Consider the following 45,383-nt stretch of genomic DNA (forward strand, 5'->3'; position numbering starts at 1 on the left):
CGATGAACGCGCGCAATCCGTACAGAAACACGAAGATCGCGCCGGCCCAGCGGATCACGTCGAGCAGAAAGGGCGCCCGCGCGATGAGCGCGCCCATTCCGCCGACACCGAGCGCGATCAACAATACGTCGATGAACGCGCAGATCGACACGACGATGCCCACGTGCCTGCGCTTCAACCCTTGCCGCAGCACGAACGCGTTCTGCGCGCCGATCGCGACGATCAGGCTCGCGCCCAGTCCCGCGCCCGACAGATAACCCGACAGCGCTCCCGCAGAAACCGTCGCCGTCATTCGGCGTCCGGCTGTTGCGCCGGAGCGGCCCGTGCGAACGCGTCGATGCTGGCGGCGTGGTCGGCGATGCGTTCGATCGTCGGATAAGCGCTCACGTCGATGCCGAAGCGCCGCGCGTTGAACACTTGCGGCACGAGGCACAGATCGGCGACGGTGGGCGTATCGCCGAAAGTCAGCGCGCCGACGCGCTTGTCGTTCGCCAAGCGCTTTTCGAGCGATTCGAAGCCCGTCTCGACCCAGTGCCGATACCACGCGTCCTTCACCTCATCCGGCACTTTCACCTGATGCTTCAGGTACTTGAGCACGCGCAGATTATCGAGCGGATGAATCTCGCACGCGACCTGCATCGCAACTGCACGCACGAACGCGCGATCCGACGGACGCTTCGGCAGGAGCGGCGGTTCCGGATGCGTCTCCTCGAGATACTCGATGATCGCGAGCGACTGCGTGAGCACATCGTCACCATCGACGAGCGACGGCACGATCCCGTCCGGATTCACCGCGCGATATTCGGCCTTGAGCTGTTCGCCGCCGTCGCGCAGCAGATGCACGCCGGCATACTCGTAATCGAGCCCTTTCAGATTCAGCGCGATGCGCACGCGATACGCCGCCGAGCTGCGGAAATAGCTATAGAGCTTCATACGACGCGCACCGAAAATTCGCCGATTCCTTCGACGCCGCCCTTGAGCAGATCGCCCTTCACCACTGCGCCGACACCTTCGGGCGTGCCGGTGAAAATGAGATCGCCGGGGAAGAGTTCGAAGAGCGTCGACAGATACGCGACCGTCTCGCCCACCGACCAAATCAGTTGCGAGATGTCCGAGCGCTGCTTCTCCTCACCGTTGACGGTCAGCCAGATCGCGCTCTTCTCCAGATGCCCGACTTTCGAGACCGGATGGATCGGGCCGATCGGCGCGGAACGGTCGAAGCCCTTCGCGGTGTCCCACGGACGGCCGAGCTTCTTCGCTTCGGCCTGCAGATCGCGACGTGTCATGTCGAGGCCGAGCGCGTAGCCGTAGACGTAATCGAGACCTTTATCGGCGGGAATGTCTTTGCCCTGCTTGCCGATCGCGGCGACCAGTTCCATCTCGAAGTGCAGGTTCTTCGTCTGCGACGGATACGGGAACTCGCCCGTCGAACCCGGCGCGACGTACAGCACGGCATCGGCGGGCTTGCTGAAGAAGAACGGCGGCTCGCGGTCCGGATCGTGGCCCATCTCGCGCGCGTGGGCTTCGTAGTTGCGGCCGACGCAATAGATGCGGCGCACCGGAAACTGCTCATTCGAACCGTCGACTGGCACCGCTGCTGCCGGCGCCGGAGGAAACACGTAACTCATCCCGCTCTCCTGTTGCTGTTTTTGATGTGCAGATTCATGGGCGAATGCCTGGCGCGAACGGCCGGCGAGAAAAAGGAGTTTAACGTGCGCGCGCAAATCGTGGCGAAGCTTGTCAGGCGTGCGTTTCAGAGCTTTCGACGAGCCTTCGGCAAACTCGTCGCGCGTTCACCGCGATGCCGCGTGGAACGAAATCCGCGCGAAACCTTCGGCCGCCGCAACTTGCCAGCGCTCTTTAAATGCGATACTGAATAACATTCCTGCACCTTTGAAACGCGCGGCGGCATCGCTCACAGTACCGAAAAAGAGCGCCCGGCCCGCGTATCTTTCCGATGACCGACTCCGCTGCCCCCACTTTCGCCTGCGCACGCTACATCAAGGAAATCGGCCGTGGGCCGAACGGCGCGCGCGCCCTGTCCCGCGACGACACCTATGCGCTCTACGAAGCGATGCTCGACGACCGCGTCGCCGAACTCGAACTCGGCGCGGTGCTGCTCGCCTACCGCGTCAAGGGCGAGTCCGCCGCCGAGCTTGCCGCGATGCTGTCCGCCGCGCATCGCTCGTTCGAGCCGCTGCACGTTCAGGATGGACGCGAGCATGCGCGACCGGTTTCCATTCCGAGCTACAACGGCGCGCGCAAGACGCCGAACCTCGTGCCGCTGCTGTCGCTGCTGCTCGCGCGCGAGGGCGTTCCGGTGCTGGTCCACGGCGTCACCGAAGATACGGGCCGCGTGACGAGCGCCGAAATCTTCGCCGAACTGGGCATCGCGCACGCGGCTTCGCACGATGAAATCGAGGACAGCCTCGCATCGCGCCGGCTCGCCTTCGCGCCGATCAGCGTGCTCGCGCCGAAGCTCGCACGGCTGCTCGCGCTCCGGCGTCGCATGGGCGTGCGCAATTCGACGCATACGCTCGTGAAGATCCTTCAGCCGTTCGCGGAGCCGGGGCTGCGGCTCGTCAACTATACGCATCCGGAGTATCGCGAGAGCCTGACGGGTCTTTTCACCGAACATCCGGATGCGGCGGCGGGCGGCGCACTGCTCGCGCGCGGCACCGAAGGCGAAGCCGTCGCGGATACGCGCCGCCAGGTGCAGGTCGACTGGTTCCACGACGGCCGCGTCGAAACGCTGATCTCGCCGGAACATTCGCAGCCGCATGCGCCGCACGTCGATCTGCCCGAAGCGCTCGACGCCGCGACCACCGCGCGCTGGATCGAATGCGTGCTGCGCGGCGACGTGCCAGTGCCGTCCGCGGTCGCGCGCCAGGTCGAAGCCATCGCCGATGTCGTGCGCAAACCCGTCACGAATCATGCGAATCCGTAGCAACCCGATTTGACACGGTATTCAACGCTGGTTTAAAGTCGAACGCATGAGCTTCACCCAGCCCTCCTCCCTCCGAATTATTTCGGGCCGCCTAGCGCGGCCCCTATCGCTACGTCTAGCGTAAGTCGCCAGACGTAGCGCCGCGCGTCTTAAGGTGCGCGGTCCTGCCAGCAGTCCCCTGTAGTTCCTTTTCTTACCACCTGTAGTCGTCAGCTTTTCGTTCGCGCATCCCGCGAAACGGAAACGCGAGGGTCAAATGCACGCTGCTTCGCGCACGTTCACGTTGGTCGCAGGCGTCACCATCGCTGGTGATCCCGAGACACGCGCGCGCGGCCCGGTAATACGTGCATCCCGCCACGCCCGGCCAGCCGCCGGACACGGCCTCTCTCGCAGGCGCTACGCACACTGTCCGAAGAGAGATCGACGATCATGATGCCGAACCCCGCCGAGAAATACCGCCCGTTTCCGCAAGTCCGTCTGAATGGCCGCCGCTGGCCGAACCGCACGATCGAGAAGGCGCCCATCTGGATGAGCACCGATCTGCGCGACGGCAACCAGTCGCTCATCGAGCCGATGAGCATCGCCGCGAAGCTCGAGTTCTTCGAGATGCTGGTGAACATCGGGTTCAAGGAAATCGAGGTGGGGTTCCCGTCGGCATCGCAAACGGATTTCGACTTCGTGCGCAAACTGATCGACGAAAAGCGCATCCCGGACGACGTGACCATCGAAGTGCTCGTGCAGTCGCGCCGCGAGCTCATCGAGCGCACGTTCGAAGCCGTCGAGGGCGCGAGCAAGGTGATCGTGCATCTCTACAACGCGATCGCGCCATCGTTCCGCAAGATCGTTTTCAATCAGTCGAAGGACGAAGTGAAGGCGCTGGCCGTGGAAGGCACGCGCATCATCAAGGAATGCGCGGCGGCGCGGCCCGACACGCATTGGGTCTATCAATACTCGCCCGAGACCTTCAGCATGACGGAGCTCTCGTTCGCGCGCGAAGTGTGCGACGCGGTTGCGCAAGTCTGGCGTCCGACGCCCGATCACAAGATGATCGTGAACCTGCCCGCGACCGTCGAAGCCGCGATGCCGAACGTCTTCGCCGATCAGGTCGAGTGGATGGACCGCAACATGGGTTTCCGCGACAGCATCGTGCTCTCGGTGCATCCGCATAACGATCGCGGCACGGCGGTCGCGGCGGCGGAAATGGCGGTGCTCGCGGGCGCGGATCGCATCGAAGGGTGTCTGTTCGGCAACGGCGAGCGCACCGGCAATGTCGATCTCGTCACGCTCGCGATGAATCTCTATACGCAAGGCATCGATCCGGGCCTCGATTTCTCCGACATCGACGCCGTGCGCCGCGTGGTCGAGCGCTGCAACCAGATTCCGGTGCATCCGCGCCATCCGTATGCGGGCGATCTCGTGTTCACCGCGTTTTCGGGTTCGCATCAGGACGCGATCCGCAAGGGCTTCGCGCAGCGCGTGCCTGGCTCCGTGTGGGAAGTGCCCTACTTGCCGATCGATCCGGCCGATCTCGGCCGCAGCTACGACGCCGTCATCCGCGTGAACAGCCAGTCCGGCAAGGGCGGCGCGACCTATCTGCTCGAACGCGGTCTCGGCTTCACGCCGCCGCGCCGCGTGCAGATCGAGTTCAGCCACGCCGTTCAGAAGGTGACCGATACGTCCGGCGCCGAACTCAGCGGCGACGCGATCTGCGCACTCTTCAAGCGCGAATATTTCGACGCGGGCGGTCCGGTTTCGCGTGTCGATGCGTCGACGTTGTCGGTGTTCGGACGGCGCGTCGCGGTGGCGCAGACGGCAGGCGGGGCGAGCGACGACGCCTACGCGCAGGCAGTCGCCGCGGCGCTCGGCGTGGACGCGAGCGTGAACTGGTTCGAAACCGCCGTCACCGCGAACGGCGACGTGGCCGTGTTCGTCGGCTGCCGTGTCGGGGAAGGCCAGACGCGCTTCGGTGTCGCGGTGCATGCGAACCCGGCGCTCGCGGTCGCCGATGCGGTCGTGAGCGCGGTGAACCGTTCGGAGGGCGTCACGCAAGAGGACCAGCAGGACGAGCCGATGGAGGCCGCCGCGTAACGCGCAGCCGAAGCGGCGCGCGTGGCGCTATTCGAGAGCGACGCGCGTCGCCTGCAGCGCGAGCAATTGCCACTGCCCTTCCGTCTGGACATGAACGGCGGTATAGGCAATTGGAAAAAGGAGCGCGCCGTTTTTCGACTCCATTTCGACCAGCGCGCGGCCCGATACCAGACACGTATCGCGGCCCGCCGGAAGGACGTCCTGCGACTGGATCTCGATCTGACGATAGCGGCGGCGTCCCGCGATAATGGCGTCGATGAACTGGCGTTTGGTTTCCCGCTTGCCGTTCGTGTGGACGTAGCTGACGTTTTCAGCCAGCAACGCGTCCAAGGCCGGGCCGTCGCCCTCGACCATCGCACGGAAGCGATCGCGCTCGAGGCCGCGTATGGCCTCAATGGTTTTTGCCGGCATCTGTCGATTCCCCTTGTGTCGAGGAACCGATGCGCCGGACCCTCGTCAGAAGTTGTATTGCAGATATAGCTGGCTGAAATTTATACCAGGATTCGGCTCTTTGATACCCGAGTTCGACAGATGCTGGAAGCGAAAGCCGGCCTGATAGCTTTGTTTCTGACCGAAGATCATTCCGACCCCGATCATGTCCGCGAACTGGAAGGCCGTCGACACGGTGAAATCCTGTGTGATGCGTGCGTGCGTGAGCAGCCGCACGCCCACGCCCGCCTCGACGAACGGCCGAAAATAGCCCGAGCTCTTCACGAAGCGCACCACGGGCGTGAGACCGAATTCCCAGATGTCCGGGTTGACCGCGTTATCTTCCTTCGAATGCCAGTACGACACGTGCCCTTCGCCGATGAGCGTGAAGTGGAACCCGCCCATTTCCCACCAGGTGAGGCCCGGATCCCAGGACAGGCCGAGATCCGCCTTCTTGATGTCGCGGTCCGCCACGCCGGCGGCGACCTGCACGCCGAAGCGATCCGCATGAGCCGCCGCGGACGCGAAGCCGAGAGTAGCGCAGAGGACCAGGTGCCAAAGCGAACGATGCCGGGAAGTCTTGTTTTTCTGCATTAGCACCCCAATTGCTCGGACGACGGGCGTGTTTTCTGCAACGATGTCGTCTGGCGATTCTAATGACGTTCTACAACATTTGCAGGAATCACAGCGACTCACGCCGTTTCGTTGAATTTTCTTTCGCTGCAGGGCGCAATTCCGGTAATCCATTCGAAGCCGTGGTGTCGCCCGGTAACCTGTACCACTCCTCGCGCAACAGAGTGTCCTATTGATCCCGCAAATTCGATAGTTTTTGTGGGAACTCCCACATTCCTCCCTGCTCTAACACTTAGCACTCGGCAAACGGGAGTGCTAATATCGTGTCTGACTTGCCGCTGGTGTTAAGCGGCGAGCGAATTGTTGATAAGGAGCTTATGAGCGTGACCAATGCGATGACCCTTCCGAATGTATTGAGCTCGGCACCTGCCAAGGCCTCTTCGGCAGGCGCGCTGACGTACGCACAGTCGTCGATGCTGACCGGCCAGATCGGCAACATCGATGCATACATACAAGCAGTGAACCGCATTCCGATGCTGTCGCCGGCAGAGGAACGTCAGTACGCCACCGAATTCCGCGAACACGGCAACTTGACCGCAGCGCGCCAGCTCGTGCTTTCGCACCTGCGCCTCGTCGTCTCGATCGCCCGCAACTATCTGGGCTACGGCCTGCCGCACGCGGACCTGATCCAGGAAGGCAATATCGGTCTGATGAAGGCTGTGAAGCGCTTCGACCCGGAGCAAAACGTGCGCCTGGTGTCGTACGCGATGCACTGGATCAAGGCCGAGATTCACGAGTACATCCTGCGCAACTGGCGCATGGTGAAGGTCGCGACGACCAAGGCGCAGCGCAAGCTGTTCTTCAACCTGCGCAGCCACAAGACGAGTCATTCGGCGTTCACGCCGGACGAGATCGACGGTCTCGCGAACGAGCTCAACGTGAAGCGTGAGGAAGTCGCGGAGATGGAAACGCGTCTCTCGGGCGGCGACATCGCGCTCGAGGGCCAAGTCGAGGACGGCGAGGAAGCGTTCGCGCCCATCGCCTATCTGGCGGACTCGCACAACGAGCCGACCAATGTCATCGCGGCGCGCCAGTTCGACAAGCTGCAAAGCGATGGCCTCGCCGAAGCGCTGGAATCGCTCGATGAGCGCAGCCGCCGCATCATCAAGGCGCGCTGGCTCGACGTGCAGGACGACGGCTCGGGCGGCAAGACGCTGCACGAGCTGGCCGACGAGTTCGGCGTGTCTGCGGAGCGCATTCGCCAGATCGAGGCGAGCGCGATGAAGAAGATGCGCTCGGCGTTGCATGATTACGCGTAACACCTGACTGTGCTTTGGCAGAAATTGCGAAGCCCGCCGTCGATGAGACGGCGGGCTTTTCCTTTGATCGTGCGCTGAAAAGCAAACGGCACCCGAAGGTGCCGTTTGCTCTCACGCATCGGTTAGTGCATCACGCCGGCATCGCAGCGGTACCGCCGCCGTTGCCCGACAGGCGCGTCGACAGTTGTGCCGCATAGCGCTGCGCCGCCGCGCCCACGACGATGTGGAACGTGTCCGCCGACACCCACGCCACGTCCAGCGACGACAAACGCTGACGATCCACCGACGACGGATCGCGCACGACCACGCGCAGGCGCGTCTGTGCGACCGCGTCGAGCGAGACGACGTTGGTCGCGCCGCCGAACACCGCGAACCAGCGTGCCGGGTCCGGATCGAGCGGGCCGGGCGTCTGGTCAACGCTTGCGACCGCTGCCACTGGTTGCGCCGGCGTCGACGATGCGGGCGTCGCGCCGCGCGTCGACGAGTGCTCCAGCTCGGTGCGGATTTCATCGGCGATCAGATCGGCTTCCGGCCCGATGATCACCTGCACGTTGGTCGCGCCGCGCTTCAGCACGCCGCGCGCGCCGATAGTCTTCAATTGCGCTTCCGACACTTTCTCCGAGTCGGCCACCGACAGACGCAGACGCGTCGTGCAAGCATCCACGAGCGTCAGGTTGGACGCGCCGCCCAGCGCCGCGATGTACTTCGCGGCGCGCGTGGCCGATGCGGGCACCGCCGCGGCACCCGGCACCGGCGGGATCAGACCGCCACCGACGGTGGTTTGCGCGTCGGTTTCGGCGTCGGTCGTGGCGGGCTCGCGGCCCGGCGTCGCCATGTTGAACTTGCGGATGAAGAAGCGGAACAGGCCGTAATAGATGATGAAGTACACGATGCCGATCGGAATCGCCATCCAGCCTCGCTGCGACAAACCATAGTTCAGCACGTAGTCGATCGCGCCCGCCGAGAACGTAAAGCCGAGATGGACACCGAGCGCCGAGCAGATCGCGAGCGAGAGGCCCGTCAGCACCGCGTGGATCGCATACAGAACGGGAGCCAGGAACATGAAGCTGTATTCGATCGGTTCGGTCACGCCCGTCAGGAACGCGGTCAGCGCCATCGAGAACAGCAGGCCGCCGACGACCGCGCGGCGCTCCTTCGGCGCTTCATGGAACATCGCGAGACAGGCGGCAGGCAGGCCGAACATCATGATCGGGAAGAAACCGGTCATGAAGCCGCCCGCGGTGGGGTCGCCCGCGAAGAAGCGATGCAGGTCGCCGTGGACGACCGCGCCGCCGCCCGGCGGCGTGAACGAGCCGAACACGAACCATGCGAGCGAGTTGATGATGTGATGCAGGCCCGTGACGAGCAGAATGCGGTTCAGCACGCCGAACACGAAGGTGCCGAGCGCGCCGGCCGTGGTGAGCCAGTTGCCCGCGCCGTCGATGGCCGCCTGCACCGGCTGCCACACGTAGCCGAAGATGATGCCGAGTATCAGACACGCGACGCCCGTGATGATCGGCACGAAACGCTTGCCGCCGAAGAACGCCAGATACTCGGGCAGCTTGATGTCCTTGTATTTGTTATAGAGATAACCGGCGAGCATGCCGGCGATGATCCCCGACAGCACGCCCATGTTCAGCTTGGCGTTGATGTCCTTCATCACGGCCACTTCGATGAGATAGCCGATCGCGCCGGCGAGACCCGCCGTGCCGTTGTTGTCCTTCGCGAAACCCACCGCCACGCCGATGGCGAAAAGGAGCGGCAGGTTGGTGAAGATCGCATCGCCGGCGTCGGCGATCATCTTGATGTTGAAGACATCGGGCTGGCCGAGGCGCAATAGCAGGCCGGCCACCGGTAGCACGGCGATCGGCAGCATCAGCGCGCGGCCTAGTCGCTGCATCTTTGCAAACGGGTTGGCGTCCATCGGGTTCTCCAAAAATATAAGTCTTGTCGTTACTGCTTCGGGGATTGCGGAAAAAGCTCGCCGACGCTGGGCGCAGAACGGACGTCAGTCCTGCGGCCAGATTTCGCGGCTTGCCGCTCTTACTGCCTGCGCCGATTCGAGCGCGAGGCAATCCTCGGCGCGCTGGCGGCACAGTTGGTAATCGAGATTGCGCACGCGCGCCTTGATGCCGGGCACGGACACCGGATCGACCGACAGTTCGGTCACGCCGAGCCCGACGAGCAAAGGCGCCGCGACCGGATCGCCACCGAGCGCGCCGCACACGCCGACCCACTTGCCGTGCTTCTCCGCGCCCTGCACCGCCGCTTTGATGAGACGCAGCACGGCCGGATGCAGACCGTCGGACTGCGCGGCGAGATCGGGCTGGCAGCGATCCATCGCGAGCGTGTACTGCGTGAGATCGTTGGTGCCGATCGACAGGAAATCGGCGTGCTTCGCGAGTTGATCTGCCAACAGCGCCGCCGACGGCACTTCGATCATCACGCCCACTTCGACCGGCTCGGTGCGGCCGGCTTCGCGCGCCAGTTCGTCGATGCGCGCGCGCAGGCGTTGCAGCTCGCCAGAATCGGTGACCATCGGCAGAAGGATGCGCACCGCGCCGAGCGGCTTCACGGCGAGCAGACCGCGCAACTGGTCGTCGAGCAGATCGGGGCGCACTTGCGCGAGGCGGATGCCGCGCAGGCCGAGCGCCGGATTTTCTTCGGGCGGCAGCGTCAGATAGTCGACTTCCTTGTCCGCGCCGACATCGAGTGTGCGGATGATCGCGGTGCGGCCCTGCAATGCATCGACGATGCCTTGATAGCTTTCGGCGTGCTCCGCCACCGTCGGCGCCGACTGGCGATGGATGAACAGCAGTTCCGTGCGCAGCAGCCCGACCGCATCGGCGCCGTTTTCGACGGCGGCCTTCGCGTCGTCGAGCGTCGCGATGTTCGCGGCGACTTCGATAGCACGGCCATCCTTCGTCGATGCAGCCTCTTGCGACAGCTTGCGATTCGCCTCCCGCACGCCCGCGAGCCGGTCGCGTTCGGTGCGCGCACGTTCGACGTCGACCGCGGTCGGCGCATGCTCGATGCGGCCCGCCGATGCGTCGACGACCACTTGCGTGCCTTCGGGAATCTTGTGCAGCGCATCGCCGATGGCGACGAGCGCCGGAATGCCCATTTGCCGCGCGATGATCGCCGCGTGCGAGGTCGCTCCGCCGCGCGCCATCACGAGCGCGGTGACGCGCGTGCGGTCGATCGACGACAGATCGGACGGCGTGAACTCGGTGGCCGCGAGCACGGCTTCCTGCGGCAGCGCGCGCGCCGCCGTGTTGCTGAGACCGAGCGCGCGCAGCACGCGCTTTTCGATATCGCGCAGATCGGCCGCGCGCTCGGCGAGCAGCTCGTCCTGCACGTTCGAGAGCAGCGCGATCTGCGCGCGGATCGCCTCGCGCCACGCGAAGCCCGCGCTCTTGCCGAGGCTGATGAGATCGCGCGCGGCATCGACGAGCGTCGGATCTTCGAGCAGCACGCGATGCACCGCGAAGATGCCCGCTTCGCCGACCGCGCCGCGCTGCGACGCGGTGCGCACGGTTTCGCCGAGCTCGGCATCGACCTGCGCGATGGCCTTATCGAGCGCACGGCTTTCCGCCGCGCTCGAACCGCTCGCCTGTTCCGGCGGCACGATGTCCTGATCGTCCCAGCGCACCAACGTTCCGACCGCGATGCCCGGCGCCGCGCACACACCAGCGAGCGTGTTCGGCGGCAGCGCCTCGCCCGAACGAACGGCTTGCGAGACCGGCGCCGGCGACTTCGCGCGCGCCGGCATCTCTTCGACTTCGCCCAGCGCCGCACGCAGCAGCTCGGCGGCGACGGCATCGACGGCCTGTTGCGCCTGCGCGCCGATGCCGACCAGTTCGATGGTCGCGCCATCGCCCGCGCCGAGACCGAGCAGACCGACGACGCTTTCCACCGGCGCCTTCTTGCCTTCGTAGCGCACTTCGACCTTCGCGTCGAACCCGCGCGCCGCTTCGCGCGCCCGCGCCGCCGGTCGGGCATGCAAGCCGCCTGCGTGCGCCAGCGTGAGCTTGCGGCGCGCTTCTTCGAGCACGACCGCGCCGTTGCGCGCGGTTTCGGCTTTTTCGCCGTGCTTCGCGCGCAGCACCAGCATGCGCGAGCCTGCCTTCAACACGCCGCGTCCGGCGCGATCGATCACATCGAAGGCATCGCCGTTCGCGACCGCGATCACCGAAACGAGGCTCGGCGCGTGCTGCGCGACGAAATCCGCGTCGAATTCGATGAGCGGCTCACCCGCGCGCACCGTCGCGCCTTGCTGAACCGCCGGCGTGAAGCCCTTGCCGCCCAGCTCGACCGTGTCGATGCCGATATGCACCAGGATCTCCGCGCCTTCCTTCGTGCGCAGGGTCACGGCGTGATGCGTGCGCGCCAGATGCGTGATGGTGCCGTCGCAGGGCGAGACGAGCACGTTGTTGAGCGGATCGATGCCGATGCCGTCGCCGAACATGCCCTCGGCGAACACGGGATCGGGCACGTCGGCGAGCGGAACGACGGGGCCGGTGAACGGCGCGAGCAGCACGACGTCGTTCGGGTTATCGGTGGATTGGTTCAACAGGGACTCCTCGGCACGACGCATCGGCTATCTCACTCAATGGGTTTCGGTGACCTTGTTCAGGTGACGCGGCGCATCGGGGTTGCGCCCGCGCGCGGCGGCCAGATTCGCGGCCATCACATAGAACGAAAGGATTGCGGCAATCGGATCGAGCGCCGGATGATCGGTGGCGACGAGCGGCAACTCCGCTTCCGCGACGTCGGACGGCGCGGCGAGCAGCACGCGTGCGCCGCGAGCGCGCATGTCGGCGGCAAGCTGGACGAGGCCCGCCTGCTCCGGTCCGCGCGGCGCGAACACGAGCAGCGGATAGTCCTTGTCGATGATTTCCATCGGACCGTGACGCACTTCCGCGCTGGAGAACGCTTCGGCCTGGATGCCCGAGGTTTCCTTCAGCTTGAGCGCGGCTTCCTGCGCGATCGCGAGGCCGAGGCCGCGGCCGATCACGATCATGCGGTCGACGCCCTTCAGCTCGTTCACGGCGCGCGTCCAGTCGAGCTTGCCCGCGGCGCGCAGCGCGTCCGGAAGCGACTTCAGCGCGTTGAGCAATTCGACGTCGCGCTGAACGTGCGCGATCACGATCGCCGACAGCGACAGCATCGCGATATAGCTCTTGGTCGCGGCGACCGAAAGCTCCGGACCGGCGAGCAGCGGCAGGAAGTATTCGCACGCGCTTTCGAGCGGCGACCCGGCGACGTTGACGGCCGCGACCGTGAACGCGCCCGCGTCGCGCAGCGCCTGCATCGTGCCGACGAGATCGGGGCTCTTGCCCGATTGCGAGAACGCGACCGCGAGCTGGCCCGAGACGCGCAGCGGCGCCTGCTGCAACGTGGCGACGGACATCGGCAGCGACGCGACCGGCACGCCGATGCGGCTCATCGTCAGGCTTGCGAAATAACTGGCGGCGTGGTCGGAACTGCCGCGCGCGACCGTCAGCGCGACGTTGCGCGGCTGCTCCTTGAGCTTGTCCGCGAGCGCTTCGATGCGCGAGGTATCGGCGAGCTGGGCCGCGACGACATCCGCGGACTCCAGCGCCTCATTAAGCATATTCGACAATTGATTCTCCTTCGACATACGTGGCGGTCAGCTTGTGCTCCCGGTCGAGCACGACGAGATCGGCCCATGCGCCGCGCGCGATGCGGCCGCGGTCTTCGAGCCCGAGATAGTCGGCGGGGAAACGCGACAGGCGATTCGAGACGTCCGCGAGCGGAATGCCCAGCGAGACGAGATTGCGCAGCGCCTGATCCATCGTCAGGGTGCTGCCGGCGAGCGTGCCGTCCGCGAGACGCACGCCGCCCATGCATTTGGTCACGTGCTGGCTGCCGAGGCGATATTCGCCGTCGGGCATGCCGGCGGCCGACGTGCTGTCGGTCACGACGTAGAGACGCGGGATCGCGCGCATCGCGGCGCGGATGGCGCCCGGATGCACGTGCAGCAGATCGGGAATCAGCTCGGCGTACTCGGCATGCGCGAGCGCCGCGCCGACCATGCCGGGATCGCGGTGATGCAGCGGCGACATCGCGTTGAACAGGTGCGTGAAGCCGCGCGCGCCGTGCTTGAGCGCGTTGACGGCGTCGTCGTACGTGCCGAGCGAATGGCCGAGCTGCACGCGCACGCCGCGCGACGCCATGTCGGAAATGATGTCCAGATGCCCCGAGATTTCCGGCGCGATCGTGACGACGCGGATCGGCGCGAGTTCGAGGTATTTCAGCACTTCGTCGCGCACCGCGACGGCGGCCGCGTCGGGCTGCGCGCCGAGCTTGCCGGGATTGATGTACGGACCTTCGAGATGCACACCGAGCATGCGCGCGCCGTCTGTCGCGCGGCGTCGCGCCTGTTCGCCCAACCCCGCGACGACCTGCATGAGTTCGTCGCGCGGGGCGGTCATCGTGGTGGCGAGCAGGCTCGTCGTGCCGTGCTGCGCGTGCTGGCGTGTGACGGTGTCCGCCGCGTCGCCGCCTTCCATGATGTCGCGCCCGCCGCCGCCGTGCACGTGCAGATCGATGAAGCCGGGCAGGATGTACGGCGCGTCGTTGACGAGCGGATCGGCGATATGACCTTCGAGCGCCGTCACGCGGCCGTTCTCGAAGCGGACGGAACCGTAGATCCAGCCTTCGGTCGTGAGTATGTTTCCTTTCAGCATGAATGTCTCTGGAAGTACGCGATGCCTGATTGAGGTTCAGTGCCGTCCGCGCCATGCTGCGAGCAGGCTTTCGTTATGAAAGAAGCGAACGGCTTCCTTGGGTCCTCTCGTTCTCTTGTTTGCCCGGGTGATGCTTCGTTACGTCATGTGCGCCGGGCCGGCGCTGATCGGTGCTTCTTCCGCGACGTGAACGTGGTAATCGCGGTGTTTGCTGCCCGCAACGTTCGCTCGAGCCGGATCGAGTACGGCTTGCAACTACGTTCTCCGAGCATTCGCTGCAACCCGCCGGGCGAGAAAGCGCTGCATGTCAGGCGTCAAATCTTGCCTGCGATGCGGCATGAGACAGGTCTCTCCGACTGAGTGGAGCCCATTATATAACCAACATAATACCAGTCAATTACAACTACAGACTTGTTCGAAAACGAACAATTCTTAGCTTAATCAATGGCTTGAAGCGTATTTTATGAAGTGATTTGAAACATTTTGATCATCGGGACTTACCCGCATCTGCAGTCCAGTTGACGAATTGGTTCTTTATTTGCCTAATAATTCACTTTTCGGGCATTTTCGTATTCGCACGGTCGTTCTTCTTTGGCACAATGCATCCATTAATTCGGAATCACAATTAATTTCAACAAGACCAACTGAGAGACTGATACGATGGGCTGTCCTGATCCGAGCCGGGCCGTCGAGGCGGTGCGCCGCTTCAACCGTTTCTATGCGCGCCATACCGGCGCCCTCCACGAACGGCTTCACAAGAGCCACTTTTCCCTGACGGAAGTCCGGATCCTGCACGAGCTGGCGCAGGAGCGCGCCAGCACGGCCGCTGACTTATCGCGCAACCTCGGATTGGATACCGGTTATCTGAGCCGGTTGATCAACAACTTCCAGAAGCTCGGCCTCGTGATGCGACGAAAAAACGAGTCGGACGGTCGCGCGCATCTGTTGCGGATCACCCCCGAGGCGAAGGCGCAAGTCGATGAGATCGACCTGCACGTTTCCGCCGAGACGGCCATGCTGCTCAAGCGGCTGACGACCGCCGAGATCGATCAGCTATGCATGGCCATGGCAGACGTCGAGCGGCTCCTGTCGCCGGTTTATGGGGATGGCGAAACACGGCTGCGCGTGCCGCGCGGCGGGGACTTCGGCTGGATGATCGAGCGTCAGGCGCATCTTTGCCCGGGCGACAGGCCCAAGCTTTTCAACGAAGCCTGCGCGGCGAAAATGATTTCGGGCTTCCTCGCCGCCATGCAGGCGAATACGCCGCGCATCGCCTGCTGGATCGCGGAACAAGGCCAGGCCACACGCGTCGGTGCGGCGATCCTTACTGCGGAGTCTCAGAGTCAGGCGCGTATCGAACTACTGTTCGTCGAGCCTGGCGCGCGCCGGCGCGGGCTGGGCGAGCAGCTCGTCTCGGCTTGTGTGAACTTCGCGCACGGCGCGCGTTACGAGCAGATCGTCTGTCGCATGGACGAACCACTGGAAGACCTTTGCGCGCTGTTTCTCCGGACCGGTTTCTCTCCCGTGCAAGACGACACGGGCATCGTGTGGCACCGAGAGCTGGAACAGATCTGCGTGGATTGAGCGCGCGAAAAAAAGGCGTCCCGCAGGACGCCTTTTCGGATACCCAAGCAATCGTTCTCAGAACGACGGCACGACCGAGCCCTTGAACTCACTCTTGAGGAACTGGCGCACGTCTTCGGACTGATACGCCGCGACCAGCTTCTTCACCCACGGCTGATCCTTGTCCTTCGCGCGCACCGCGATCAGGTTCGCGTACGGGCTATGCACGTCCTCGAGCGCAATCGCGTCCTTGGTCGGTTGCAGTCCCGCCGCGAGCGCGAAGTTCGTGTTGATCGCAGCAGCGTCGACGTCGGCGAGCGTGCGCGGCAGTTGCGCGGCGTCGAGCTCGACGAGCTTGATCTTCTTCGGATTCTCAGCCACATCGAGCGCCGTCGCGTTGTTGCCGTTCGTGCCCGCGCCGGCCTTCAGCTTGATCACGCCTTGGGCCTGCAGCAGCAGGAGCGCGCGATTCTCATTCGAAGGATCGTTCGGCACCGCGACCTTCGCGCCCTGCGGCAGGTCCTTTAGCGATTTCAGCTTCTTCGAATAGACGCCGAGCGGCGATATATAGGTCAGACCGGCGTTCACGATCTTGTAGCCGCGCTGTTTGATCTGGCTGTCGAGATACGGCTGATGCTGAAAGCTGTTCGCATCGAGATCACCGGCGTCGAGCGCCGCGTTCGGCTGAACGTAATCGTTGAACTCGATCACTTTCACATTGAGGCCTTCGCGCTTCGCGACCTTCTGCACGACTTGCCAGATTTGCGCGTCGGGGCCGCTGATCGTGCCGACCTTGATCACCTTGTCATCGGCGTGAGCGGCGAAGCTGGTGAGAAATGCGGCGGACGCCGCCACGGCGGTTAGGGCTTTGAGCAAATTTCTGCGCTGCATGGTGTTCCTGTTTCGATGCGTTCTTGCTGGAGTTGCCTGATTCTTTCCGATCGATCATACGAACCGGGATGACGATCTTCGCACAGCTCTGGTGCGGCGGGTAAATACAGATTGCTCATGTCGATATCACCCCGGCACGGCGCGGATAGAATCGCTGCACGACGCCACACATATTCCTCGCGGAGGCAAGCAACATCATGTACGTGATCAATCTGCGATATACCGGCGCGCTCGCCGAGATCGATGACGCACTCGATGCGCATCGCGACTATCTCGAACACTATTTCGCGGCGGGCGTCTTCGTGCTCGCGGGGCCGAAAGTGCCGCGCGTAGGGGGCATCATCCTCGCCTCGGGCATCGAGCGCGAGCGGCTCGATGCGATCATCGCGGAAGACCCGTTCGCCGTGCAGGGACTCGCGCACTACGACATCATCGAGTTCAAGGCGACGCGGCTGGCGCCCGGTTTGAACCTGCCCGAGCCCGCGCTGGATAGCTGAAATGAAAAGTGGCCCGCCCGGGCCACTTTCGCGATCAGTCGATCAATAACTTCAGATCGTGAACCCACGGATCGACGCCCTGCCCGTCGCGTGCGAAGAGACGCAGCTTGCCGTCCTTGTCGAACACGTAGCTCGCGGCCGTGTGGTCCATCGTGTAATCGTCGGGCGTCTTGCCCGCCGACTTCGCGTAGTACACGCGGAAGTCCTTGGCGAGCTGTGCGAGCTGCGCGTCGCTTGCCGGCCGCAATCCGATATACGACGAGTTGAACGCCGCCACGTACTGACCCAACAGCTCGGGCGTGTCGCGCGCTGGGTCGACGGTCACCATCAGCACTTGCACATCCTTCGACTTGTCGCCGAGTTGCTGCATGGCCTGGGAGAGTTCGGCAAGCGTCGTCGGGCACACATCCGGACAATGCGTGTAGCCGAAGAACAGCACGACCGCCTTGCCCTTGAAGTCCGCCAGCGTGCGCGTCTTGCCGTGCGTGTCGGGCAAGGAGAAATCGCTGCCGAACTGTTTATTGCCGGTGATGTCGAGATTCTTGAAATTGGGCGCTTTCTCGCACGCCGAAAGCAGCGCCGCGAAAAACAGCAGCGCAAGTACGCGACGGATAACGGCCATCATGCGCCGATCACCGTGCGCACGTAATGATCGACGAGCAGCGCGCCGAACAGCAGCGACAGATACACGATCGAGTAACGGAAGGTCTTGCGCGCGAGGGCATCGGAATAGTCGCGATACATCTTCCACGCGTAACCGATAAAGCCGCCGCCGAGCGCGATCGCACTCGCCAGATACACCACGCCGCTCATGCCGGAGATATAGGGCATCAACGTGACCGCGAACAGAACGAGCGTGTACAGGAAGATGTTGAGCAGCGTGTACTTTTCGCCGTGGGTGACCGGCAGCATCGGCAGGCCGGCGTTTTCGTAGTCCTTGCGGCGATACAGCGCGAGCGCCCAGAAATGCGGCGGCGTCCACACGAAGATGATCAGCACGAGAATCCATGCGTCGCCGGGAACCGCGCCGGTGACGGCGGCCCAGCCGAGCGCCGGCGGCATTGCGCCGGACGCGCCGCCGATCACGATGTTCTGCGGCGTATAGGGCTTGAGCAGCAGCGTGTAGATCACCGCATAGCCGACGAACGTGGCGATGGTCAGCCACATCGTGAGCGGATTGGTGAACGTATAGAGCGTCCACATGCCGATACCGCCGAGCACGGCCGAGAACGTCAAAATCTGGGTCGGCGTGATCTGCCCGCGCGCGGACGGACGCCACGCGGTGCGGCGCATTTTCGCATCGACTTTCTGCTCGACGAGACAGTTGATCGCAAATGCCGCGCCGGCCAGCAACCAGATGCCGACGGCGCCGCCGATAAGCTTGTCCCACGGCACCATGCCGGGCGTGGAAAGGAACATGCCGATGACGGCGCAGAACACGGCGAGTTGCGTGACGCGCGGCTTCGTCAGCGCAAGATATTGCGAGACGCGGCTGCCAAGGGGGGAATGAAGTGTCGTGCTATCCATGGGAATGTGGAGTCACGCTGAAACGACGTCGCGCGCGGGAACTGCGGCGCGGCCGGGACGGCTGGAAGAGATTCGAAAGTTTAGCATAACGAGCAGCAGCAACAGGATCGCGGCCCCGCCGTTGTGCGCCACCGCGACCGGCAGCGGCCATTGCAGCACGATGTTCGACATGCCCGTCAGGAACTGGATCAGGATCATCAACAATACCCCGTTTGCCGGCTTGCGCAGCGATTCGAAACGTCGCAGCCGCGAGGCGAGCCACAGCAGATACAGCACGACGACGACCGCGAACATGCGATGCGTCCAGTGAATCGCGACGAGCGCGTCCTGCGAGATCACGTCGCCGTCGCCGGTCATGCCGAGCGCGCGCCACAGGTGAAAGCCGTGTTCGAAATTCATCGGCGGAATCCATTGGCCGTTGCACAGCGGAAAGTCCGTGCACGCGAGCACTGCGTAGTTCGTGCTGACCCAGCCGCCGAGCGCGATCTGCACGACGAGCAGCAGCAATCCGAATGCCGCGGCGGGCATCCAGCGCGCGGCGGCGGAATCGAGCGATGGAATCGGCGTCATGCGCGCGGCGAGCCATCCGAGCACGCCGAGCAGCGCGAGCCCGAGCAGCAAGTGCGTGGTGACGATCACCGGCTGCAACTTCAGCGTGACCGTCCATGCGCCGAACGCGCCTTGCAGCAGGATCAGCAGCAGAATGCCTGTCGGCCACCACGGCGAGACATGCAACGGGCGCTTCTTCACGCGCGCCGTCCACGCGATGATCACCTGCGCGATGATCAGCACGCCGATCGCCATCGCGAAATAGCGGTGCAGCATCTCGATCCACGCCTTCACCATGCTGACGGGGCCGGTGGGCATCGCCTGATAGGCGGCCGCGATCTGCGCATGCGCAATGAACGGCGACGACGTGCCGTAGCAACCGGGCCAGTCCGGGCAGCCGAGGCCGGAATCGGTGAGGCGCGTGAAGCCGCCGAACATGATGAGGTCGAGCGTCAGGAAGGTCGTCAGCCAGACGAGCTTTCTGAACTTGCCGTCATCGGCCTTCACCCAGACATATGAGAGCGGCAGCAGCGCGATGCAGATGCCGATCAGACCCAACTGCAGTAGAAACATGTTCTCTTACCTTCGACTGACTCGTTAGCCGATGCGCGACCACTTCAGCAGCTTCGCCAGATCGGCGTTGATCTTCTTCGGATCGGGATTCTTCGGGAAGCGCATCATCAGGTTGCCGTTCGGGTCGACGAGAAAGATGTGATCCGTGAGCTTCGTGCCGTCATCGACGGGCAGCCACGCGGCGATCGCCTTCTCGTCGGCGACGAGCATGCGCGTGTCGGGCTGCGGATACGCGGCCTTGATGACGTCGGAAACCGGCTTGTCATCGGTCCGCAGCCAGACGTTCACCACACGTTCGCGCTCGCCCGATTGCAGCACGCGCACCTGGCGCATGAAGTAAAGACGCGTCACGCATTGCTCGTCGCAGTCGCTGCCGTTGACCGTGATCATCAGCCACTTGCCTTCGAGCGACTTGAACGGCAGGCTCTGCCCCTTCTCATCGGTGATGACGAGTTGCGCCGGAATGGGCCGCTGCGGATCGATCAGCTTGCCATAGCTCGACGTGCCGCCCGCCGGTTTGAACACGTAATACATCAGATACGACGCGATCACCGGCGCGGCGCAGACGAGCGCAAGCAGAAGCAGCATCCAGCGGCCGCTGATCCAGGAGCCTTTCGAGGGCGTTCGTTGCCGCGTGCGAGTCTTGTCGGCGTCGGCGGTGTTGGAGCGTTGTGGTTGCATCGGTGAAAACGTATCTCTGTTCGGTTCGATCGCGCGCGGCGTGCGCGCTGCGGTGTTTCAGGCGTGGTTTTCGGCTTCGTCGTCGCGCGCTTCGACTTTCCTCGCGGCGCGGCGCGCGGCGTACAGGCCGAAAACGATCGCCGCGGCCGCCATGCCCCACCACTGGAGCATGTAACCGTAATTGCGCTCGACGCCGAGTGTCGGCGCGGGCCAGTCGCGCACGAGCCGGTCGCCGGTATCGCTCGTCTGTTGGATCACGAACGGCTGTAACGCGAGCCCGGTTTCCGCCGCGTACGCCTTGATATCCAGGTTCTGCCGGATCTCCTTGTGCGCCGCCGATCCGCCCTGCCCCAGCTCGAACGCCTGCGACGCATTCGCGCGCGCGATGCCCTTCAGGTCGACGACACCCTTCGGCGTCTCATACGGCACGATGCCCGTGCGGTCCGCCATGTTGCGCGGCAGCCATCCGCGATTCACGAGCACGTAGCCGCCGCCCTCGAGTTTAAGCGGCATCACGACATAAAAGCCTGGCTGATCGTTATACGGACGATTGTCCAGATACACGACGCGCTCCGGCATGAACTCGCCGCGCGCCTCGACGCGATGAAATTCGATGGACTTGAGCGGCAACGGTTCCACGCCGACCTGTTGCGCGGGCGCGTTTTCGAACGCGACGATTTGCGCGTTGAGCGCTTCCTTCTGATGCGCGCGATCGCGCTGCCAGAAGCCGAGACGCATGGTCACGGCGACGACGATCAGAATCAGGAGCGCGGGCCAGAAACGAATCTTCATGCTGCGAGCCTTATCGCCGACACCCGCATGGGCGCTGCACGGCACAATCGATCGGGTGAGATAATGAGACGATCCAATTTCATACTGCTCGCTGCGTTATCTGAGCAAAATCGCTGGCTGGTTTCATGCACATCATCGTTGCTATCGCATTCATCCTTATCATCGGCAGCCTGGGTTCGGCACTCTACTTCATGATGACCGACCGGGGCAGGACGAAGCGGATGGTGTGGTCGCTCGCCGCACGCGTCGGGCTGTCCATCTCCCTGTTCCTCTTCATCCTGTTCGCGCACTGGATGGGCTGGATTCAATCGACGGGCATTCCTATCGGACGATAACCCGCGACGCGGGTTCTCCCCCACGAGACGTATTGTCGCGCCGCGGCACTTCCGCAGCCTCGAAAACCGTTCCCGAAAACGACAACGCCGCCCCTGGAGACATCGAGGGCGGCGTGTTGATCACTGCTTCTTTGCTCTCGGACCGGCATCGCCGCCGGTCTTGCATCGCGGACGGCGCTTCGGCCGCCCGCCTGCGATTTTCGCTTACAGCCAGTACACGACGACGTACAGACCCAGCCACACCACGTCGACGAAGTGCCAGTACCACGCGGCGCCCTCGAACGCGAAGTGGTGATCCGCCGTGAAGTGCCCGCGTATGAGACGAACCATCACGACCGCCAGCATCGTGCCGCCCAGGAACACGTGGAAGCCGTGGAAGCCGGTCAGCAGGAAGAACGTCGAGCCGTACACGCCGGAAGCAAGCGTGAGGTTCAGTTCGTTGTACGCGTGGAAATACTCGTAGCCCTGGCAGAACAGGAAGATGATGCCGAGGAGCACGGTCGCGCCCAGCCAGATGATCGCCTTCTTGCGATGATCTTCACGCAGCGCGTGGTGCGCCACCGTCAGCGTCGCGCCGGACGACAGCAGCAGCGCCGTGTTGATGGTCGGCAGGGGCCACGGCACCATCGCGCGGAAATGCGGCACGAGCGCGGCGGGACCGTTGTTCGGCCACACGGCGGTGAAGTCCGGCCAGATCAGCTTGTAGTCGAGGCTGCCGAGCTGGTGCATGGCGATGGCGCGCGCGTAGAACAGCGCGCCGAAGAACGCACCGAAGAACATCACTTCGGAGAAGATGAACCAGCTCATGCTCCAGCGGTACGACACATCGACGCGCTTGCCGTACATGCCGCCTTCGGATTCGGAGATCGCGTCGCCGAACCAGTGCCACAGCACGAACAGCACGAACAGCAGACCGATGAACGTGCCAGCCGGCCCGAAGCTATGGCCGTTCACCCACGACGCCAGCGAGGCCAGCATGATCAGCAGGCCGGATGCAGCCATCACCGGATGCCGCGACGGATGCGGCACGAAATAATACGGGCTCTCGTTTTGACCGCTCATTGTTGATTCTCCACTTCGATCCAGTTGCTTGAATTTTCTTTTGACGCCGCGCGTCCGACCCTCGACACGCCCGGCGTTCCGTCTATCCCACTACCGCGCGCACGACCAGCAGCAACACGACGATGAACAGCACCGCGCCGATGACGCCCGCCGCGATCAGATGCAGCGGGTTCAGCTGCGCCGCATCGCTTTCCAGATCGGCGCGGCGGCGCACGCCGAAAAACGACCAGAACACCGCCTTCAGGAGCTTCAGGAAACCGCCCTTGTTCGACGAGTCCGCGCTCATGGCCGTCATGATCCCTTCGCCACCGATTTCGGCGCGTTCAATTCGAAGAACGTGTACGACAGCGTGATCGTCTTCACATCCTTCGGCAGCTTCGGGTCGACGACGAACACGACCGGCATGCGCTTGGTTTCGTTCGGCGCGAGCGTCTGCTGGGTAAAGCAGAAGCATTCGATCTTCTTGAAGTACTCGGTGGCCTGCTTCGGCGCGTAGCTCGGGATCGCCTGCGCGTTGACCGTGCGATTCTGCTCGTTGGTCACGTCGTACATCACCGTCATCACTTCGCCGGGGTGAATATCCAGCGTGTTCTGCTCCGGCTTGAACTGCAGCGGGCCGCGCGCGTTCGCATCGAATTCGATCGAGATCGTGCGGCTTATGTCGACCTGCGTGTTCTTCGCCTCGCGCGCGCCGACATCGCGTTGCACGAGGTTGTTGATGCCGGTGATCTGACAGATCGCGCGGTACATGGGCACGAGCGCGAAGCCGAAGCCGAACATCAGCGCGGCCACGACGAAGAGCTTCACCAGCATCGACCGGTTGAACGACCGGTCGACATGCGAATTTTCCTGCTGAGTGGACACTTGTCTTTCCTACCCTCGCGACAACAGGTATTGCCTGACGACGATACCCAGAAAGAAGACGGCGGCAACCAACACCATGATGATTCCGAGCCGCTTGTTGCCCGCGCGGATTTCCTCGGGCGTGCGTCTTTTTTGTGGATTCGGGGCCATGCTTTGTCTGTTATGCCGGGCTGCGAGGCTTCGGCTTTCGAAGCCTCGCAGTGCCATCGAACTCGTTACTCAACCGTCGGCGGATTCTCGAACGTATGGAACGGTGCCGGGCTCGGCACGGTCCATTCGAGGCCTTCCGCGCCATCCCACGGCTTGTCGCCGGCCTTCTCCAGCTCGCCGCCGCCACGATACGCCGGCAGCGCGACTGCGAACAGGAAGTACACCTGCGAGAGGCCGAAGCCGAACGCGCCGATCGTCGCGATCTGGTTGAAGTCGGTGAACTGCGCCGGGTAGTCCGCATAGCGGCGCGGCATGCCCGCGAGACCCAGGAAGTGCATCGGGAAGAACGTGACGTTGAAGGTGATCATCGACGCCCAGAAGTGGATCTTCCCGCGCATTTCGTTGTACATCCAGCCGGTCCACTTCGGCGACCAGTAGTACCAGCCCGCGAACAACGCGAAGAGCGAGCCCGCCACCAGCACGTAGTGGAAGTGCGCCACCACGTAGTACGTGCCGTGCATCTGGATGTCGAGCGGCGCCATCGACAGGATCAGGCCCGTGAAGCCGCCCATCGTGAACACGAACAGGAAGCCGATCGCGAAGAGCATCGGGGTTTCGAACGTCAGCGCGCCGCGCCACATCGTCGCCACCCAGTTGAACACCTTCACGCCCGTCGGCACGGCGATCAGCATCGTCGCGTACATGAAGAAGAGCTGGCCCGTCACCGGCATGCCGGTCGCGAACATATGGTGCGCCCACACCATGAACGACAGAATCGCGATCGATGCGGTTGCGTACACCATCGAGCTATAGCCGAACAGCGGCTTGCGCGAGAACGCCGGGATCACCTGCGACACGATCCCGAACGCCGGCAAGATCATGATGTACACCTCGGGGTGACCGAAGAACCAGAAGATGTGCTGGTACATGACCGGATCGCCGCCGCCCGCCGCGTTGAAGAACGACGTGCCGAAGTGACGGTCGAACAGCACCATCGTGATCGCGCCTGCCAGAACCGGCATCACGGCGATCAGCAGGTACGCGGTGATGAGCCACGTCCACGCGAACATCGGCATCTTCATGAGCGTCATGCCCGGTGCGCGCATGTTCAGAATCGTCACGACGATGTTGATGCCGCCCATGATCGACGACGCACCCATGATGTGGACCGCGAAGATCGCGAAGTCCATGCCCGGGCCCATCTGCGTGGAAAGCGGCGCGTAGAGCGTCCAGCCCGCGGCGGTTGCGCCGCCCGGCACGAAGAACGAGCCGACGAGCAGCACAGCCGCGACCGGCAACAGCCAGAAGCTGAAGTTGTTCATCCGCGCGAACGCCATGTCCGATGCGCCGATCTGCAGCGGCACCATCCAGTTCGCGAAACCGACGAACGCCGGCATGATCGCGCCGAACACCATGATGAGGCCGTGCATGGTGGTCAGCTGATTGAAGAACTCGGGACGCATGATCTGCAGGCCCGGCTCGAACAGCTCGGCACGGATGCCGAGCGCCATCACGCCTCCGGAGAGGAACATGATGAAGGAGAACAACAGGTACAGCGTACCGATGTCCTTGTGGTTGGTGGCGAAGAGCCACCGGCGCCAGCCATGCGGCGTCTCGTGCGCATGGTCGTGCGCGTGGTCGTGACCTGCGCCTACATCGTGTCCGATGCTAGACATGACAATCATCTCCTAAAGCGAATACTCGGGGCACTTGGCAATGACGCGTGGCTTTCCGTTGCTGTCGAGGCGAAGGAAAGCGCACGCCAGGCACGTCAAGCAGCCGGACTGATTTCAACGCGGCGGGCTTCCTTGTTGTCGGCGCCGCCCGTGATGGATTCCGGTTTCTTCAACACGATGCGGTCTTCCGACACGCCCGCGGCCTTCAACGCGTCGCGAACCGCTTGTGCGCGCTTCTTGGCGAGCTCGGCGTTCAGGTCGGCGCCGCCGGTCGCATCCGTGAAGCCCGACAATGCGAGCTTCGCGTCAGGATGCGCCTTGGCGTAGGCCGCTGCGGCGTCGACCGCGGTTTTCGCGTCGGCGGGCAGCGTGTCCTTGCCCGTCTCGAAGTAGATGCTGGCGGGCAGGCCGGCGGCTTGCGGCGCCTGAGCGCCCGGCGCGCTCGCTTCCGCTGCCGCGGGCGCTGCGCTCGCCGCCTCGGGTGCCGGCGCCGCCGCCTTCTGGCCGCCGCCTTCGGGCATCTTGCCCGCTTTGGCGTCGATCACCTGCTTCGGTTGCAGCAGGTCGCCGGTGTGGTTGCTCCAGTTGTTGCGCTCGAACGTGACGACCGATGCGATTTCGACGTCGTTCAGCACGCCCTGCCACGGCGGCATCGCGCCCTTGCCGTGCAGCACGATGTTCAGATGCTCGGCGATCGAGCCGTTCGCGATCTTCGAGCCGTCGATGGCCGGGAACTGGCCCGCGCCCTTGCCGGTCGGCTGGTGGCAGACCGCGCAGTTCGACGTGTAGACCTGCTGGCCACGCGCCATCAGCTCGTCCTTCGTGTAGGTCTTGAGGGGATCGTCGGCGCCTGCGGCCATCTTCTTCTTTTGCGCGTCGACCCACTTCGCGTAGTCGTCAGCCGACAGCACTTCGACGACCACCGGCATGTACGCGTGCTCCTTGCCGCACAGTTCCGTACAGAAGCCGCGATACGTGCCGACCTTCTCCGCCTTGAACCAGGTATCGCGCACGAAGCCCGGAATCGCGTCCTGCTTCACGCCGAACGCCGGGATGTACCACGAGTGCACGACGTCGTTCGCCGTGGTGATCACGCGGATCTTCTTGTCGACCGGCACGACGAGCGGATTGTCGACTTCCTGGAGATACAGGTTGGAGATCGGTTTCTGGCCGTTCACTTCGCTGCGCGGCGTGGAGAGCGTCGACAGGAAGCTGATGCCCTCGCCCGGACCCTTCACGTAGTCGTAGCCCCACTTCCACTGATAGCCGGTGACCTTGACGGTGAGGTCGGCGTTGGACGTGTCCTTCATCGCGACGACGGCCTTGGTGGCCGGCAGCGCCATCAGGATGACGATGATGAACGGCACGATCGTCCAGATGATTTCGACCGTGGTGCTTTCGTGGAAGTTGGCCGGCTTGAAGCCCTTCGACTTGCGATGCTTGAAGAGCGAATAGAACATCACCCCGAACACGCCGATGAAAATGACGGTACAGATGATGAGCATGAAGATATGGAGGCCGTAGAGCTCCTCGGCGATCTTCGTCACAGGCTGCTGGAAGTTGATCTCGTTCACACGAGGACCGCCAGGACTGTCGGTGACCGCCAGGGCTACGCCGGCGTTGAGCAGTGCGCCTGCCGCCAGCACGCCCGAGAGGGCTCGCTTGATTGTTTTCATAGCATCCTTACCCAAATTTTCCATTCAAACCCTCGACCCCCCGTTGCATCGCGCGGCTGCCGGCTCCTCTCAGAGACGTCTCAGCGACGCCTGTAACTCGGCTGCGAATTGCTCCCGACGATGCTGTGCAAGGTGTTGTCCGATTTTCACCGACTGACCGCGCGATACGATCGTGAGCGGCTCTCTCGGCGTCGCGCCCGCTTCGACCCGCACCCAGCGCGGGTTGAATTCGAACTGCGTCAGCACTTCGGCGTTCATCTGTTCGATCAACAACCGGTTTTGATACAGCCGGATTCGTTCGTAGTCGACGGCATGGCGCGCATAAATCACGAACGCGATGCCCACGACCGCCAACTCGACTCCGGTGAACGGCAGCACCAGCCAGGCGCCGTTCAGAAACAGCGGCGTTGCGATTGCCAGCGAAAACAGCGCAAGCGACAGATAGAAGCCCACGAACTGACGCGGCGAGACCGAGCAGTTTCGCTTCATCAGCCAGTCCTTGATGACCGGCTCGGACTCCGTCAGCGTATGGCTGGCCTGCATCGCTGCCTCCATCAATCCGCATGCAATCACATACATTTGCTCGGATTTCGCCCAAATTTGTGTCAGTCCGGGCGACAAACTGACGCATTATAGGCGTCTTAAACGGCATCCACAAGCAAGGGTCGTAACCTCGCAGAGCCAAGCGCCACAAGCTTCTGCGCCTTTTTGACGCACCTTTTTGTGCGCTTTTTCCACGCAAATTTCAGACATAACGGGCGCCCACTTTACCGCGTCACCGTTTCGGTTTTGAGCCTCGTCCGATATCTTCCAGCCGCACGATGCCGTGCCCTTCTGCCGTCGTGCGCGGCACCGCCTTCCATGCGTGGCCGTAGATCACTTCGAATGTCAGCGGAATCGTGCCGTCCTCGCGGCGCAAGGCTTCGAGGGCGCCGTGAACCGCGCCGCGCAACGCCTTCTGGTCCGCGCGGCCTGCTTCGAACGCGCGCCCGAACGGATACGCGCCCCAGCGCGTCACGTCGGCGAACAGCGATTCGGGCGATTTGTACGTGATGGTCAGGACTTCCTGATCCATCACCGGAATTTCGAAGCCGCTTTCGACCAGCATGTCGCCGAGATCGTGCATGTCGACGAAATCGATCGCGTGCGACACGGGCGCGAGCCCGAGCGTGCGCTCGGCTTCGCGGTATGCGGCCCGGAGCTCGCGCAAGGTATCGGGGCCGAACGTGCTGAACATCAGAAGGCCATTCACCTTCAGCACGCGCTGCCACTCAGGGAAAACGAGGTCGGGACGCGCGTGCCAGTGCAACGCGAGGTTCGACCACAGCAATTCGAATGCGCCCGATGCGAACGGCAGCGCGGAAAAATCCGCCTGCGCGAGCTGCGGGCCGCGTGCGCCGAATGCTTTCGCGAGCGTCGACGGAAGAAAGCGGCGCCAGCCCGCGCTGTCGGTGTCCGCGGATTCGGCGGCGCGGGCGCGCGCGAGCATCGCGGACGAAATGTCGACGCCGGTCACCGACGCCTCCGCAAAACGCTCCCGCAGACCGCCCAGATCCGCCCCCGCGCCGCACGCCGCATCGAGGACGCGCACCGGCGCGACCTTGATGTATTCGAGCCGCTCGCGCATGCGTCCGGCGATTTCGCGCGGCAGGAACGCGACTTCGTCGAAGGCGGCGGCGCGTTCGTCGAAGATCTCGCGCAAACGGCGCGGATCATAGGCCGGACGGCTAGTTTTAGGGGATGTCGGGGACATGGCGATCTATTTGCGAAGAGTGCGAAGTATACTCGGTCGTCTTGAAAACAACCCATGCGAAGTGCTGATACGAGGCATAAACGCGTCGTGAGGCGCAACAAGTGCGTGTGTTTAGCGCTTCGAGCCGTCAGTTTCCCGATCCCGTCGTCATGAAAGCCGACAGCATCCGTTTTCCGTTCCGAACACCCGTGGCAGTGCGCGTTCGCGGATTCGCGGCGGCGGCGCAACGCCTCGCCGCGCTCGCGCTACCGGGCCAGTGCGCGTTGTGCGGCAATTTGTCGCAAGGACTGCTGTGCGGCGGCTGCGATGCGCAGTACTGGAACGAACCGCGTCTGCGCTGCGCCACGTGCGCGCTGCCGCTGGCCGCGTCGTATCTGAGACGCGACCGCGACGACACGCGCGCGCACTGCGCCGCCTGCCTCGAATCGCCGCCCGCTTTCAACGATACACTCGCGCTCGCCGACTATCGCGCGCCGCTCGATGCACTCGCCGTCGAGCTGAAGTTTCGCGCGCGGCTCGCGGCGGGCGAAACATTCGCGCGGCATTTGCATGCGCTTTTCGAGGACAGCGATCTGCCCGCACCCGACGTGATCGTGCCGGTGCCGCTGTCCCGCCCGCGGCTCGTCGCGCGCGGCTATAACCAGGCGTGGGCGATCGCGCGCCCGCTTGCGCGGCTGATGGGCGTGCGCAGCGATGCATCGATCGTCTCGCGGGTGCGGCATACGTCGGCGCAATCGCGGCTCGATCAGGAAGCGCGCCGCCGCAACGTCGCGAGCGCGTTCGCCGTTTCGGGCGATGTGCGCGGCAGGCATATCGGCGTCGTCGATGACGTAATGACCTCTGGCGCGACCCTCGACGCCCTCGCCCGCACGCTCAAGCTTGCCGGCGCGCGTCGCGTCACCAACTTCGTGGCGCTGCGTACGCCGAAAGATTAATCCCCTTCTTCACAAGCAATCCATGTTCAACGTCGTACTCGTCGAACCCGAAATTCCGCCGAACACCGGCAACGTGATCCGCCTGTGCGCGAACACAGGCGCGCGGCTGCATCTGATCGAGCCGCTCGGCTTTCCCCTCGACGATGCGAAGATGCGCCGCGCCGGCCTCGACTATCACGAGTACGCCGAAATGAATGTGCATGCGAACTGGGATGCCTTCGTCGCGAAGGAAGCGCCGGATGCCACGCGGATGTTCGCGTTCACGACGCGCGGCTCGACGCCGTTCTTCGATCACGCGTTCAGGCCCGGCGACTGGTTCGTGTTCGGCGCCGAGACGCGCGGCCTCGCGCCGGAATTGCTGGAGCGCTTTCCGACCGAACAGCGCGTGCGCCTGCCGATGCGGCCGGGCAATCGCAGCCTGAATCTGTCGAATACGGTGGCGATCGTGACGTTCGAAGCGTGGCGTCAGACCGGCTTCGAAGGTGGCGCTTAAGGTTTGATTGCCTCGAGCTCGGCGCGATAGAGCGCGAGCATGTCTTCCTGAAAGCACGCGAAGATGACGTGCTTCACGGCCGGCGTAGAAGGCAAGGTTTCGACGACCGTGCGAACCGCGATTTGCACGGCCTGCTCAGGCGGAAAGTGATAGATGCCGCAACTGATCGCGGGAAACGCGATCGACTTGCAGTGCGCTTCGTCGGCAAGTTCGAGCGAGCGCCGATAACAACTCGCGAGCAATTCAGGCTCGTTCTTCTTGCCGCCGCTCCAGCGCGGACCGACCGCGTGAATCACGTGACGCGCCGGAAGGCCGTAGCCGCCGGTGATCTTCGCATCGCCGGTTTCACAGCCGCCGAGCGTCTCGCACTCGCGCAGCAGTTCTTTCCCCGCCTTGCGATGAATCGCGCCATCGACGCCGCCGCCGCCGAGCAGCGATTTGTTCGCCGCATTGACGATGGCGTCGACTTTCAGCGTGGTGATATCGACGACCTGAGCTTCGAGCTGAACCATCGCGCACCTCCGATTCGACGACGCGGTTACTCGGCCTTCGAGTCCCGGCTGAGCAACGCCTGCACGGCATCGCGCGGCGCCACGTTATCGAAGAGCACGCGGCATACCGCCTGCGTGATCGGCATCTCGATGCCGTGCGTTTGCGCAATGCCGAGCACGGCGCGCGCGCAACGCACGCCCTCCGCGACATGCCCGAGCGCCGCGAGAATCTCGTCGAGCGTGCGTCCCGTCGCGAGCTGCTTTCCGACGGTGCGGTTGCGCGACAGATCGCCCGTTGCGGTGAGGATGAGATCGCCCAGACCGGTCAGTCCGGTGAACGTCTCCGCGCGCCCACCGAGCGCGACGCCCAGACGCGACATCTCCGCGAGCCCCCGCGTGATCAGCGCCGCGCGCGCGTTGAGGCCGAGGCCGAGGCCGTCGGAGATGCCCGTTGCGATGGCGAGCACGTTTTTCACCGCGCCGCCCACTTCGACGCCGATCACGTCGTCGCCGGTATAGATGCGCATCGCGCCGTGATGGAACGCCGCGACCGTGCGCGCGGCCAGTTCCGCCGACGCGCTCGCCACCGTCAGCGCGACGGGCAAGCCCTGCCCTACTTCGCGCGCGAAGCTCGGGCCGGACAACGTGCCGTTGCTGCGATGCTCGGGCAGTTCGGCCGCGACGACTTCATTGGGCAGGCATTGCGTATCGGCCTCGAAGCCTTTGCAAAGCCAGACGATATGCGCCGGCACGATGCCGGACTGCCGCATCGAACGGCACAGCGCGCGCAAGCCGGCGACGGGTGTCGCGACGACACACAGCGCGTCGTCCGCCGCCGCGTGCGCGAGCGCCGCGTTGAAATCCGCATCGAAGTGAAGCGCGTGAGGCAACGCCACGCCTTCGAGATAGCGTGTGTTTTCGTGCGTGCGGGAAAGGGATTCGATGAGCGCGGCGTCGCGCGCCCAGAGCTTCGTGTCGTGCCGGGTTGCGAGGTGGCCCGCAAGTGCGGTGCCCCACGCGCCGGCGCCGAGAACGGCTGCTTTCATGCTCGGCTCCGGTCGGCAGAGTCAGAGAGGTTAGTGCGTCGCGCCGTTGCCCGCGCCTTCCTGCGCGCCCGCGAGCTGAGCCACGCGTTGCTCGTACAGCGCCTGGAAGTTGATTTCCGCGAGGTGGATCGGCGGGAAACCGGCGCGCGTGATCGCGTCGGCAATGTTCGAGCGCAGATACGGGAACAGGATGGTCGGGCACGCGATGCCGACGAGCGGATCGATCTGCTCGGCCGGAATGTTGCGGATATCGAAAATGCCAGCCTGCTTCGCTTCGATCAGGAACGCGACCTTGCTCGCGACCTTCGCCGTGACGGTGCCCGTGACCAGCACTTCGAAAACGCTCTCGGCGAGGCGGTCGGCCTTGACGTCGACTTCGACCTCCACCGACGGCATTTCCTGCTCGAGGAAGATGGCGGGCGAATTCGGCTGCTCGAGCGACATGTCCTTCAGGTAGATGCGCTGGATGTTGAAGAACGGCTGGTTGTTTTCGTCGGACATGTTGATTCCCTAGGTAATTCGATATGCGTCGCGCAAATTCGCGTGAATCGTGCGCGGCGCGTGTGTCTTCAGGCGTTGTCGAGCAGCGGCACGAGGCCGCCCTTGCGGTCGAGTGCGGACAGATCGTCGTAGCCGCCGACATGCGTATCGCCGATATAAACCTGCGGCACGGTGCGCCGGCCCGTGCGCGTCATCATTTCCTCGCGCCGGCCCGGTTCACGGTCGATCAGGATCTTCTCGATCGCTTCGACCCCGCGGGACTTTAAAAGACGTTCGGCCATCTGGCAATACGGGCACACGACGGTGCTGTACATCACGACTTTCTTCACTTGACTGCTCCTTGTTTCACCACCGGCATGCCGGCTTTTTGCCAGGCGTCCACTCCGCCCTGCAAAACGTGGACCTCGGCGTAACCCGCCTCGGACACGGTGCGGCTAGCACGCTGCGATTCTTGACCAGTTTGGCAAACCAGCACGACTGGATTGCTCTTATTCTTCGCGATCTGGCCAATTTTTGCTTGGAGCTCCGCCAGTTCGACATTGCGTGCCGATGGCAGGTGACCCTTCGCGAATTCCGCGGCGGACCGCAGATCCACGACCACGGCATTGCGACGGTTGATGAGCGTGGTGGCTTCGGCAGCGGAGATTCCGCCGCGCCCGCGCCGCGTGATGGCGGGCCACAGGAGCAGCGCGCCGGAAACGAGCGCGATGACGATGAGTGCGATGTTCTGGTATTCAGTGAAAAACTTCACGTCGAGGGCCGCCGAAATGTAGAAGGAAAGGAAGAAAGAGAAATGAGGGCAATCGGGGCATTATAAAATAACCGTTTCCCGCGATGGCCTCCGCCGTCCGGCTGATGGCGACGCCCCGCGCGCGCAGGCAGGATGACGGGGACGCGATCGGCGCACCCGCTTTTCCAACTGACCGACCGACATCATGTACAAGCTAGTGCTCATCCGCCACGGCGAATCGACGTGGAACAAGGAAAACCGCTTCACCGGCTGGGTCGATGTCGACCTGACCGAACAGGGCAACCGCGAAGCGCGCCAGGCCGGCGTGCTCCTGAAGGAAGCCGGCTACAAATTCGACATCGCCTACACGTCGGTGCTGAAGCGCGCGATCCGCACGCTGTGGCACGTGCAGGACGAAATGGACCAGATGTACATTCCGGTCGTGCATTCGTGGCGCCTGAACGAGCGTCACTACGGCGCGCTCGCGGGCCTGAACAAGGCCGAAACCGCGAAAAAGTACGGCGACGACCAGGTGCTCGTCTGGCGCCGCAGCTACGACACGCCGCCGCCCGCGCTCGAGCCGGGCGACGAGCGCGCGTCGTACAACGATCCGCGCTACGCGAAGGTGCCGCGCGAGCAGTTGCCGCTCACCGAGTGCCTGAAGGACACCGTCGCGCGCGTGCTGCCCGTCTGGAACGAATCGATCGCGCCGGCCATCAAGTCGGGCAAGCAGGTCGTGATCTCCGCGCACGGCAATTCGATCCGCGCGCTCGTGAAGTATCTGGACAATATTTCCGATGACGACATCGTCGGGCTGAACATCCCGAACGGCGTGCCGCTCGTGTACGAGCTCGATGAAAACCTGAAGCCCATCAAGCACTACTATCTGGGCGATCCGGAAGCGATCGCGGCGGCGCAGGCCGCTGTCGCCAAGCAGGGCAAGGCGGGCTGATGCTCCGCGCGGGCCGGGCGGCGTCCGGTCCGCGAAGCGTTTTTTGCCTGACGAGGGCGCCGCATCCCGGCGCCCTCGTCGCGTATGGCGCGCGGCTGACGACGCTCCGGCAGCATCGACAGAATCGCATTGAAACGTGCGCAAGCCTACGCTCGGAGGGATTGAAACCTCAGGCATTTAAGTTGCGTTTAAGTCGTCAATCAAGGTGAGAAGGTATACTGGCCCGTCACCTACGATGCAGCCCATTCGATTCCGACCGCACTCCTCTATGCGAAAGAACCTGAAAAACTTCGGCCTGATCGCCGTCGGCGTTACGGCCGGCGCTCTGGCAACCTTGCAAATTTCCGCATCCGCACAGCAAGCCGCATCAACGCCTCTGCCGCTGGAGCAACTGCGGCTGTTCGCCGAAGTCTTCGGGCAAATCAAGCACGAATACGTCGAGCCGGTCGACGATAAAAAGCTCCTCACCGCCGCCATCAAGGGCATGGTGTCGAGCCTCGATCCGCACTCGTCCTACCTCGACAAGACCGATTACGAAGAGCTGCAGGAACAGACCAAGGGCCGTTTCGCGGGTCTCGGCATCGAAATTTCCTCGGAAGACGGGCTCATCAAGGTCATCTCGCCGATCGAAGACACCCCCGCGTTCCGCGCCGGCATCCGTCCCGGCGACCTCATCACGCGCATCAACGACAAGCCGGTGCGCGGCATGACGCTCGATAAAGCCGTGAAGCAGATGCGCGGCGAGCCGGGCACGAAGGTCACGCTCACGATCTTCCGCAAGAGCGACGACCGCACCTTCCCGCTCACCGTCACGCGCGCCGTGATCCGCGTGCAGTCCGTGAAGATGAAGGTGCCGGAGCCGGGCTACGGCTATATCCGCATCACGAGCTTCCAGGAGCGCACGGTGCCGGATCTCGCCGCGAAGCTGCAGGATCTCGCGCGCCAGCAGCCGAACCTGAAGGGCCTCGTGCTCGACCTGCGCAACAACGGCGGCGGCCTCCTGCAGAGCGCGGTCGGCGTCGCGGGCGCATTCCTGCCGGACAACGCGGTCGTCGTGTCGACCAACGGACAGATCGCGGATGCGAAGCAGACCTTCCGCGACACCTACGACAACTACCGCCTGCCGTCCTTCGATTCCGATCCGCTGAAGAGCGTGCCGGAGATCTTCAAGAAGGTGCCGATGGTCGTGCTGACCAACGCTTACTCGGCCTCCGCTTCGGAAATCGTCGCGGGCGCGCTGCAGGATCATCATCGCGCGCTGATCGTCGGCAAGACCACGTTCGGCAAGGGCTCGGTGCAAACCGTCCGCCCGATGACCGCCGACACCGCGCTGCGCCTGACGACGGCCTACTACTACACGCCTAGCGGCAAGTCGATCCAGAACCAGGGCGTGCGCCCGGACGTGCCGGTCGATCAATACGCGGACGGCGATCCGGACGACGCGCTCGTCACGCGCGAAGTGGACTACTCGAACCACCTCGCGAACACGCAGGATCCGAACGAGAAGAAGGAGCAGGAGCAGCGCGAGCAGGATCGCCTCGAGCAACTGCGCATTCTGGAAGAGCAGAACGACAAGAAGACGCCCGAGCAGCGCCGCAAGGACCGCGAGCGCAAGCCGGTCGAATTCGGCAGCTCGGAAGACTTCATGCTTCAGCAGGGTCTGAACAAGCTCGAAGGCAAGCAGGTCGTCGAGTCGAAGTCGTACAGCGAACGCAAGCTCGCGCAGAACAAGCCGCCGCGCTCGGCATCCGCGCCGGTCGTCGCGCCTCCGGCGCTGCCGGCCACGCCGGGCTCGTCGCCGGCGTCGGGCGCGCAGCCGGCTTCGTCGCCGACCGCGCAGCAGCAATCGAGGTAATTTTCCGGTAGTCCTTTCCGACAAAGGCTTCGCGGCATGATGCTGCGAAGCCTTTTCTCTTTTGCGCGCTTAGAATGCTTCGTTCGAGCAAGCCGATTCTTTCCGCGATGAACGACGATCAACTCCTTCGCTATTCCCGCCATATCCTCGTCGATGAAATCGGCATCGAGGCGCAGCAGCGCTTTCTCGATGCCCACGCGATCATCGTCGGCGCGGGCGGTCTCGGCGCGCCCGCCGCCATGTATCTCGCGGCGGCGGGCGTCGGCAAGATCACGCTGGTCGACGCCGATACCGTCGATCTCACGAATCTCCAGCGGCAGATCGTGCACATGACGCGATCGGTCGGCGCGCCCAAGGTGGACTCGGCGCGTGAGACGTTGAACGCGCTGAATCCCGATGTCGAAGTCATCGCGGTAAACGCGCGCGCCGACGCCGAATGGCTCGACACCAACGTGCCCGGCAAATCCGTCGTGCTCGATTGCAGCGACAACTTCGCGACCCGCCACGCGATCAACGCGGCGTGCGTCGCGCACGGCGTGCCGCTCGTGTCGGGCGCGGCCTTGCGCTTCGACGGCCAGATCAGCACGTTCGACTTCCGCGCGCCGGACTCGCCCTGCTACGCGTGCGTGTTTCCGCCGGATCAGCCTTTCGAGGAAGTCGCCTGCGCGACGATGGGCGTGTTCGCGCCGACCGTCGGCATCATCGGCGCGATGCAGGCGGCGGAGGCGTTACGCGTGATCGGCGGATTCGGCGCAACGCTCGCGGGCCGCCTGATGATGCTCGACTCGCTGCGCATGGAATGGAACACGATGAAGATCGCGCGCCAACCGGATTGCCCGATCTGCGGCGCGCGTCATTCGAGCTGACTCAGATTTTCTGCAATGCCGTCAGCGCGGCCTGCAACTCGGCGGGCTCGTAAGCGGCGAGCACGTCGGCGACCGGCTTTTCGAAAGCCTTCAGATTCGAGCGCAGGATTTCCTGCTTCACGACGAGCAACTGGCTCGGATGCATCGAGAACTCGGTGAGCCCGAGCCCGAGCAGGAGACGTGTGACGGCCGGATCGCCCGCCATTTCCCCGCACACCGACACCGGCACGCCCGCGCGCTTCGCCTCGCGCAGCGTGAACGCGATCAGGTTCAGCACCGCCGGATGCAGCGGATCGTACAGATGCGCGACGGCGTTATCGGCGCGATCGATCGCGAGCGTGTACTGGATCAGGTCGTTCGTGCCGATCGAGAGAAAGTCGAGACGCGAGAGGAACAGCCGCACCGCGATGGCCGCGGCGGGAATCTCGATCATCGCGCCGACCTGAATCTGGCGGTCGTACGCCACACCTTCCTCATCCAGTTGACGCTTCGCCTCGCGGATCAGATCGAGCGTCTGATCGATTTCCTGCGCGTGCGCGAGCATCGGAATCAGGATCTTGGTCGAACCGAACGCCGACGCGCGCAGGATCGCGCGCAGCTGCGTGATGAACATCTGCGGCTCGGACAGGCTCCAGCGGATCGCGCGCAAACCGAGCGCGGGATTCGGCGCGGTCTCGTAGCCGTCGCCGCCGCCCATCGAATCGAGCGGCTTGTCGGCGCCGACGTCGATCGTGCGGATCGTCACCGGCTTGCCGTTCATCAGCTCGACGGCGCGCTTGTACGCCTCGAACTGCTCCTCTTCCTCCGGCAGCTGATCCTTGTGATTCATGAAGAGGAACTCGGTGCGGAACAGGCCGACGCCCATCGCGCCCGCTTCGACCGCGACTTGCGCGTCTTCCGGCAACTCGATGTTCGCGCACAATTCGATCTTCGTGCCGCAGAGCGTCTGCGTCGGCGAGAACTTGAGGCGCTGGAGCTTGCGCTGTTCCAGCACCTTCTCGCTTTGCCGATACGAATATTCTTCGAGCACGATCGGCGCCGGATCGACGATCACGATGCCATGATCACCGTCGACGATGATGAGATCGTTCTGGCGGATCAGCACGCTCGCCTGCTGCACGCCGACCGATGCCGGAATACCGAGACTCCGCGCGACGATCGCCGTATGTGACGTGCGCCCGCCCAGGTCGGTGACGAAGCCCTTGAACGCCTGCGTCTTGAACTGCAGCATGTCGGCGGGCGCGATGTCGTGCGCCACGACGATCATCTCGTTGTGGCCGTTGCTCGCGGCGGTGTGCACGACGAGCGACGCGGCGGTGGGCGCACCCGCGAGCGCCTTCAGCAGACGCTCGACGACCTGCTCGACGTCCGCCTTGCGCTCGCGCAGGTATTCATCCTCGATCTCGTCGAAATAGCCGCCGAGGATTTCCAGTTGTTCGGTCAGCGCCCACTCGACGTTATAGCGGCGCGTGCGGATGAGATCGATGGTTTCCTGCACGAGCATGGCGTCGTTCAGGATCATCGTATGGACATTGATGAACGCGCCCATTTCACTGGGCGCATCGGCGGCGAGGTCTTCCCGCAGTGCTTCGAGTTCGGCGAGGACGCCCGCCTGCGCCGCGTGAAACCGGTCGATTTCCGCGTCGATCTGATCGGGTTCGATCAGATAATGGTCTACGTCGAGCGCTGCCGGTGCGATCAGATACGCGCGCCCGATGGCAATGCCGCGTGAGACGGGAATTCCATGCAGCGTGAAGGACACGCGCACCTCCTCTAATTTTGATTGTCGCGGCCGCTCAAGCCCCCTCGTCGGGCGCAAACCGCGCGTCCATTATAAATTCGAATGTCGTGGTAAGTCCCTGAACACACGGAGGCATAAGGGCCGGCACGGTTGCGCGGAGTCAAGCCATTTCACCGCGCGGGTATGAAAAAGCCGCGTCGATGCGCGGCTTTTCAGAGAATTCGAAACGGCGAAGCGCTTTACTGCCCTTCCCCGAATTTGTCGGCGATCAGGGCGAGAATCGACTGCATTGCTTCGGTTTCGTCGGCGCCTTCGGTTTCGATCGTCACCGTGCTGCCGATGCCCGCCGCCAGCATCATCACCCCCATGATGCTTTTTGCGTTGATCCGGCGGCCGTTGCGGCTCATCCAGATCTCGCATTGAAAGTTGCCCGCCAGTTGTGTGAGCTTGGCCGATGCGCGTGCGTGGAGCCCCAGCTTGTTCACGATTGTTGTTTCTTGTTGCAGCATGATGCTCCGAAACGCTAGATGGATGAATTGGGCGGCGCCGGTCGCCGTCAGAGACTTGCGGCCTTGGCGCTGACGAGATCGGCGCTCGCCGAGCATGCCGGATCGGGCGAGCCGGCCGCTTTGGTCGCGAGCGCGCACGGGTTGAGCGGCGTGGACGAATCCAGTTCCTGGATGCCTTTCGAGCCGCCTTGCAGAATCTTTTCGGTGAGCGTGTCGAGCGGCGTTGCGCGGTAACAGACGGCGCGCACCAGCATCGGCAGATTGCAGCCCGCGAGCACGCGCACGTCGGTATCGTGCAGGCTCGCCGCGATGTTCGCGGGCGTGGCGCCGAACACGTCGGTCAGCACGATGGCGCCGTTCTCTTCCTTCAGACGATCGATTTCCGAGCGTGCGAATGCGCGGACTTCAACCGGATCGCAGTCGGGCATCACATCGATGACGCCGATGCGCGCCGGCAGACCGCCGTAGATATGAGCGACGCACTCGCGTAGCGCGGTGGCGAAAGGTGCGTGCGCGATGATCAGGATGCCAGCCATGTCAGGATATTGTCCTAGCGACAAAAATCAGACGAAAACGTCAGAGTTCGCTCGAAAGCGCGCGAGCGGCGCGGAACCAACTCTAAAGTGGGCGCCGGTCGGGCGGAAATCAACCGCCTTTCAACGCCGTTACCCCAAGCCTGCGCTTCGATGCTTAACACGGATTTAAGACACGATTGCGCCCCAAATGCCCAGGCACTGGGAAGTCAATTCTAACAGTCTCGCCGAGGTGAGTTTGGCGCGGTGCACGGCCGCGCTCCGTTCGCCGGCAGACTCAGTGGACCGCGCGCTCGAGGGCGTCGATGAACATGCCCGCGACGTCGAAGCCGGTCTGATCCATGATCTCGCGGAAACAGGTCGGGCTCGTGACGTTGACTTCGGTGAGATAGTCGCCGATCGCATCGAGACCCGCGAGGAGCAAGCCGCGCGCTTGCAGCACCGGCCCGAGCGTTTCGGCGATTTCGCGATCGCGCGCCGACAGCGGCTGCGCGCGGCCGAGGCCGCCCGCCGCGAGATTGCCGCGCACTTCGCTGCCCTGCGGAATGCGCGCGAGCGAGTACGGCACGGGCTGGCCGCCGATCACGAGAATGCGCTTGTCGCCGTCCTTGATCTCGGGGATGAACTTCTGCGCCATCACCGTGCGCGCGCCGTCTTCCGAAAGCATCTCGACGATCGAGCCGAGATTCATCCCGTCTTCCTTCACGCGGAACACGCCCATGCCGCCCATGCCGTCGAGCGGCTTCAGGATGACGTCGCCGTGCTCGGCGTGGAACGCGCGCAGACGCGCGGCGTCGCGCGTGACGAGTGTCGGCGTGACGAACTGCGGCCATTCCGCGATGGCGAGCTTCTCCGAGTGATCGCGGATCGCCTGCGGTTTGTTGAAGACGCGCGCGCCGTTGCGCTCCGCGATTTCCAGCAGCCAGGTGGCGTTCACATACTCCAGATCGAACGGCGGGTCCTTGCGCATCAGCACGGCATCGAAATGCGTGAGCGGCAGATGCTCCGCCTGCTCGGCCGCGTACCACGGCCAGCGATCGCTGTTCGCCTCGTCGCCGACGATCGCGATGCGCCGCACGCCCGCCTCGACGTTGCTGCCCGTCCACGCGAGATGATGCGGCTCGCTCGCGTAGAGCACGTGACCGCGCCGCGCGGCTTCCGCCATCATCGCGTAGGTCGTGTCCTTGTAGATCTTGAAGCGATCGAGCGGGTCGGCGATAAAGAGGATCTTCATGAGAATTCGCTAGTTCGGTGCGCGGCCTGCGAGCTTACCGCAAGCCGCCGCTTCTCACCGGGTTCACACCTGAATGGCTTCCGGATCGGTCTTTTCGAGTTCGACCGATGCGGCCAGCAGCCCCAACCGCGCCACCACGCCATACATGTAGAAGCGGTTCGGCGGCGCCGCGCCGGGCTTCGCGTGCGTGTCCGGCAGCGCGGTGTGCTCGAAGCCGAGCGGCACGAAATGCATGCCGGGCGCGTTGAGGTTCTGATCGCGCTCGCGCGACTCGTGCACGCGATAGAAACCGCCGACCACATACCGGTCGATCATATACACCACCGGCTCCGCGACCGCATTCTCGACGCGCTCGAAGGTATGCACGCCTTCCTGCACGATGACATCGTGGACTTGCAGGCCTTCCTTCGCGTCGTTCATCTTCGTGCGCTCGCGCTTGGTCAGCGCGGCGACCTCGCTCGCGTCGTGCACGGTCATCACGCCCTTGCCGTAGGTGCCGGCGTCCGCCTTGATGACGACATACGGACGTTCGCTGATGCCGTACTCGCGATATTTCTTCGCGATCTTCTTGAGCACGCCGTCGATGGCTTCCGCGAGCGCCTCCTCGCCGGTGCGCGCTTCATAGTCGACGCCTTCGACGTGGGCGAAGTACGGATTCACCATCCACGGATCGATCTCGACGAGCTTCGAGAATTTCTTCGCGACATCGTCGTAGCAGGAAAAGTGCGTCGACTTGCGGCGCACCGCCCACCCCGCGTGCAGCGGCGGCAGCAGATACTGCTCGTGCAGATTTTCCAGCACGGGCGGAATGCCGGCGGAAAGATCGTTGTTGAGCAGGATCGAGCACGGATCGAAATTCTTGAGTCCGAGGCGCCGCGGCGTGCGCTCGAGCGGTTCCAGCACGATCTTTTGTCCATCCGCGAGCGCGATGGTCACCGGCCCGTGGATGTTTTCGTCGAGCGTGCCGAAGCGGATGTTCAGACCCGCCTGGCGCATGATGAGCGCGAGCCGCGCGACGTTCTCCAGATAGAACGCGTTGCGCGTGTGGCGCTCCGGAATGACGAGCAGATTCTTCGCGTCCGGGCAGATTTTCTCGATCGACGCCATCGCGGCCTGCACCGCAAGTGGCAGCACTTCCTGCGGCAGATTGTTGAAGCCGCCGGGGAAGAGATTGGTGTCGACGGGCGCGAGCTTGAACCCCGCGTTGCGCAGATCGACGGAACAGTAAAACGGCGGCGTGTGCTCTTGCCATTCGAGCCGGAACCAGCGCTCGATAGCGGGCATGGCCTCGAGAATTTTCCGCTCGAGGTCGAGCAGCGGGCCACTTAACGCCGTAACAAGGTGCGGAACCATGTATTACTCGCGGTGCGTTGCATGGGACGAGAGTAAGGCGCTAAAGCGCCAGCACTGGTCCCAAGGAGAGGAAAGATTGTAGAGCAATTGCTTTGCCTAATTGGGGATGAACCGCCAATTGACAAGGTTTCCCGGCCTTGCGGCACGGCCCTTCCGCGAGTTTGGGTCTATCGGTCCGACAGATGCCGCCGCGCTGAACGAAACCGCTACGACAATCCATCAGCCAAAAAAATGCCCGCCTTCGAAGGCGGGCGAAGTCGCTGCGCTCGTTCTGTCGCGCGCGAACCGGAGCGCCCTCTCGCGGCGCCCCGGCTGCGGCGTGAAACTTATTCGACGTGCTCGCCGTGCAGCGTGACGTCGAGACCTTCGCGCTCCTGTTCTTCCGTGACGCGCAGACCCATGGTCATGTCGATGATCTTGAGCAGGATGAAGCTCACGACGCCGCTGTAGATCAGCGTGACGACCACGCCTTTCGCCTGCACGAGCACGCTGCCGTCGAAGCCGCCGATGTCCTTGACCGCGAACACGCCCGTCAGCAGCGCGCCGATGATCCCGCCCACGCCGTGCACGCCGAACGCGTCGAGCGAGTCGTCGTAATTGAACTTGTGCTTGAGCCACGTCGCCGACCAGAAGCAGACCACGCCCGCGACGATGCCGATCACGATCGCGCCCGTCACGCCGACGAAGCCCGAAGCCGGCGTCACCGCCACCAGACCGGCCACAGCGCCCGAAATGATGCCGAGCACGGACGGTTTGCCCTTCGTGATCCACTCCGCGAACATCCAGCCGAACGCGGCGAACGCGGTGGCGATCTGCGTCGTGAGCATCGCGAAGCCGGCGCGGCCGTCAGCCGCCACCGCAGAGCCCGCGTTGAAGCCGAACCAGCCCACCCACAGCATCGATGCGCCGATCAGCGAAAGCACGAGGTTGTGCGGCGCCATCACTTCGCGGCCATAGCCGACGCGCTTGCCGAGCACGAGACAGCACATCAGGCCCGCGATACCCGCGTTGATGTGAACCACCGTGCCGCCCGCGAAGTCGAGCACGCCCGCCGATGCGAGCCAGCCGGTCGGTTCCCAGACCATGTGCGCGACCGGCGAGTAGACGATCAGCGACCACAGCGTCATGAACACGAGCATCGCCGAGAACTTCATGCGGTCCGCGAACGCGCCGGTGATGAGCGCCGGCGTGATGATCGCGAAGGTCAGCTGGAACGCGAAGTAGACCGACTCCGGAATCGTCGAGGCGAGGTGGCTCACGGTGAGCGTCGTCGCCTTGTCGCCCTTGATGTAGGCCATGCCGTGCAGGAACACGCGCGAGAAGCCGCCGATGAACGAATTGCCCGGCGTGAACGAGATGCTGTAGCCGACCACCGTCCACAGGATCGTCACGAGACAGCAGATCGCGAAGCTCTGCATCGCCGTGGCGAGCACGTTCTTCTTGCGAACCATGCCCGCGTAGAAAAGCGCGAGGCCCGGAACCGTCATGAACAGCACGAGCGCGACGGAGGTGAGCATCCACGCGGTGTCGCCGGCGGCGATCTTCGACGAATCGACCATGAACGGCTCTGTCGGCGCGGCGGGCGCGGCCTCCGATGCGCCCGATGCCGCCGCTGCGGCTTCAGCCGACGACGCCATCGCGGTATTGGCGGAAGCCGGTGCACTTGCGGCGGTGTCGGACGACGCGGGTGCCGAGGCAGCGGCCGGCGCGGACGCATCCTGGGCGAGAGCGGTGCCGACATTCGCGCCGATCAGCGCGCCCGCCACCAACAGTGACATTAAAAAGTTACGCATTCTTCTGGTTCCTCTTATCGCCTGTTTCTTGTTAGAGCGCGTCGGCGCCGGTCTCGCCGGTGCGGATGCGAATGACCTGCTCGATCGCGGTGACGAAAATCTTCCCGTCGCCGATCTTTCCCGTGCGCGCGGCGCGTTCGACGGCTTCGATCGCCTGATCGACGATGTCGTCCGAGACGGCCGCCTCGATCTTCACTTTCGGCAGGAAATCGACGACGTACTCCGCGCCCCGATAAAGCTCGGTGTGCCCCTTCTGTCGGCCGAAGCCTTTTACCTCGGTCACGGTGATGCCCGAGACGCCGATGGCCGACAGCGCTTCGCGCGCTTCGTCCAGCTTGAACGGCTTGATGATTGCGGTAATGAGCTTCATGTATCCCTCGCTGTGGTGTGCTGATCCTTCGATGCCGTCTGAAGCGGGATGCGCTGGGTGTTACCGCCACGTCCGCCCTGCCGGGCCGCCCAGAGACGCGTGCAGAAAAGGTCGCGCCAGTTATGCAACTCGTATGCCATGCGAGTATTCATGCGGGTTTGCGCGATTTTACGAATCTTTCGTTGCAGGGGTCTGCCGAACGGCCAACGTGCGCCGCGCGTGCTGGCGCCGGGGTGGGTTCGTTGCTAGAGTGGTCTCGAGGTCCCGAAAAAAGGGGCATGGGCGGAAAACGCGAGGGCGCGGCAGCGCTAAAATCGCGGCGCCTCAAAGGTGCTTCGAGGTGGGCAGGCTTCACGGTCGCGCGCACCAATTTCGAACATTCGATAAATCGGGGCACTGACCTAACAATGAATGCACTTTTTTTGTGCAAGAAGGGAGAAACGATGAAGCAGCCCAACGACGTTTTCAACGATTTGCAGCAGAAGATGAGCGACCTCTTCAAGAACTCGCCCGCGAAAGACGTCGAACGGAACATGAAGGCGATGTTGTCGCAGGGCTTCTCGAAGCTCGATCTCGTCACGCGCGAGGAATTCGACACGCAGACTCAGGTGCTCGTACGCACGCGCGCCCGTCTGGAAGAGCTCGAAAAGCGCGTTGCGCAACTGGAGCAGCGCCTCGCGGGAGGTAGCTCCGCCGCACAGGACTGAGCGCCCGAAGCGTTCGTTCGCATACCTCGGCTAGGAATCCGCGCGGCAGACAGAATTTGAGCTGCCGGTACTGACGCCACATCGTGCGGGCGTCAACGCCGATTGCGGTTTGGCCCGCCATTGCGCGCAAAAGTGGCTTTCCCGGCGGCGAAATCAGGGCAATGTTGTCCCCTTCGGGACTTACGCAGGCGTCATTTTCGACATTCTGCGTAGGTTCAGCGCCGCGCAGACGAGTTTCCATTCGGCCTGTGCCTTGGCCAGTCCACGCATGCTGAATTGTCGAAATCCGAGAACGCTCTTTACCCAGGCATTCGGCGGTTCGGACAGCCATTTGCGCTTTCGATAGGCCGCCTGAGTTTGCGCACAAGTAAACTTGTCGGCCATCGCGGCGCATAGCGGGCGCTTCCGGGCATCGACCTTCACCTCTTTCTTGCCCTCGCGTCCGGGCGCCACGATCAACTCGGCGGGGTGCTCGCGCAATTGTTCGAACGTCGCCTCCGAGCGGTAGCCCGCATCGGCAAGGACTTGCTTGGGGGCGGCCCCGGCGTCGCGCGCTACCGCCGCCAGAACGATCGGCAATTGGCCGCTGTCGGCAGCACAGTTACCCAGTTCGGCC

The 45,383-nt window shown here is 63.8% G+C and carries 50 protein-coding genes (1 of these 50 running past the window's edge); 14 read left to right on the top strand and 36 right to left on the bottom strand.

Annotated elements, in window-relative coordinates; all coding sequences use genetic code 11:
* The 3 genes in view from AWB78_RS17645 to AWB78_RS17655 are tightly spaced (each overlapping or abutting the next) and all read right to left on the bottom strand, a layout consistent with a single transcriptional unit that may run on beyond the window.
* A protein-coding gene (locus AWB78_RS17645) for a LysE/ArgO family amino acid transporter (protein WP_062606459.1) crosses the window boundary here: on the bottom strand, positions 1–292 show its start. Its footprint begins 341 nt before the window's first position; 292 of the gene's 633 nt are visible here — the first part of the coding sequence; it begins with the start codon at positions 290–292; its stop codon lies beyond the left edge, outside the window.
* Positions 289–933 carry a maleylacetoacetate isomerase gene (gene maiA / locus AWB78_RS17650; RefSeq protein ID WP_062606462.1) on the bottom strand — a complete coding sequence of 215 codons (645 nt, stop codon included), beginning with the start codon at positions 931–933 and terminating at the stop codon, positions 289–291. Before maiA ends, AWB78_RS17645 begins: the two co-directional genes overlap by 4 nt.
* On the bottom strand, positions 930–1,628 hold the full coding sequence (locus AWB78_RS17655) for a fumarylacetoacetate hydrolase family protein (RefSeq protein ID WP_062606464.1): 699 nt from the start codon (positions 1,626–1,628) through the stop codon (positions 930–932). Before AWB78_RS17655 ends, maiA begins: the two co-directional genes overlap by 4 nt.
* Before the next feature lie 36 nt (positions 1,629–1,664).
* Between AWB78_RS17655 and AWB78_RS47640 the strand changes: the two genes are divergently transcribed.
* The 3 genes from AWB78_RS47640 to leuA all read left to right on the top strand — a co-directional run bounded on the left by AWB78_RS47640 (position 1,665) and on the right by leuA (position 5,035).
* Complete coding sequence (locus tag AWB78_RS47640) at positions 1,665–1,880, top strand: hypothetical protein (RefSeq protein ID WP_062606466.1); 216 nt, start codon at positions 1,665–1,667, stop codon at positions 1,878–1,880.
* Positions 1,881–1,957: 77 nt separating this feature from the next.
* Positions 1,958–2,947: a DNA-binding protein YbiB gene (gene ybiB, locus AWB78_RS17665; RefSeq protein WP_062606467.1), complete on the top strand. Its 990-nt coding sequence runs from the start codon at positions 1,958–1,960 to the stop codon at positions 2,945–2,947.
* 429 nt (positions 2,948–3,376) lie between these two features.
* On the top strand, positions 3,377–5,035 hold the full coding sequence (gene leuA, locus AWB78_RS17670) for a 2-isopropylmalate synthase (protein ID WP_062606470.1): 1,659 nt from the start codon (positions 3,377–3,379) through the stop codon (positions 5,033–5,035).
* 27 nt (positions 5,036–5,062) lie between these two features.
* Here leuA and AWB78_RS17675 read toward each other — a convergent pair whose 3' ends face one another.
* The gene (locus AWB78_RS17675; RefSeq protein ID WP_062606473.1) at positions 5,063–5,446 is read right to left on the bottom strand and encodes a nuclear transport factor 2 family protein; all 384 of its coding nucleotides are present in this window, start codon (positions 5,444–5,446) and stop codon (positions 5,063–5,065) included.
* Positions 5,447–5,491: 45 nt separating this feature from the next.
* Positions 5,492–6,058 (bottom strand): acyloxyacyl hydrolase, encoded by a 567-nt coding sequence (locus tag AWB78_RS17680; RefSeq protein WP_062606475.1) that lies wholly within the window; start codon positions 6,056–6,058, stop codon positions 5,492–5,494.
* A gap of 362 nt (positions 6,059–6,420) precedes the next feature.
* On the opposite strand from AWB78_RS17680, the gene rpoH reads away from it, so the two are divergent.
* A complete protein-coding gene (gene rpoH, locus AWB78_RS17685) occupies positions 6,421–7,356 on the top strand; it encodes an RNA polymerase sigma factor RpoH (RefSeq protein WP_062606578.1) in 936 nt (311 codons plus the stop codon).
* 130 nt (positions 7,357–7,486) lie between these two features.
* On the opposite strand, the gene nagE is transcribed toward rpoH, so the two are convergent.
* From nagE to nagA, 4 genes are all read right to left on the bottom strand, one after another.
* A complete protein-coding gene (nagE, locus tag AWB78_RS17690; RefSeq protein ID WP_062606477.1) occupies positions 7,487–9,280 on the bottom strand; it encodes an N-acetylglucosamine-specific PTS transporter subunit IIBC in 1,794 nt (597 codons plus the stop codon).
* 84 nt (positions 9,281–9,364) lie between these two features.
* Positions 9,365–11,953: a phosphoenolpyruvate--protein phosphotransferase gene (ptsP, locus tag AWB78_RS17695; RefSeq protein WP_062606480.1), complete on the bottom strand. Its 2,589-nt coding sequence runs from the start codon at positions 11,951–11,953 to the stop codon at positions 9,365–9,367.
* 12 nt (positions 11,954–11,965) lie between these two features.
* Positions 11,966–12,973, bottom strand: coding sequence for an SIS domain-containing protein (locus AWB78_RS17700; protein WP_062606482.1), 1,008 nt, complete (start codon positions 12,971–12,973; stop codon positions 11,966–11,968).
* Positions 12,966–14,069, bottom strand: a complete 1,104-nt coding sequence (nagA, locus tag AWB78_RS17705; RefSeq protein ID WP_062606484.1) for an N-acetylglucosamine-6-phosphate deacetylase — start codon at positions 14,067–14,069, stop codon at positions 12,966–12,968. Before nagA ends, AWB78_RS17700 begins: the two co-directional genes overlap by 8 nt.
* Positions 14,070–14,144: 75 nt before the next feature.
* Here nagA and AWB78_RS46555 point away from each other — a divergent pair, with 75 nt between their 5' ends.
* Both AWB78_RS46555 and AWB78_RS17710 read left to right on the top strand, forming a co-directional pair.
* Positions 14,145–14,429 (top strand): hypothetical protein, encoded by a 285-nt coding sequence (locus tag AWB78_RS46555; protein ID WP_157697541.1) that lies wholly within the window; start codon positions 14,145–14,147, stop codon positions 14,427–14,429.
* A 300-nt stretch (positions 14,430–14,729) separates the two neighbouring features.
* Positions 14,730–15,653 carry a bifunctional helix-turn-helix transcriptional regulator/GNAT family N-acetyltransferase gene (locus AWB78_RS17710; protein WP_062606485.1) on the top strand — a complete coding sequence of 308 codons (924 nt, stop codon included), beginning with the start codon at positions 14,730–14,732 and terminating at the stop codon, positions 15,651–15,653.
* Positions 15,654–15,710: 57 nt separating this feature from the next.
* Here AWB78_RS17710 and AWB78_RS17715 read toward each other — a convergent pair whose 3' ends face one another.
* Positions 15,711–16,523, bottom strand: a complete 813-nt coding sequence (locus tag AWB78_RS17715; protein ID WP_062606488.1) for a MetQ/NlpA family ABC transporter substrate-binding protein — start codon at positions 16,521–16,523, stop codon at positions 15,711–15,713.
* Positions 16,524–16,720: 197 nt separating this feature from the next.
* Between AWB78_RS17715 and AWB78_RS17720 the strand changes: the two genes are divergently transcribed.
* Positions 16,721–17,020: a YciI family protein gene (locus AWB78_RS17720; RefSeq protein ID WP_062606490.1), complete on the top strand. Its 300-nt coding sequence runs from the start codon at positions 16,721–16,723 to the stop codon at positions 17,018–17,020.
* Between the two features lie 34 nt (positions 17,021–17,054).
* Here AWB78_RS17720 and AWB78_RS17725 read toward each other — a convergent pair whose 3' ends face one another.
* The 5 genes from AWB78_RS17725 to AWB78_RS17745 are packed head-to-tail and all read right to left on the bottom strand — an operon-like array spanning position 17,055 to position 21,142.
* Positions 17,055–17,645, bottom strand: coding sequence for an SCO family protein (locus AWB78_RS17725; protein WP_062606491.1), 591 nt, complete (start codon positions 17,643–17,645; stop codon positions 17,055–17,057).
* Complete coding sequence (gene cyoE, locus AWB78_RS17730) at positions 17,642–18,547, bottom strand: heme o synthase (RefSeq protein ID WP_062606493.1); 906 nt, start codon at positions 18,545–18,547, stop codon at positions 17,642–17,644. The genes AWB78_RS17725 and cyoE overlap by 4 nt, the downstream gene beginning before the upstream one ends.
* A 12-nt stretch (positions 18,548–18,559) precedes the next feature.
* Complete coding sequence (locus AWB78_RS17735) at positions 18,560–19,669, bottom strand: COX15/CtaA family protein (protein WP_062606495.1); 1,110 nt, start codon at positions 19,667–19,669, stop codon at positions 18,560–18,562.
* 24 nt (positions 19,670–19,693) lie between these two features.
* Entirely contained in the window at positions 19,694–20,350 is a 657-nt protein-coding gene (locus AWB78_RS17740) for an SCO family protein (protein WP_062606497.1), read from the bottom strand.
* Between the two features lie 57 nt (positions 20,351–20,407).
* Positions 20,408–21,142 (bottom strand): SURF1 family protein, encoded by a 735-nt coding sequence (locus AWB78_RS17745; protein ID WP_062606500.1) that lies wholly within the window; start codon positions 21,140–21,142, stop codon positions 20,408–20,410.
* A gap of 125 nt (positions 21,143–21,267) precedes the next feature.
* Here AWB78_RS17745 and AWB78_RS17750 point away from each other — a divergent pair, with 125 nt between their 5' ends.
* The gene (locus AWB78_RS17750) at positions 21,268–21,477 is read left to right on the top strand and encodes a twin transmembrane helix small protein (RefSeq protein ID WP_062606502.1); all 210 of its coding nucleotides are present in this window, start codon (positions 21,268–21,270) and stop codon (positions 21,475–21,477) included.
* A 204-nt stretch (positions 21,478–21,681) separates the two neighbouring features.
* Here AWB78_RS17750 and AWB78_RS17755 read toward each other — a convergent pair whose 3' ends face one another.
* The 8 genes from AWB78_RS17755 to AWB78_RS17790 all read right to left on the bottom strand — a co-directional run bounded on the left by AWB78_RS17755 (position 21,682) and on the right by AWB78_RS17790 (position 28,658).
* A complete protein-coding gene (locus tag AWB78_RS17755) occupies positions 21,682–22,539 on the bottom strand; it encodes a cytochrome c oxidase subunit 3 (protein ID WP_062606504.1) in 858 nt (285 codons plus the stop codon).
* A gap of 82 nt (positions 22,540–22,621) precedes the next feature.
* Positions 22,622–22,825 carry a DUF2970 domain-containing protein gene (locus AWB78_RS17760; RefSeq protein ID WP_198399294.1) on the bottom strand — a complete coding sequence of 68 codons (204 nt, stop codon included), beginning with the start codon at positions 22,823–22,825 and terminating at the stop codon, positions 22,622–22,624.
* Positions 22,826–22,830: 5 nt separating this feature from the next.
* Entirely contained in the window at positions 22,831–23,352 is a 522-nt protein-coding gene (locus AWB78_RS17765; protein ID WP_374729477.1) for a cytochrome c oxidase assembly protein, read from the bottom strand.
* Between the two features lie 60 nt (positions 23,353–23,412).
* A complete protein-coding gene (locus AWB78_RS47645; protein ID WP_008351762.1) occupies positions 23,413–23,553 on the bottom strand; it encodes a cytochrome oxidase small assembly protein in 141 nt (46 codons plus the stop codon).
* Positions 23,554–23,618: 65 nt separating this feature from the next.
* Positions 23,619–25,229, bottom strand: coding sequence for a cytochrome c oxidase subunit I (ctaD, locus tag AWB78_RS17775; protein WP_062606580.1), 1,611 nt, complete (start codon positions 25,227–25,229; stop codon positions 23,619–23,621).
* 95 nt (positions 25,230–25,324) lie between these two features.
* Positions 25,325–26,929 (bottom strand): cytochrome c oxidase subunit II, encoded by a 1,605-nt coding sequence (coxB, locus tag AWB78_RS17780; protein WP_062606512.1) that lies wholly within the window; start codon positions 26,927–26,929, stop codon positions 25,325–25,327.
* 45 nt (positions 26,930–26,974) lie between these two features.
* Positions 26,975–27,448, bottom strand: a complete 474-nt coding sequence (locus AWB78_RS17785; RefSeq protein ID WP_062606514.1) for a DUF2244 domain-containing protein — start codon at positions 27,446–27,448, stop codon at positions 26,975–26,977.
* A gap of 232 nt (positions 27,449–27,680) precedes the next feature.
* Positions 27,681–28,658, bottom strand: a complete 978-nt coding sequence (locus AWB78_RS17790; RefSeq protein ID WP_062606516.1) for a methyltransferase domain-containing protein — start codon at positions 28,656–28,658, stop codon at positions 27,681–27,683.
* A 149-nt stretch (positions 28,659–28,807) separates the two neighbouring features.
* On the opposite strand from AWB78_RS17790, the gene AWB78_RS17795 reads away from it, so the two are divergent.
* Positions 28,808–29,593, top strand: a complete 786-nt coding sequence (locus AWB78_RS17795; protein ID WP_062606518.1) for a ComF family protein — start codon at positions 28,808–28,810, stop codon at positions 29,591–29,593.
* A gap of 22 nt (positions 29,594–29,615) precedes the next feature.
* Positions 29,616–30,086 (top strand): tRNA (uridine(34)/cytosine(34)/5-carboxymethylaminomethyluridine(34)-2'-O)-methyltransferase TrmL, encoded by a 471-nt coding sequence (trmL, locus tag AWB78_RS17800; RefSeq protein WP_062606520.1) that lies wholly within the window; start codon positions 29,616–29,618, stop codon positions 30,084–30,086.
* On the opposite strand, the gene AWB78_RS17805 is transcribed toward trmL, so the two are convergent.
* The 5 genes from AWB78_RS17805 to AWB78_RS17825 all read right to left on the bottom strand — a co-directional run bounded on the left by AWB78_RS17805 (position 30,083) and on the right by AWB78_RS17825 (position 32,875).
* Positions 30,083–30,598, bottom strand: coding sequence for an O-acetyl-ADP-ribose deacetylase (locus AWB78_RS17805; RefSeq protein WP_062606521.1), 516 nt, complete (start codon positions 30,596–30,598; stop codon positions 30,083–30,085). The two genes, trmL and AWB78_RS17805, sit on opposite strands and share 4 nt — an antisense overlap.
* A 26-nt stretch (positions 30,599–30,624) precedes the next feature.
* Positions 30,625–31,623: an NAD(P)H-dependent glycerol-3-phosphate dehydrogenase gene (locus AWB78_RS17810; RefSeq protein ID WP_062606524.1), complete on the bottom strand. Its 999-nt coding sequence runs from the start codon at positions 31,621–31,623 to the stop codon at positions 30,625–30,627.
* 30 nt (positions 31,624–31,653) lie between these two features.
* The gene (secB, locus tag AWB78_RS17815) at positions 31,654–32,124 is read right to left on the bottom strand and encodes a protein-export chaperone SecB (RefSeq protein WP_062606525.1); all 471 of its coding nucleotides are present in this window, start codon (positions 32,122–32,124) and stop codon (positions 31,654–31,656) included.
* A 68-nt stretch (positions 32,125–32,192) separates the two neighbouring features.
* On the bottom strand, positions 32,193–32,453 hold the full coding sequence (gene grxC / locus AWB78_RS17820; RefSeq protein ID WP_062606528.1) for a glutaredoxin 3: 261 nt from the start codon (positions 32,451–32,453) through the stop codon (positions 32,193–32,195).
* Entirely contained in the window at positions 32,450–32,875 is a 426-nt protein-coding gene (locus AWB78_RS17825; protein ID WP_062606529.1) for a rhodanese-like domain-containing protein, read from the bottom strand. The genes grxC and AWB78_RS17825 overlap by 4 nt, the downstream gene beginning before the upstream one ends.
* Before the next feature lie 184 nt (positions 32,876–33,059).
* On the opposite strand from AWB78_RS17825, the gene gpmA reads away from it, so the two are divergent.
* From gpmA to AWB78_RS17840, 3 genes are all read left to right on the top strand, one after another.
* A complete protein-coding gene (gpmA, locus tag AWB78_RS17830) occupies positions 33,060–33,806 on the top strand; it encodes a 2,3-diphosphoglycerate-dependent phosphoglycerate mutase (protein ID WP_062606531.1) in 747 nt (248 codons plus the stop codon).
* Positions 33,807–34,074: 268 nt separating this feature from the next.
* Positions 34,075–35,661 carry a S41 family peptidase gene (locus AWB78_RS17835; RefSeq protein ID WP_062606533.1) on the top strand — a complete coding sequence of 529 codons (1,587 nt, stop codon included), beginning with the start codon at positions 34,075–34,077 and terminating at the stop codon, positions 35,659–35,661.
* 107 nt (positions 35,662–35,768) lie between these two features.
* The gene (locus AWB78_RS17840) at positions 35,769–36,527 is read left to right on the top strand and encodes a HesA/MoeB/ThiF family protein (protein ID WP_062606582.1); all 759 of its coding nucleotides are present in this window, start codon (positions 35,769–35,771) and stop codon (positions 36,525–36,527) included.
* A gap of 1 nt (position 36,528) precedes the next feature.
* On the opposite strand, the gene ptsP (AWB78_RS17845) is transcribed toward AWB78_RS17840, so the two are convergent.
* From ptsP (AWB78_RS17845) to AWB78_RS17875, 7 genes are all read right to left on the bottom strand, one after another.
* The gene (gene ptsP / locus AWB78_RS17845; RefSeq protein ID WP_198399293.1) at positions 36,529–38,289 is read right to left on the bottom strand and encodes a phosphoenolpyruvate--protein phosphotransferase; all 1,761 of its coding nucleotides are present in this window, start codon (positions 38,287–38,289) and stop codon (positions 36,529–36,531) included.
* A 218-nt stretch (positions 38,290–38,507) separates the two neighbouring features.
* A complete protein-coding gene (locus AWB78_RS17850; RefSeq protein WP_062606537.1) occupies positions 38,508–38,777 on the bottom strand; it encodes an HPr family phosphocarrier protein in 270 nt (89 codons plus the stop codon).
* Between the two features lie 47 nt (positions 38,778–38,824).
* Complete coding sequence (locus AWB78_RS17855) at positions 38,825–39,313, bottom strand: PTS sugar transporter subunit IIA (protein ID WP_062606539.1); 489 nt, start codon at positions 39,311–39,313, stop codon at positions 38,825–38,827.
* A 274-nt stretch (positions 39,314–39,587) separates the two neighbouring features.
* On the bottom strand, positions 39,588–40,544 hold the full coding sequence (gshB, locus tag AWB78_RS17860; protein WP_062606542.1) for a glutathione synthase: 957 nt from the start codon (positions 40,542–40,544) through the stop codon (positions 39,588–39,590).
* A 63-nt stretch (positions 40,545–40,607) separates the two neighbouring features.
* A complete protein-coding gene (gene gshA, locus AWB78_RS17865; RefSeq protein ID WP_062606544.1) occupies positions 40,608–41,897 on the bottom strand; it encodes a glutamate--cysteine ligase in 1,290 nt (429 codons plus the stop codon).
* Positions 41,898–42,223: 326 nt separating this feature from the next.
* Positions 42,224–43,690, bottom strand: a complete 1,467-nt coding sequence (locus AWB78_RS17870; protein ID WP_062606547.1) for an ammonium transporter — start codon at positions 43,688–43,690, stop codon at positions 42,224–42,226.
* Positions 43,691–43,721: 31 nt separating this feature from the next.
* Positions 43,722–44,060 carry a P-II family nitrogen regulator gene (locus AWB78_RS17875; RefSeq protein ID WP_014190273.1) on the bottom strand — a complete coding sequence of 113 codons (339 nt, stop codon included), beginning with the start codon at positions 44,058–44,060 and terminating at the stop codon, positions 43,722–43,724.
* Between the two features lie 443 nt (positions 44,061–44,503).
* Between AWB78_RS17875 and AWB78_RS17880 the strand changes: the two genes are divergently transcribed.
* The gene (locus AWB78_RS17880; RefSeq protein ID WP_062606583.1) at positions 44,504–44,767 is read left to right on the top strand and encodes an accessory factor UbiK family protein; all 264 of its coding nucleotides are present in this window, start codon (positions 44,504–44,506) and stop codon (positions 44,765–44,767) included.
* Positions 44,768–44,947: 180 nt separating this feature from the next.
* On the opposite strand, the gene AWB78_RS17885 is transcribed toward AWB78_RS17880, so the two are convergent.
* On the bottom strand, positions 44,948–45,383 hold a 436-nt coding region (locus tag AWB78_RS17885; RefSeq protein WP_157697436.1), incomplete at its 5' end, for a transposase.

It is taken from the genome of Caballeronia calidae, assembly GCF_900044055.2.
GTDB lineage: Bacteria > Pseudomonadota > Gammaproteobacteria > Burkholderiales > Burkholderiaceae > Caballeronia > Caballeronia calidae.

Coding starts and splice junctions, on each gene's coding strand:
- AWB78_RS17710 (WP_062606485.1), top strand. CDS start 14,730: ATGGGCTGTCCTGATCCGAGCCGGGCCGTCGAGGCGGTGCGCCGCTTC.
- gshA (WP_062606544.1), bottom strand. CDS start 41,897: ATGGTTCCGCACCTTGTTACGGCGTTAAGTGGCCCGCTGCTCGACCTC.
- leuA (WP_062606470.1), top strand. CDS start 3,377: ATGATGCCGAACCCCGCCGAGAAATACCGCCCGTTTCCGCAAGTCCGT.
- AWB78_RS17750 (WP_062606502.1), top strand. CDS start 21,268: ATGCACATCATCGTTGCTATCGCATTCATCCTTATCATCGGCAGCCTG.
- AWB78_RS47640 (WP_062606466.1), top strand. CDS start 1,665: ATGGGCGAATGCCTGGCGCGAACGGCCGGCGAGAAAAAGGAGTTTAAC.
- AWB78_RS17745 (WP_062606500.1), bottom strand. CDS start 21,142: ATGAAGATTCGTTTCTGGCCCGCGCTCCTGATTCTGATCGTCGTCGCC.
- AWB78_RS17760 (WP_198399294.1), bottom strand. CDS start 22,825: ATGAGCGCGGACTCGTCGAACAAGGGCGGTTTCCTGAAGCTCCTGAAG.
- maiA (WP_062606462.1), bottom strand. CDS start 933: ATGAAGCTCTATAGCTATTTCCGCAGCTCGGCGGCGTATCGCGTGCGC.
- AWB78_RS17805 (WP_062606521.1), bottom strand. CDS start 30,598: ATGGTTCAGCTCGAAGCTCAGGTCGTCGATATCACCACGCTGAAAGTC.
- AWB78_RS17785 (WP_062606514.1), bottom strand. CDS start 27,448: ATGCAGGCCAGCCATACGCTGACGGAGTCCGAGCCGGTCATCAAGGAC.
- AWB78_RS17835 (WP_062606533.1), top strand. CDS start 34,075: ATGCGAAAGAACCTGAAAAACTTCGGCCTGATCGCCGTCGGCGTTACG.
- AWB78_RS17875 (WP_014190273.1), bottom strand. CDS start 44,060: ATGAAGCTCATTACCGCAATCATCAAGCCGTTCAAGCTGGACGAAGCG.
- AWB78_RS17850 (WP_062606537.1), bottom strand. CDS start 38,777: ATGCTGCAACAAGAAACAACAATCGTGAACAAGCTGGGGCTCCACGCA.
- AWB78_RS17655 (WP_062606464.1), bottom strand. CDS start 1,628: ATGAGTTACGTGTTTCCTCCGGCGCCGGCAGCAGCGGTGCCAGTCGAC.
- AWB78_RS17740 (WP_062606497.1), bottom strand. CDS start 20,350: ATGCAACCACAACGCTCCAACACCGCCGACGCCGACAAGACTCGCACG.
- AWB78_RS17790 (WP_062606516.1), bottom strand. CDS start 28,658: ATGTCCCCGACATCCCCTAAAACTAGCCGTCCGGCCTATGATCCGCGC.
- AWB78_RS17870 (WP_062606547.1), bottom strand. CDS start 43,690: ATGCGTAACTTTTTAATGTCACTGTTGGTGGCGGGCGCGCTGATCGGC.
- ybiB (WP_062606467.1), top strand. CDS start 1,958: ATGACCGACTCCGCTGCCCCCACTTTCGCCTGCGCACGCTACATCAAG.
- AWB78_RS17680 (WP_062606475.1), bottom strand. CDS start 6,058: ATGCAGAAAAACAAGACTTCCCGGCATCGTTCGCTTTGGCACCTGGTC.
- AWB78_RS47645 (WP_008351762.1), bottom strand. CDS start 23,553: ATGGCCCCGAATCCACAAAAAAGACGCACGCCCGAGGAAATCCGCGCG.
- nagE (WP_062606477.1), bottom strand. CDS start 9,280: ATGGACGCCAACCCGTTTGCAAAGATGCAGCGACTAGGCCGCGCGCTG.
- ctaD (WP_062606580.1), bottom strand. CDS start 25,229: ATGTCTAGCATCGGACACGATGTAGGCGCAGGTCACGACCACGCGCAC.
- AWB78_RS17765 (WP_374729477.1), bottom strand. CDS start 23,352: ATGCTGGTGAAGCTCTTCGTCGTGGCCGCGCTGATGTTCGGCTTCGGC.
- AWB78_RS17840 (WP_062606582.1), top strand. CDS start 35,769: ATGAACGACGATCAACTCCTTCGCTATTCCCGCCATATCCTCGTCGAT.
- AWB78_RS17735 (WP_062606495.1), bottom strand. CDS start 19,669: ATGTTTCTACTGCAGTTGGGTCTGATCGGCATCTGCATCGCGCTGCTG.
- AWB78_RS17795 (WP_062606518.1), top strand. CDS start 28,808: ATGAAAGCCGACAGCATCCGTTTTCCGTTCCGAACACCCGTGGCAGTG.
- AWB78_RS46555 (WP_157697541.1), top strand. CDS start 14,145: ATGAAAGAAGCGAACGGCTTCCTTGGGTCCTCTCGTTCTCTTGTTTGC.
- cyoE (WP_062606493.1), bottom strand. CDS start 18,547: ATGGATAGCACGACACTTCATTCCCCCCTTGGCAGCCGCGTCTCGCAA.
- secB (WP_062606525.1), bottom strand. CDS start 32,124: ATGTCCGACGAAAACAACCAGCCGTTCTTCAACATCCAGCGCATCTAC.
- gshB (WP_062606542.1), bottom strand. CDS start 40,544: ATGAAGATCCTCTTTATCGCCGACCCGCTCGATCGCTTCAAGATCTAC.
- AWB78_RS17880 (WP_062606583.1), top strand. CDS start 44,504: ATGAAGCAGCCCAACGACGTTTTCAACGATTTGCAGCAGAAGATGAGC.
- AWB78_RS17725 (WP_062606491.1), bottom strand. CDS start 17,645: ATGATGGCCGTTATCCGTCGCGTACTTGCGCTGCTGTTTTTCGCGGCG.
- AWB78_RS17675 (WP_062606473.1), bottom strand. CDS start 5,446: ATGCCGGCAAAAACCATTGAGGCCATACGCGGCCTCGAGCGCGATCGC.
- AWB78_RS17755 (WP_062606504.1), bottom strand. CDS start 22,539: ATGAGCGGTCAAAACGAGAGCCCGTATTATTTCGTGCCGCATCCGTCG.
- AWB78_RS17700 (WP_062606482.1), bottom strand. CDS start 12,973: ATGCTTAATGAGGCGCTGGAGTCCGCGGATGTCGTCGCGGCCCAGCTC.
- coxB (WP_062606512.1), bottom strand. CDS start 26,929: ATGGAAAATTTGGGTAAGGATGCTATGAAAACAATCAAGCGAGCCCTC.
- nagA (WP_062606484.1), bottom strand. CDS start 14,069: ATGCTGAAAGGAAACATACTCACGACCGAAGGCTGGATCTACGGTTCC.
- AWB78_RS17810 (WP_062606524.1), bottom strand. CDS start 31,623: ATGAAAGCAGCCGTTCTCGGCGCCGGCGCGTGGGGCACCGCACTTGCG.
- ptsP (WP_062606480.1), bottom strand. CDS start 11,953: ATGCGTCGTGCCGAGGAGTCCCTGTTGAACCAATCCACCGATAACCCG.
- trmL (WP_062606520.1), top strand. CDS start 29,616: ATGTTCAACGTCGTACTCGTCGAACCCGAAATTCCGCCGAACACCGGC.
- gpmA (WP_062606531.1), top strand. CDS start 33,060: ATGTACAAGCTAGTGCTCATCCGCCACGGCGAATCGACGTGGAACAAG.
- AWB78_RS17720 (WP_062606490.1), top strand. CDS start 16,721: ATGTACGTGATCAATCTGCGATATACCGGCGCGCTCGCCGAGATCGAT.
- AWB78_RS17715 (WP_062606488.1), bottom strand. CDS start 16,523: ATGCAGCGCAGAAATTTGCTCAAAGCCCTAACCGCCGTGGCGGCGTCC.
- AWB78_RS17855 (WP_062606539.1), bottom strand. CDS start 39,313: ATGGCTGGCATCCTGATCATCGCGCACGCACCTTTCGCCACCGCGCTA.